The following is a 57,419-nucleotide window of genomic DNA, read 5'->3' on the forward strand; positions in this document are numbered from 1 at the left end:
GGACAATTTATTCGGTGTCCTCCTCGCGTCCAGCTCGGTACTCTCGCAGGAGATCTCGTGCCATTCGGCACGATCTCATCCAGGAGGGAGCCGCAGATGCGCACCGTACGCACTGCTGTCGCTACCCGCCCTCGCTTCGAGGTGATCCTGGTGTCCTCGCCGGCTCGGTGCCGGCTGCGCGGCCGGTACTGAGTTACTCGGGCGACCTCTCTGTTCTTCCTGTCGTTCGGGGAATCGCGCTGTTCTGTACGAAGATCAGCACGAAGGAACTGTCACCATGGGTGCCAACGTTTTTCGCCACTCCCTCGACCATGTCCGCAATCTCGGTATCCTCGCGCACGTCGATGCGGGTAAGACGACCGTCACCGAGCGGATGCTCTTCCTCACGGGAATGACCCACAAGACCGGTGAGGTGCACGACGGAACCACCGTCACCGATTTCGATCCGCAGGAGCGGGAGCGCGGGATCACCATCTTCGCCGCGGCCGTCGCGTGCGAGTGGAACGACCATCACTTCACCGTCATCGATACGCCCGGCCATGTCGACTTCTCCGATGAGGTCGAGCGGTCGCTGCGCGTACTCGACGGCGCCGTAGCGGTTTTCGATGCCGTCGCCGGAGTGGAGCCGCAGAGTGAATCGGTCTGGCGGCGGGCGGATCGGTACGGGGTACCCCGTATCGCGTTCGTGAACAAGATGGACCGGGTCGGCGCCGATTTCACGGCGGCCGTCGAGTCGATCCGGGATCGGCTGCATCCGGTGGCGTTGCCTGTCCAGCTCCCCATGGGAGTCGAGGACGGGTTCACCGGTGTGGTGGATCTGGTTCGCCTGCGCGCCCTCACCTGGGTGGCGGGCGCGCTGTGCGTCGGACCGATACCCGAGCAGCTGGCGGAGGTCGCGCGCAAGGCCCGGTTCGAGCTGGAAGAGGCTGTGGCCGAACGGCATTCGGGTGCGCTGGAGGAGTTCTACGCGCACTCGGGACTGTCGGACGCGACCCTGGCGTCTGCGCTGCGCGCGCTCACTCTGATGGGTGAGGCCGTGGTGGTGCTGTGCGGTGCGGCCTATCGCGATATCGGGGTCGAATCGCTCCTGGACGCTGTCGTGGATTACCTGCCGTCCCCGCTGGACCGGCCTCCGGTGCGCGGGAGCGGGTTCGAGTCGGCGGCGGATCCGGCGGAACCGCTCGCCGCACTGGTGTTCAAGGTGCAGGCGACCGGCACCGGGAGGCTGACCTTCGTGCGCGTGTACGCGGGCACGCTGGTCAAGGGCGCGCAATTGCGCGATACCGGTTCCGGCCGCATGGAGCGGATCGGCCGCATCCTTCGGGTGCAGGCCGATCGGCACGAGGAGCTGGAGCAGGCCGTGGCCGGTCAGATCGTCGCGGTGATCGGGCCGAAGCAGGCCCGCGCCGGTGCCACGCTGTGCGCACCGGAGTCGAGCGTGTTGCTGGAGCCGCCGGTGGTCACCGAACCGGTGATGTCGGTGGCGCTCGAAGCGCGCACCAGCGCCGAGACCGAACGTCTGACAACGGCTTTGGCGCGAATGGCGGACGAGGACCCCTCGCTCGTCGTGCGCACCGATCCCGAGTCGGGGCAGACGCTGCTGTCCGGTGTGGGCGAACTGCATCTCGAGGTCGCGGTGGAGAAGATCCGCCGCGAGCGCGGGATCGCGGTCACGGTCGGGCGTCCGCAGGTGGCCTATCGGGAGACCGTGCTGCGCGGTGTGTCCGGGTTCCGGTACCGGTACGCCAAGCAGAACGGTGGGCAGGGGCAGTTCGCGGATCTGGTGATCGATGTGGAGCCGATCGCGGTCGATACGGAAAGGACCGATGGTGCGGTGGATTTCGAGTTCCGATCCACGGTGGTCGGTGGCCGGGTACCCGCCGAGTACGTGCGGGCCGTGGAGGCCGGCTGCCGGGATGCCCTGGCGGACGGCCCACTCGGCGGCCACCAGGTGCTCGGAGTGCGGGTCACCCTGACCGACGGTTCGACGCATCCTGTGGATTCCTCGGAGCGCTCGTTCCGGCTCGGCGGTCGGGCCGCACTGCGAGAAGCCCTGCGCGGCAGTGAGATGGCGCTGCTCGAACCGCTGCTCGAGCTGACCGTCACCGCGCCGGAGGAATCGGTCGGCGCGATCCTGGGTGATATCGCCGCGCGTCGTGGCCGGGTCCTGGATTCGGTCATCCGGGGCTCCACGGTGGTGGTGACGGCGACCGCGCCACTGGCCGAGGTGTTCGGCTACGCAACGCGTTTGCGCAGCCGAACCCAGGGCCGCGGCACCTTCACCAGCCGCCCCCTGGGCTACGACCGGGCTCCGTCCCGTTAGAAGCCGCACGAGCGGAGCTCGTCTCGCGCGGTTGCCGCCTGCCGGCGTTCGCGCGATCGTCGCCCGCACTCGGTGGTGGCCGGTTCATTTCGGCGAACCGGCCACCACCGACCGGGTCATCGGGTCCGATGCGGGTGGGGAATCCTGGCCGCGGGGCAGCAGTAGTGGGCTGGCCATGATCGCCAGTCCCGCGACCACGAGCGCCGTGCGCGGGCTGGTGGCCGCGGCGAGGAGTCCGCCGAGCGCGGCGAGTACGGCGATGGCGGCGCTGCTGCCGATCGACCAGGCCGAAAGCATCCGGGCGACAAGGCCTTCGGGTGTGTTCCGGAGTCGGTAGGTGGCCTGTACCGGGTTGTACAGGCTCATGCTGATGATGATCGCCAGCTCGATCGCCATCACGGTCACGAGCCCGGGCACTCCGGGCTGTACGAACGCCAGGCCGATCAGCCAGACCGCGCGCAATGTTCCGACGGTCCGCAGCACCCGGCGCTGTCCGTACCGCGCCACCACCCGTCCGGCCAGGCGCGAGCCGACGAGCCCGCCGAGGCAGGGCGCGGCGAACGCGAGACCGTACTGCCAGGGCGGAAATTCGAGATCGCGGAGCATGAGCACGGCCAGGATCGGTTCGGTGGCCATGATCAGCCCGCTCACCACGAGCTGATTGAGGTAGAGCCCCCGCAGACCGGCATGCCCCAGCAGATGCCGCCAGCCGTCGAAGACCTCGCCCACGCGAAGCCCGTTCGCCGCCGACCCGCCCGGGCGCGCCGGTTGCCGCTCGCCCCCGCCGATCGCCATGATGCCCAGCGCGGACAGCAGATAGCTCACCGCATCGGCCATCACCGTGACGACCGGTCCGAACACCCCGATCGCCGCGCCGCCCAGCGGCGGCCCGACCGCGATGGAACTCCAGTTCGTCGACTCGAATCTCGCATTGGCCGCCAGCAGGTCCTCCGGCCGCACGAGCGCCTTCAGATACGCGCCGCTCGCCGCACCGAACGCGATCTTGGCCGCGGCGACCAGCGCCGAAACGGCAAGCAGCTGAACGAAACTCAGGCAGCCGAGGGCGTAGCCGACCGGAATCGACATCATGATGGCGAACCGCGCCAGATCCGTCCCGATCATCACCGATCGTTTGCGCCGGAACTCCACCCACGGCCCCAGCGGCAGCGCGATCAGCGCGCCCACCGCGGGCCCCACCGCCGCCAGCGTGGACACCTGCGCGGGCCCGGCGTCCAGCACCAGCACGGCGATCAGCGGCAGCGCCCCGAACCCGAGTCCGGAGCCGTAGGCGCTGACCGCGTAGGAGGCCCACAGCCATCGGAACCGCCGACCCAGGGATCCTCCGGAGACCACGCGACTACCTCCCGCTGCGAACATGTGCTGTCGATCGCGGTGATCAAAGCAAGCATGGGCGGTCCGAATCAAACAACCGATCGATCGGCGAGCCACAACCTCCGGTTGTGCGAGTAGTTTGGCCGCGTGAACATCGAGGCCGTGCGCACCTTCGTCGCCGTCGCGGCGGCGGGCCGATTCCAGGACGCCGCGGTGGAGTTGTCGATCACCCAGCAGGCGGTGTCCAAGCGCATCGCGACTCTGGAGAAACACCTGGATGTGCCCCTGTTCGCCCGCACGGCCCGGGGCGCTTCGCTCACCGTCGACGGGCAGGCGTTCCTACCGCACGCGCGGGAACTGCTGCGGGCCGCGGACCGCGCCGACGCCGCCGTCCGCCCGGGGCGTCGTGCGCTGCGCGTCGACGTCGTCGCCCGGCGCATCGCGTCGGCGGGGTATCTGCAGGACTTCCACCGCTCGCACCCGGACGTCGAATTGGATGTGGTCACGCTCATGGACGCGGACCTCGACGGTGCGGTCGCCGCCGTCGCCGCCGGAACGATCGACGCCACTTTTCACGCGGTCCCGCCCGGCCACGCTCTCCCCGAACGGATCGTCGCCGTCCGGGCGATCGATGAACCCCATCAGCTGCTCGTCGGTCCCCGGCACCCGTTCGCCGACGCCGAGGACATCACGCCGGAGCAGCTGGCCGGGCACCGGATCTGGATGCCCGGCCTTCCGGCCCACGGCGAGGTGGCCGACTACTACGCCGAATTCGCGGCCACGTTCGGATTCACCCTCGACACTCTCGGTCCGGTCTTCGCGAAAGAGGATGTGCTGGAGGAGATCTCCGAATCCGCGGAGCGCGCCACCCTGATCGGGGAGGGCTCGCGATACCTCTGGCCGGACCGCTACGACCTGCGGCGCGTACCGCTGCGCCGTCCGACGCCGATCTACCCGATCTCGATCATCCGGCGCGCGGACAACTCGCATCCCGCACTCACCGAACTCCGCGAGTACCTCGATTCCAGACGGGCGAACGCACCCGAAACCGATGCGTGGCTGCCGAATTGGCGCTAGCCGCGCTCGTGCCGCGGTTGCCGGACGGGCCCGAGGTCGATCGAATCCCTCCCAAAACCGTGCGACTGCGCAGCCGGGAACAGGCTCACCCGACCCAATTCGCACAATCCGACGGGGTTGCTGGTCGACATCGGGCTCCCGCCGCCGGCGAAGACTCGCACGCCGACATCAAGCAACTGGTCGACAACTACCGTGACGCACTGTCTTTCACCAGAACGGCGCGGGTGTAGAGCAGCGAGAAGCCGCGACGCTGCGCGTTCTGCTGAGATTTGGAGCCGGGCTGGGTGGTGATGACGGCGATGTCGCAGCCTGCCTCGGCGGCGAGGCGGAGCCGGGCGGACAGCAGCGCGCTCTGGATACCCCTGCGCCGATGTGCCGGGCGAGTGGCGGCTCCGGTGAGCTGGGCTATTCCGTGTGACATGCGCAGGCTCGCGGCTCCGGCGACGCGTCCCTCGTGCACCGCGACGTAGCGCCGCACCCCGGCGGCCGCGGTGAGATCGCGCATGGCGTTGTCGATGATCTCGCGCGGGAATTCCTCATGGGAGGGAACGCCTTCGGTGTCCGGCTGGGCGAATCCCTCGGCGACCGTGTCGAGCCACACCTCGAATTCGTCGTCCCCGCTGGGCCGCACCTGGACGCCGTCCGGCCGGACGAGTTCGGGTGGTTCGTCGAGTGCCAGGCCGAGCACATTCTCGAACGAGACGAGCAGATAGCCTCGCCGGGTGAGCGATTCGCCGATCGCGGGATCCGCCAGATTGGTCAGTTCGACCTGAACGGGGGCGCCGTACTCCGCGAAGCGCTTTTCCAGTGCTTCGAATTCATCGTCGCTCGGCACGCCCCCGAAACCCAGTCCCGCGACCTTGTTCAGCGGTGAGTTCGCCTCCGCGAACGACGCGATGCCGCCCCCGACGGGAAGGGTGAAGCCCGCGGTATCCCCGAGCCGGGTGCGCGCCGCCGCGCTGCCGGTGGTGACCAGTTCCGTCTCGACCGCTTCGATCCGGGCCCCGAGTTCGACACCGCAGAACAGCGGACCGCGCGCACCTGTCATAGGTCGAGCCTAGAACGCGGCCCGGGGCGGAGTCTTCCTGTTTTCGAGCCGCGTCGGACGGCATCGTGCGTTCACGTCTCCGCGACCACCGCGATCGCAGCGACCATCCGCGACCACTGTGGCCGACGCGGCGCGGCCGCCCCAGGACCTCACGACCCGCCGCATCCTGCACAGCATCGACGGTGCTCCCACGCCGCGTCCACGGTGCCTCCCGCTCGGCGGTGGCGGTCGGCCCGGGACGGCGGCCGCGTCGTAGGGTCGGTGGGTGGCAGATGATCATGCGGGGAGCGGTGCGAACGGGCTCGTCGTCGGGTTCGACCTGGATATGACGCTCATCGACTCCCGCCCGGGGATCGCCGCGGTGTGGGATGCGGTGGCCGCCGAGACCGGGGTGCGGATCGACTCGCAGCTGGCGGTATCGCGGCTGGGACCGCCGCTGGCCGTGGAGGCCGCCGAGTGGTTCCCGCAGGAGCGCGTGCCCGGAATCGTCGCCCGCTACCGAGAGCTGTACCCGGATCTCGCGGTGACGCCGAGCGGCCGGTTGCCCGGGGTGGTCGACGCGCTCGCCGCCGTGCACGCGGCCGGCGGCAAGGTGCTGGTCATCACGGCCAAGAACGGCCCGCAGGCGCAATTGCATCTGGATCATCTCGGACTCGACGTCGACGATCTGGTGGGCGGGGTCTGGGCGGAGGAGAAGGGTGCGGTGCTGCGCGAGCACGGCGGCTCCATCTACGTCGGCGACCACCTGGGCGACGTGCGCGCGGCGAAGGCGGCCGACGCCTTCTCGGTCGCGGTCACCACCGGCCCGTACTCCCCGGAGGAACTGTCCGCCCAGGGCGCGGATGTCGTGCTGACCGACCTCACCGAGTTCCCGGCCTGGCTCACCGCCCACCTGTCGGCGTAATCGCTTCTCCCGCAACGCCCGGCGATGGTCCGGTCGTTCGCGCTGCTCGAATTCCCGCCGCGCGCCTTGTCATTGGCGTCAAGGTGATTCGAACGCTGTCTGCGTCCCATGCCCGCCGCTACCTTTACGCCCACGGTCACGAGTATCAGCATGTTCGAGCCCCGGCTCGCTGATCGGCAACCCTCGCACGGCGGTGGGGTGCCCCGGGTGACGACCAGGTGGTGTCCGCCGGGCATCGCAAGCGCTTTCTACCGGCGTCCGTGCCGGTGAGTGGCAGAGGAATTCGGATGAGCGAGAAGTGGTCCCGGAAGCATCGGGTCCGAGTAGTGGTGGGGGTCGCCTCCGCGGCTCTGGTAGCCGGGCTGGTGTCCGCGTGCGGGGGCGGTTCGGACGGTGGATCCGACACCGTGTACTTCGGGGTGTCGGGTCCGAAGACCGGCCCGTCCGCCGAGTACGGCCGGCTCTGGCAGCAGGGCTTCGACCTGGCGCTGGACGAGGTCAACGCGGCCGGCGGCATCGACGGCAAGAAGGTCGAATTGAAGTGGGAGGACTCGCAATCCGACCCCAAGCAGACGGTGCCGATCGCCACCAAGTTCGTGGGCGATCAGTCGATCATCGCCGAGCTGGGCGACTTCTCCTCGCCCGCCTCGATCGCGGCCTCGCCGGTGTACAACCGCGGCAAGCTGGTCCAGTACGGGTTCACCAACTCCGCGACGGATTTCACCAAGGGCGGTGACTACTCGTGGAGCCCGTCGATCACCACCGACGTGCACCAGGAGCGCAATACCCAGTGGGTGCGGGCCAAGGCCAAGAAGGTCTCCGTGGTCTACCTCGAAACCGACTGGGGTAAGCAGTCTTTCAAGTACTTCGAGCAGTTCGCGAAGGAGAAGGGCATCGAGATTGCCTACTCCTCACCGATTCTGCCCGATTCGCAGGACTTCCGGCCGGTGCTGATCAAGGGCCGGGACGCGAACCCGGACGCTTTCGTGCACCTGGGCTACGGCCCGGACGGCGCGCTGATCGTGAAGCAGCTGCGCGATGTGGGCTACACCGGTCAGTTCTTCGGTGGCCAGAACACCCCGCAGTTCATCTCGCTGGCGGGTACGGCGGCCGAGGGCGACATCGTCAACGGCATCTTCAGCCCGTCGGACCCCAGCACCAAGGTGCAGAACTTCGTCACGAAGTTCCGCGCGAAGTTCGGCACCGATCCCGGCGACTTCAATGTGTACGCCTACGACGCGATCCAGGTGCTGGTGAAGGCGGCCAAGTCCGGCGGCGCGACGCGTGAGGGGGTGCTGAAGGGGCTGCGCGAGGTCAAGGATTTCAGCGGTATCGGCCTGGGTGATTCGTTCGCCTTCGATCAGGAGACCCGCCGCCCGAACGGCGTGAAGCCGATCGAACTGGTGCTGAAGGACGGCAAGTTCGTACCCACCGGAAACAAGTAGCGACGTGTTCGACACGCTCATCGCGGGTCTGGTCCACGGCAACGCGTACGCGCTGATCGCCGTGGGCATCACCCTGATCTTCGGGGTCAGCAACGTGATCAACTTCGCGCACGGCGCGATCTTCGCGTTCGGTTCGGTGCTGGGCTGGTGGTTGATCTCCGAGCACGGGCTGCCGCTGTGGGCGGCGCTCATCGCGGTGGTCGCGCTGACCGCGCTGGTGGGGGTCGGCATCGATGTGCTGGCGGTGCGCCCGCTGCGGCGCGCTCCGGCCATCGCGGCGCTGCTGGCGACGGTGGCGGTGGGGTTGATCATCGAGAACGTGGTCACCCTGATCTTCGGCCCGGACACCCGCCCGTTCCCCCAGGTGCTGGACACCAACAACTTCCGTGTCGGCGGGGTGCGTTTCGGCACCTCCGATGTGGTGATGTTCGCGATCACCGTCACGGTGATGGCGGGGCTGTGGGCGTTCCTGCGTTTCAGCCGGTACGGGCTGGCCATTCGCGCGACCGCGCAGGACCCGGACGCGGCCGCGCAGATGGGGATCGGCGTGAGCCGGATCCAGTCGCTGGCCTTCGCCATCGCTTCCGGATTGGGCGGTCTCGCAGGCATTTTCGTGGGACTGTACAACTCGAACATCTCCCCGACGAGCGGCGGTGTGGTCGGCATGACGGGATTCGTCGCGGCCACCATCGGCGGGCTCGGATCGATTCCGGGCGCGGTGGTCGGCGGGTTCGTGCTCGGCGTGGTGGAGGCGTTCGGCATCTACTGGTTCGGGGACGGTTACCGGGATCTGATCACGTTCGGTCTGCTGGTGGTGTTCCTGGTGCTGCGGCCGGGTGGTCTGCTGGCGCGGCCGCCCGCGATCGATTCGGAGCCGCTGACCGGCACCTTCCTCGGATCGGGCCGAGAACTGCGGGTGCGCTGGTGGCACGCGCTCATCGCCTTCGCCGTTGCGGGACTGTTGATTCCACTGCTCGCGGACGACTACAGCATCTCGGTGGGCACTCAGATCCTGGCCTACGCGATCATCGCGGTGTCGATGACGCTGGTGGCGGGATCGGCCGGACAGCTGGCCATCGGCCAGGCGGGGCCGATCGCCATCGGCGCGTACACCTCCGCGGTGCTGACCGTGTCGCACGGCTGGGCCTTCCTGCCGGCCATCGTCGTGGCGGGACTGCTCGCGGCGGTGGTGTCCTCGGTGCTGGCGGCTCCACTGTGGCGGCTCGGCGGCCACTATGTGGCCATCGCCACCCTCGGCATCGGCATCGTGACGGTGGCGTTGATCCGCAACTGGGAGCCGGTGACCCGCGGCAGCTACGGCATCTTCGGAATTCCGCCGCCGTCGCTGTTCGGCTATGAATTCACCACGCACACCGAGATTTTCCGGCTGGAACTGGTGGTGCTGGCGATCGTGCTGGCGGTCATCGTCGGAGTGCAGCGGTCGCGGCTCGGCACGGTGATCCGGTCGATCGGCGCGGACGAGGTCGCCGCGCGCTCGGCGGGTGTGCCGGTGCGCGACTACAAGGCGCTGGCCTTCGCCATCGCGGCGTTCTTCTCCGGAATCGGGGGAGCCCTGCTGGCGCACCAGTATTCGTATATCGACCCGACGGTGTTCAACCTGCCGATGTCGCTGCTGGTGGTGACGATTCTGGTGGTGGGCGGCACCTCCTCGCCGTACGGGGCGGTGCTGGGCGCGGTGGTGCTGATCGGTGTGCCCGAGGCGCTGCGACTCGCGCCGGAGTTGCGAATCGTGTTGTACGGCTTGGCATTGCTGCTGGTGGTGCGGTTCCGGCCGCAGGGAATCCTGGTGAGGAGGGAACGTGTCCCGGTCACAGTCTGAACCGGTGGCGTCCGGCTCGGAACCGGTACTGGTGGTGCGTGGGTTGAAACGCGCGTTCGGCGGGGTTCGCGCCGTGGACGGCGTCGATCTCACCATCGGGGCGGGGGAATTCGTCTCGATCATCGGGCCGAACGGATCCGGCAAGTCGACAACGGTGAACCTGATCTCGGGGGTGCTCACGCCCGACAGCGGCGAGATACTGTTGCACGGCAAGCGAATTCGTCCCGGTCGTCCCGAGGCGGCCGCGGTCGCCGGCATTGCCCGCACCTTCCAGAACGGGCGCGTGTTCGGCAATATGACCGTCCGCGAGAACGTGGACGTCGGCCTGCACACCACGTTGCGCGCCTCACGTCCGCTGCGCGCGCTCTCGGCTCTGCCGCTGCTGCGCTGGATCCCGCTGCTCGCGGAATTCGCCCTCGCCCTGGTGCCGACACCGGCGGTTCGCGCCGAACGCCGGGAAATCGCCGCCCGAATCGATACCCAGCTGGCCCGGTTCGGTGAGCGACTCACCCCGCGCGCGGAGAACTCCGCCCACACGCTGTCCTACGCCAATCGTCGCCGTACCGAGATCGCCCGGGCACTCGCCCTGGAACCGCACCTGCTGCTGCTGGACGAACCGGCGGCGGGGATGAACCAGACCGAGACCGCCGAAATCGGCAGGCAGCTCGCCGAATTGAAGGCGCAGGGCCAGACGGTCCTGCTCGTCGAACACAAGATGGACCTGATCCACGACCTCTCCGACCGAGTCCTGGTTCTGGACGAGGGGCATGTCATCGCCGAGGGCACTCCCGACGAGGTCCTCGCCGACCCCCGCGTGATCGAGGCCTACCTGGGCCGCAGCCGAGCCGTCCGGTCTCCCGCCGCAGGGTCGTCGGTGGATGCTCGCACCGCTCACGACGTCCAGCACAGCGCCGCCGATTCGGCGCCGGGCACATCCATCGACCCCGCCGCCGCTGCCGGCGCGAGTGGGCGCACCGATGCGCTGGACGCCACGGTGGCGCACTCCACCGGCGGGACCTCCGTGAGCGCGAGGCCGATCGCGGTAGCGCGGACCGAGGGAAAGGTGGCCGCGGATGCCGGACAGTGATGCAGGTTCCGCCGAGAGTCGTGCTGCGGTGGCGAGTGCCGGGGCGGGCACCGTCCCGATTCTCGAATTCGACAGGGTGACGGTGCATTACGGCGCGTCCCGAGCGTTGAACGAGGTGTCGTTGACGGTGCGCCCGGGCGAGATCGTGTCGCTGCTCGGGGGCAATGCCTCGGGCAAGTCGACCACCATGAAGACCGCGCTGGGGTTGCTCGCGCCCAGTTCGGGTGTGGTGCGGATCGACGGGGTGGATGTCGGCAAGTCCCCGCCGTCGGCGCGGATCGCGGCGGGGCTGGCGTCGGTTCCCGAAGCGCGGCGGGTGTTTCCGGCCATGACGGTGCAGGAGAACCTGTTCGTCGGCGGCTACATCCGCAAGGAGCGCCGGTCGGTGCTGGCCGCGCGGGCGGCGGAGATGTTCGAACACTTCCCGCGGTTGGCGCAGCGGCGCACGCAGCGGGCGGGCACCCTGTCCGGCGGTGAGCAGCAGATGCTCGCCTTCGCGCGGGCGCTGATGAGCAAGCCCCGGCTGATCTGCATGGACGAGCCCACCATGGGGCTCTCGCCGCTGTTCGTGGATCGGGTGCTGGACGAGATCGCCCGGCTCAACCAGGAATTGGGGCTGGCGATCCTCATCGTCGAGCAGCAGGCGGAGCTGGCGCTGAGCATCGCGCACACCGCGAACGTGCTGCGCACCGGCGAGATCGTGCTGCACGGCCCGGCCGGAGAACTCATCGACAACCCGGCCGTCCGCGACGCCTACCTGGGCAAGGCGGCGGCATGAGCGAGCGAAGGGACCACGTTGTGACGAGTACGACGGATACCGAGCAGGCGAATCCGGCTCCCGAGAAGGCGAGCCGCGATGTCATCGACGGCGTGCTGGGTGCGAACGCCGCCGCGGTCGCGGGGCTGCGCACCGCGCGGCCGCTGGTCGTCGAGCACACCCAGGGCGTGTACGACGCGCTGTTCGACGGGCCCGCAGCGCATTCCATCGGTCGTGAGCGCCTGATCGCGGTGGCGGTGGCCGTCGCGGAACTCGCGGGCGCTGCGGGGCTGGCCGCGCACTACGCCGGGCTCGGGACCGTTCCCGCCGAGGGTGATCCGGTGCTGGCCGCCATCCTGCGCCATGCGGCGCGGGTGAGCACCGCGCCCGCCTCGCTCACCCGGGCCGACATCGACACCCTGAGCGCCGCGGGACTTTCCGAGACCGACGTCGTCACGCTGGCGCAGGTCATCGGTTACGTGCACTTCCAGGTCCGCCTGCTGGCGGGCCTCACCCTGATCGGAGCCGCTCATGAGTGAGATCGCGACCACCCCCGGCGCCTCCGAGGTTCGCAGCGTCGAGATCGACCGCCGGCCAACCGGATTCACCCAGGAACACCTGGATTGGGTGCCCTGGGTGGAACCGATCCGAGTGGCCGACGCCGACGCCGAGCAGCTCCCGTTGCTGGCGGGTGACCGTGGTGTCGGCCCGTACTTCCGGGTGCTGGCGCGCAATGCGGGCGTGCTCGCTCATCGCAGCGGAAACGACAAGGAGATCTTCTACGGACGAGATGGGCTGGGGCGCGCGGAAAGAGAGCTCGCCGCGACCGTGACCTCCCGCCACAACGGCTGTGAGTATTGCGCGTCGGTACATTCGCGCTTCACCTCCGCGCTGTCCAAACGTGATGCCGATGTGCAACGGCTGCTGGATGAGGGCAACGGTGTGCGAGTCGACGAAAGGTGGGATGCCATCATCGATTTCGTGGACGCGCTGGCCGCGAATCCGCCGCGTGCGGAACAGTCGCATATCGCGAGATTGCGCGAGCTCGGTTTCACCGACGCCGAAATCCATGATCTGGTGCTGTCCACGGCGTCCTTCTCGTGGGCGAATCGGCTGATGCTCACCCTGGGCGAGCCGGAGGTTCCCCCGCGTTCCTGAACGCTTTTCGGCACCCGTGCGGGCCGGTCCACTCGATGCTTTCCGAGGGGCCGGCCTTCGTGGTTTCCGCCGGGCGGACAGGACGCGAACGTGTCCGGCAATTGTGTTCGCTGAGGGCTTGCGGTGGTGTCGTGGCAATCGGAGGATGGGCGGTATTCGGCGCGGGCTCGGACCCGCGCTCAGGCCCGCGCAGCGGCTCTCCGGCCGCGGTGAACTCGCAGGTAGACGACTGTCTAGTGGAGTATCGAAAATATTCTAGAATTTTCCGCAAAAAGCTTCCCAGGGCGGGTCGGGCCTGGGTATCGTCCCGATGGCAAACAGTCAGTGACAGTGCTGGCGACCCTGGTTCAGATCGGAGCACCACCATGACCGACCTCCTCTCGGACGTCCTCGTGCAGACCATCCTCAAGCTGCTGGCAACCGGTTCGGCAAGCGGCTCGGCGAAGTAGCCACGCGAGTGCCACCTTTCGGCTACTGCGCGGAAGCCGGGGAGGTGACGAAGGGCCCGATCTTCGACGAGGGGATCGGGTCCTTTTTCGTCGAGACGGTCGCGGCGCGTGCGGGCTCGCTATCACGCTGGTCGGAACGTGCATCTCCGCGACACGCGGAATAAATTCTAAAAATATCCTTAAAAAGTATTCCGTCCCGTACGACTGCTCTGTATCGTGTGGAACGGCAAACGATCAGTGATCTTCGGGTCAAAGCGACATCGGGCCGCGAATCTCCCCCCGGATCCGCGTTCCGAACCCGGGCGGTTCCCCTGCCTAATACCTGCCGTTCCCGGGTACGTCGGCGCGCTCCGAAACACTGAGCCAACTTTCGGCTATCGCGCGGTATGTCGAAGGTGCAAACGAAGGGCCCGATCCATGACGAGGGGATCGGGCCCTTCGGTATTGTCTGGCGCAATGTCTCAGGAAACGAACGCGGGAAGAATGTACGCCGGGCAGCCCGTAGAAGACCGGCAACGGCAGCGCCGTGCGCGTTTTCTGGAGTCCGGGCTATCGGTGTTCGCGCGCGACGGATACGCGAACAGCTCCGTCGGCGCCATCTGCAAGGACGCCGGACTCTCCTCTCGTCAGTTCTACGAGGAGTTCACCGGACGCGAATCGCTGCTGCTGGAGCTGTACGAGCAGATCGACCGGGAATCACGGGAAGCCGTGTCGGCCACCATCGCCGAGCTTCCGGACGCCAGCGCGATCGACATCATCGATGCCGCCGTGCGCGCCTACATCGAGTCGATCGGCCGAGATCCGCGCAAGGCCCGCGTCGCGCTGGTCGAGGTCGTCGGAGCCGGGCCCAAGGTCGAGAAGTTCCGGCTGGAACTACGCCGAGCCTGGGGCGCGCTGCTCGCGTCGGCCGCCGAGGATGCCGCCATGCACGGCGAAATCCCGCCCGGTGACTACGAAATGCGCGTGCTGGCCATCATCGGCGCGGTCAACTACGTCGTGGACGCCTGGAGCGGTTCCGAGCCCCGCCAACCCCTGGACGACGTCATCCGCGTCCTTCGCCGCATCATCATGGGTGCGGTCAGCGCCTGACCGACCTCATCCGCCAACGCCCGATCAGCCTCAACCGCCGTCGGCCGCACCGTTTTTCGCATCCGGTGCCGAGCCGGCGGCGGTTCGTCTCTGTGAGCAGGTAGCGTGCGGCTGATGGAGACTGTGCCGATCCAGATGCCGGACGGAACCACGGTTCCGGTGCGGTTGATTCCGGCGAAAGGCGAGCGGCGACATGCCGTCACCGCCGATGCGCCGCGGCCGGTGGTGGTGATCGTGCCCGGGCTGGGGGTGCCGGGGGAGTACTACTCGCTGTTCGGCGGGCCACTGGCCGCGCGCGGCTTCGATGTGGCGCTGCTGGAGCTGCGCGGCAACGGCAACAGCACGCCGAAGCCGAACGCGGCCAGCGCGTACGGGTATCAGGAACTGGTGTCGGTGGATTTCCCGGCCATGCTCGAGGTGGTGCGCGAGCGGTTCCCGGCGAGTACGCCATACCTGCTGGGGCACAGCATGGGTGGGCAGCTGGGCGTCATGTACGCCTCGCGGATCAGGGGTCGGCTCGGCGGCCTGATCCTGATCGCTTCGGGCACGCCCTACCACCGCGGCTATCGCGGATTGGCCGCCCCGGGTTTCCTGCTGGGGAGCGCGGCGATCTCGCTGACCGCGAATCTGGCCGGGTTCTGGCCCGGGCACAAGATCACCGCGGGCGGGTTCGGCCGCCAGTCGAAGGTGCTGATCAACGACTGGGCCAGGCTGGCCCGGAGTGGCCGGTTCGAACCCACCGGTGCCGACATCGATTACGAGGAGCGCATTTCCAGGCTGAAGCTGCCGGTGCTGTCGATCACCATGGCGGGCGACGAGCTCACCCCGCCCGGCTCGGCCCGGCATCTGCTGGACAAACTGCCGAACGCGGATATCAGCACCTGGCACAATCCGGCGCCGCTGGGACACAACGGCTGGATCAGTGATCCCGAGAGTACCGTCGACTACATCGAAAAGTGGCTCCGGGACCGCTGATTCGGCTCGGGGCGGTCAGCGGTCGCTCAGTGCGTCCGGTGTCCGATCAGTGCGCCCGGTGTGCGATCAAGGCGCCCGGTGCCCGATCACGGCGTGGTCCGGTCGATCAGGGTCTGGGTGAAGAACTCGTAGATCAGCGCGGCCTGGAACGCGGACTGCTTGTTGTCCGCCGCGCCGCCGTGCCCGCCCTCGATGTTCTCGTGGTACCAGATCGGATGGCCCTGCGCCTCGAGCAGCGCCGCCATCTTGCGGGCGTGCCCGGGATGCACGCGATCGTCCCGGGTGGAGGTGGTGAGCAGGATCGGCGGGTATTGCGCTGTGGCGCTGGTGTTCTGGTACGGCGAGTACTCGGACAGGTACGCCCACTCGTGCGGCTTGTCGGGGTCGCCGTACTCCGCGATCCAGGACGCGCCCGCCAGCAGCAGGTGATAGCGCTTCATGTCCAGCAGCGGAACCTGGCACACGATGGCGCCGAACAGCTCCGGGTACCGGGTGAGCATGACGCCCATCAGCAGACCGCCATTGCTGCCGCCGACCGCACCGAGCTGATCATGGGTGGTGATGCCGCGCGCCACCAGATCCTTGGCGATACCGGAGAAGTCCTCGTACACCTTGTGCCGGTTGGCCTTCTGCACCGAGGTGTGCCATTGCGGCCCGTATTCGCCGCCACCGCGAATATTGGTCATCACCCAGGTGCCACCACGCTCGAGCCAGCCCATGCCGGAGGCGCCGCTGTAGGCGGGCGTACGGGACACCTCGAATCCGCCGTAGCCGGACATGATGGTCGGGCCGGGCGCGTTCGCGGTATCGCGGTGACGAATGACGAAGTACGGCACCATGGTGCCGTCCTCGGAGCGGGCGAAGTACTGCTCGGTCTCGACGCCCTCGGCGTCGAAGAACTCCGGCTCTCGTTTGAGCACCTCGGTGGCTCCGCCGACCGAACTCGACAGCAGGGTGGTGGGAGTGGTGAAACCACTGGTGGAGAGCATGAATTCGTCACCGCCCTCCAGCGGGTCCAGATTCATGACGCTGGTGGTGGCCATCGGCGGCGCGTCGGCGAGATCCTCGCGCACCCAGCCGTCCGGGCCGTCGGTGAGCACGTGCAGTTTGGTCTGCACGTCCTGCAGCGTGATCAGCAGCAGATGGTTCTCGGTCCAGCCGTAGCCGTGCAGCGAGGTGTGCTCGTCCGGGGTGAAGACCACCTCGAAATCGCGTGCCCCGGAGAGGAATCGATCGAAGTCGATGGACAGCAGCGCGCCCGCCGGATAGCTGTTCCCGCCCACCTCCCACGGCGACTTGAGCCGCACCAGCAGGCAATTGCGGTACCAGGATTCCGAGGCGTCGGTGGGCACCTCGATCCGGCGCAGCGAACCGTCTGCCTCGACCAGGTACACCTCCTCGTTGAAGAAGTCGGTGGCGCGGCCGACGAAATGCCGTTCGTAGCCCGGGGTTCGGTCGTAACCGGCCGAGACCGCGACATCGCCGGGCTCGCCCTCGAAGACGGTCTCCGCCTCGGTCAGCGGGGTTCCGCGCTTCCAGCGCTTGGCGATTCGCGGATATCCGGAATCGGTGAGCGAGCCCGGTCCGAAATCCGTTCCCACATAGACGGTGTCGAGATCGATCCAGCGCAGTTCGGATTTGGCCTCCGGAAGATGGAAGCCACCGGCCTCGGGTTCCAGGAAAGTCTTGGTGTCGAGCACGAATTCGCGCACCACCTTGGCGTCCGCGCCACCGCGGGAGAGGCTGATCAACGCCCGCGACTGTGCCGGGCGCAGCACCGCCGCCCCGCCCCACACCCAGTTCTCGCCTTCCTCGGCGGCCAGCGCGTCGAGGTCGATGAGCACCTCCCAGGACGGTTCGTCCTTGGCGTACTCGGCGAACGTGGTGCGCCGCCACAGACCCTTCGGATGGTCCCCGTCGCGCCAGAAGTTGTAGAGCCATGCTCCGCGCCTGCCCGGATACGCGATGCGGGTGTCGGTGTCGAGCATGGCCAGAATGCGCGATTCGAGGTCGGTGAACCGGTCCGACGACGCGAACCGGTCCATCACCACCCCGTTGTGCGCGCGTGCCCAATCCAGGGCGTTCTCACTGGTGACCTCTTCGAGCCACAGGTAGGGGTCCGTCACGCTCTCTCCAACACCGGTCATGCCCACATTGTTGCCGACTCGGTGCCGGGGGTCAGCCCAGGCGGACGAGCATCTTGCCGGTATTGGCGCCCGAGAGCACGCCGAGGAACGCCGCCGGAGCCTGATCGAGACCCTCGTACACGGTCTCCCGGGTGCGCAGGGTGCCCTCGGCCAGCCAGCCCGCGGCCTTGCCGATGTACTCGCCGAACAGCGGGAAGTAGCTGTTCACGAGCATGCCGCGCAAGGTGATCTCCTTGGTGGCGGCCAGGAACAGATCCGGCGTGTGCGCGGGCTTGTTCCCGTTGTAGCCGCTGATCGCGCCGACCAGCGCGATGCGACCGCCGGGCCGCATGGCCTCCACCGCGACTTTCAGGTGCTCTCCGCCGACGCTGTCCAGGTAGACGTCGATGCCCTCGGGTGCGGCGGCGGCCACCTGCCCGGCGAGATCACCGGCGCGGTAGTCGATCGCGGCGTCGTAGCCGAACTCCTCGCGCAGCAGCGCGGTCTTGACCGGTCCGCCCGCCGAACCGACCACCCGGGCCGCGCCGAGCGCCTTGGCGATCTGCCCGGCGACGCTGCCGACCGCGCCCGCCGCCGCGGAGATGAAGACGGTGTCGCCGGGGCGGACCTGTGCGACATCGGTCAGGGCCGCGTAGGCGGTCAGGCCGGTGGTGCCGAGCGCGCCCAGGTAGTGCCGCGGTGCGGCCAGGGTGGTGTCGACCGCGGTGGCTGTCGCGGCATCGATGGCCGCCAGGTCCCGCCATCCGGCGAAATGGGTGACCGTGGCGCCGACCGGGATTGCCGCGGAACGTGATTCGATGACCTCACCGATCGCCGAGCCCTCCAGGGCCGCGCCGATCTCGAACGGCGGGATGTAGGACTCCCTGTCGTCCATCCGTCCCCGCATGTACGGATCCACCGACATCCAGGTATTGCGAATCAGGATCTGGCCGTCCTCCAGCTCGGCCACCGGACGCTCCACGAGGTCGAAGTTCGCGCCGGTCGGCACACCCTCGGGACGCGAGGCGAGCTGGATCTCACGAGCGGTACGAAGCTGAGTAGTCATGGCGCACTTACCTTTTCGTCTGAGCGAGTGGATCGTTAGATCCGATGTCCACAACGTTATGGCGGCCCTGCGCCGCCTCCCAGGTCCGCCGATGACACCGCCCGGTCCAAATGTGCCGAGGGCCGATCCGTACCGCTTCGCCCGGACCACAGGTCGGCCGGTGCGTGCGCGGTCTCCGGGCGCTCCCCGGCAGTCGGTGAGCAGTGCGCGGCGGCCGGAGCCCCGGTCCGGATCTCCGGAGTCGGCTACCCCCGGTGACGGGTGGGGGAGGTGCCGGACCAGCGGTGGAAAGCCTTGCGCAGGGCGCGGTCGTCGGTGAAACCGAGGCGGGCAGCCACCGTCACGGTGGAACGACCCTCCGCCAGCAGGGATTTCGCCTGTTCGTAGCGGGCGAGGTCGACTTCCCGACGCCAGGTGGTGCCCTGATCGGAGAGCTGACGCTGCAGGGTGCGCCGGCCCAGCAGCAGGGTGCGCGCGACGGTGTCGAGCGTGGGGTCGCCCGCGTCGAGCGCCTCGGCGAGGGCCGCGCGGAAGGCGTCCAGGGGACCGGCGATGACCCGCGCACTGCTCAGCACCAGGTCGGCATGGCTGCGCAGCAGGTTCGCGAGCATCGGATCCGCCCGTTGCAGAGGTGCGTTCGCGTCCGCGGCGTCGAAGGTGATCGAGTCCGCGGGCGCGTCGAATTCGATGTCGGCGGTGCCGAAGGCCGCGATCAACTCCGCGTGATCCGGCGGCGCCGCATGCCCGAAGGTGATGCGCCGCGGGCGAACCGGACGGCCGGTGGCCTCGCGTGCCCGGCGAAGATAGTAGCCGAGTACGTACTCGTTGACCACCGCGGCAACGGCGGGATCGCCTGCGGTGGTGCGGAATCCGATGGTCAGCTCGCCGTCGGCGCGCAGCTCGAAACCCTCCTCGGCGGCGGTGACCAGGCGGTGATAGGGCTGGGCGCGGTGCAGGGCGTCGGTGAGCGTGCTCCCGGTGGTCACCAGGTAGTCCCAGGTATCGAGCGTGCCCAGCGGGGCGGCCCGGACCACGGCCAGACCGCCTCCCGGCCCGGGGCGGGCGTGTGCGATCGACTCCCACAGTCGCACCAGCGAGGTCAGCGGTATGCGATTGAGTGCCGGGGTCAGGGTGGCGTCGTCGGCGCCGTGCACCGCGGCGATCGTCTCGGCGGAGACGCCGGCGCGCAGCGCGGAATCGCGGACCAGCCGGATCAGATGGGTCGAGACGCTGCCGTCGGCCGGGCCGACACAGTCGAGCGGGTTCACCCGCCCCACGTTAGCGACCGGGCCGTCCGGTACCGCTCGGTAGGATTGCCGCTTCGACGCCGCATCGCCCCGAGGAGGTCCCGAATTGCCGCATCAGCGCCCGGATCGATCCCGGCCCCGGCTGTGGGAGCAGCACTGCTGCCTGCCGCTGCTCCCGAGTGCGGCCGTCGGTGACCTGACGCGCTATCGGCTGGGTTCGTATCTGTCGGTGAACGTGGGCTTCTCGCTGCATTCGAGCCGTGACTCCTTGGAGCTGCTGGACCTGTTCCGCCGGGACGCGCTGTCGGACGGGCGTTTCCGGCTCGTCGGGTCGATCGATGACGCGTGGCCGGCGGAGACACTCGTACCGGAAGACGCTGTGGCGCCGGGTGACTCCACCGCTGTGGATCCGGACGAGCTGATCGCCCTGGCCTTCGATCTGGAGGACTCCGGCCCGCTCGACGGTGATCTCGACAATGTCGAACTGTTCTACTCGCTCGGCGTGCGCTCCCTGCTGCCGAGCTACAACCACGCGAACGCGGCAGGCTGCGGCTGTCTCGATACCGAGGACACCGGCCTCACCGCCTACGGCCGGGACCTGGTCCGGACGCTGAACGAGGTCGGCATGTTCGCCGACGGCTCGCACTGTTCGCGCCGCACCGGACTGGACATCTCCGCCACCACCACCGCCCCGATGATCTACAGCCACTCGAATTTCGCTGCCCTGTGGGAGCATCCGCGCAACATCACCGACGAGCAGGCCCGCGCCTGCGCCGAGACCGGCGGAGTGATCGGCATCAACGGCGTCGGAATCTTCCTGGGCCGCAACGCACCCGCCGCCCACGCCGACCGAGTCGAGGCCATGGCCGATCACATCGCCTACGGCGCGGAGCTGGTCGGCATCGAGCACATCGGCATCGGTTCGGACTATTCCTTCGACGATTTCAACGAGGAGATCGCCGAGAACCCGGAAGCCTTCTCCGACGCCTACACCCGCTGGGGCCCGATTCAGTGGACGCCCCCGGAGGATCTGCTCGGCGAATCGACGGTCCCCGGTCTCGACGAGGTGCTCGCGAAGCGCGGATTCAGCGAGGCCGACCGCGCCGCGATCTTCGGCGAGAATTTCGCCCGGGTCGCCCGCGAAGTCTGGCGCGACTGAGACAGCTAGACTCGTTTCGCTGCCCCGATCCACTCACGTTCCGCTCACGCCGACCGAGAGGATTGAACGGATGACTCAGCTCGACCGCACCGTCCAGAAGTTCGTCGACGCGCTCAACGCGAACGACGCGGACGCCTTCTTCGCCACCCTCGCCGAGGACGCCTCCATGTCCGACGACGGCAACGAGCGCGATCTCGCCCAGTGGACCGAATCGGAGATCTTCTCCACCCACGGCCGCATGAAGGTCGAATCGGTCTCCGCCCCCACCGAATTGGTCGCCGACTACAGCAACGATCGCTGGGGCGGCATGCGCACGGCCTGGCGTTTCACCGTCCGCGACGGCCTGATCAGCCGTTTCGAAACCGGCCAGGCCTGATTCCGGACGCGCGGCCCGCTGCGGCGCGGCGTGAGCGCCGCGCCGAGTGTCCGCGATCTCACCGAGGCGGGGGATGGCTGAGTGCGATCGGCGCGACAGGGTTAGGCTCGGTCTCGTGACTTCCCACTACGATGTCGTCGTTCTCGGCGCTGGTCCCGGCGGTTACGTCGCCGCGATCCGTGCCGCTCAACTCGGCCTGCGAACAGCGATTGTCGAGCAGAAATACTGGGGTGGCGTGTGCCTGAACGTAGGCTGCATCCCTTCCAAGGCACTGCTGCGTAACGCCGAACTGGCCCATATTTTCACGAAGGAAGCGAAGACCTTCGGCATCAGCGGGGAGGCCAGCTTCGATTTCGGCGCGGCCTTCGATCGCAGCCGCAAGGTCGCGGACGGCCGGGTCAAGGGCGTCCACTTCCTGATGAAGAAGAACAAGATCGACGAGTTCGACGGTCTCGGCTCGTTCACCGACGCGAACACGCTCTCGGTCGCGCTCACCAAGGGCGGCTCGGAGACCATCACGTTCGACAACGTGATCATCGCGACCGGCACCACCACCAAGCTGCTGCCGAACACGCAGCTCTCGGCGAACGTGGTGACCTACGAAGAGCAGATCATGACCCGGGACCTGCCCGGCTCGATCCTCATCGTCGGCGCGGGCGCGATCGGCATGGAGTTCGCCTACGTTCTGAAGAACTACGGCGTGGACGTGCGCATCGTCGAGTTCCTGGACCGCGCGCTGCCGAACGAGGACGCCGACGTCTCCAAGGAGATCACCAAGGCGTACAAGAAGCTCGGCGTCACCATCACCACCGGTGCGGCCGTGCAGTCCATCGACGACGACGGCTCCAAGGTCACCGTCGCGATCAAGGACAACAAGTCGGGCAATGTCGAGACCGTCACGGTCGACAAGGTGCTGCAGGCCGTGGGCTTCGCGCCGCGCGTGCAGGGCTACGGCCTGGAGAACACCGGCGTGCAGCTGACCGATCGCGGCGCGATCGGCATCGACAATGTCATGCGCACCAACGTCCCGCACATCTACGCCATCGGTGACGTCACCGCGAAGCTGCAGCTCGCGCACGTCGCGGAGGCGCAGGGCGTGGTGGCCGCGGAGACCATCGCCGGTGCGGAGACCCTCCCCATCGACGACTACCGCATGATGCCGCGCGCGACGTTCTGCCAGCCGCAGGTGGCCAGCTTCGGTCTCACCGAGCAGCAGGCCAAGGACGAGGGGTACGACGTCAAGGTCGCCACCTTCCCCTTCACCGCCAACGGCAAGGCGCACGGCCTCGGCGACCCGAACGGCTTCGTCAAGCTGATCTCGGACACCAAGTACGGCGAACTGATCGGCGGCCACCTCATCGGCCCCGACGTCTCCGAACTGCTGCCGGAGCTCACCCTGGCCCAGAAGTGGGACCTCACGGTCAACGAACTGGCGCGCAACGTGCACACCCACCCGACCCTGTCGGAGGCGCTGCAGGAGGCCATCCACGGCCTCGCGGGCCACATGATCAACTTCTGATCGAAAATCCGATCGGGCGATCGAACACTGCGGCCCGGTACCGGCGTAAACGCCTGGTGCCGGGCCGTTTTCGGCGGTACCCGACTATGCCGCCGGCTCGCCGCGACGCCGAACCCGCGCGCGGAACGTCCGGGCGCGGGGTCAGCCGGCGGTACCGCTCACCGGCGGCGCTCGTGGAGGCGGCGGTGCAGCGCCCGGATGCGATCGGTGAATTCCGGGAAGGGGCCCGTCACCGGGATGTTCGGGGCGATCGCGGTGATGGGCAGCGCCGCGACCGGGCCGGGCGGGACGCCGAACTCGGTGAGCCATCCGGTGAGCTGTTCGGTCGAGGCGGCGTAGACGATTCGGCCCAGTCCCACCCAGGCGTGGGCGGCCGAGCACATGGGGCAGTGCTCGCCCGAGGTGTAGACGGTGGCGGTGGAACGGGCTGCGGGAGTGAGGTTTTCGGCCGCCCACCGGGCGAGGGCGAATTCGGGGTGCTGGGTGTCGTCGCCGCCGGAGACGCGATTGCGATCCTCGGCCAGCACCGCGCCGTCGGCGGCGACCAGGACCGAGCCGAAGGGCTCGTCGCCCGCGTCGAGGGCTTCGGTCGCGAGGGCGACGCAACGCTCGAGGTGCTTCAGATCGTCGGTCATCGTGCTCCGTTCGACGGGGTGCCGATCAAGGGGTGCGCTCGCCGCGGCCTGGGCAGGGCGCCGGGCCCTGTCGGCCCGCAGCACCGATTATCGGTCGCGGGCGGTGGGCGCACGGGTCATCGGCGCGGCGGATCGTCGAGTCCGGGTCGGCAGGGTCCGGATCAGTCGCGGTGATAGGTGTTCTGGGCCGTGAGGATCGCATCGATATTGGATTCGAGGATCTCGATCAGGCCCATGAGTTGATCGGCGACCTTCGCGCCCAGATCGGTGAGGGTGTACTCGACCTGCGGCGGAATCGATTGCTGGACCTCGCGATGCACCATGCCGTCGCGTTCCAGGGTCTGCAGGGTCTGCGAGAGCATGCGCTCGCTGATGCCGTCCACGCGCCGGCGCAGGGCGCTGAATCGGTACGGGCCCTCGCGCAGGGCGGCCAGGGCCAGCACACCCCAGCGGCTCGCGACGGCCTGCAGTACCGGGCGTGAGGAGCAGTTCCGCGCGAAGACGTCGGCTTCGAGCGCGGGGTCGTTCGTGAAGGCCAGGCCGGGGTCCTGGTCCGGACCTGAATCGGGCTGGGTGCTCATGAATCGAGGTTACCTAACTCTTCGGTTGTGGTGCGGAATAGTATGTGCTTACTATTAGTTAGTACCAACGAATCAAGCAGTTAATTCCCGTCACCTGGAGGTAGTCATGACCGTCGCAGTCACCGGAGCCAGTGGTCAGCTCGGACGTCTCGTGATCGAGGCGCTGTTGCGCGAGGGCGAGCAGCCGATCGCGGTGGTGCGTGATGCCGCCAAGGTCGCCGATCTGGCCGAGCGCGGCGTCGAGATCCGCGAGGCGAGCTACGACGATCCGGCCGCGCTGGACCGGGCGCTCGCGGGTGTGGACCGCGTCCTGCTGGTCTCGGGCAACGAGTTCGGCAAGCGAGTAGCCCAGCACACCAACGTGATTCGCGCCGCCGAGCGCGCCGGGGTGGAACTGCTGGCCTATGCGAGCATTCCCGGCGTCGAGACGAATCCGCTGATCCTGGCCCAGGAGCACCGCGGCACCGAAGAGGTGCTGAACGAGGCAACCGTGCCGAACGTGCGCCTGCGCAACAGCTGGTACTGGGAGAACTACACCGGCGGCCTGGCGCACGCGGTCGAGTCCGGCGTGCAGTACGGCGCCGCCGGTGCGGGCCGAGTCGCGGGCGCGGCCCGTGCCGATTACGCCGACGCCGCCGCCAAGGTGCTGACCACCGACGGCCACGCCGGCAAGATCTATGAGCTCGGTGGCGAGGCGCTCACCTATGCCGAACTGGCGCAGGCGATTTCGGAGGCCGCGGGCACGCCGGTTCGCTACCAGGATCTCCCGCAGGCCGACTACGCCGCGGCCCTCGAGCAGGCGGGTCTGGACGCGAACTACGCCGCGGTCCTCGCCGACGCCGACGCGGGCATCGCCGAGGGTGTCCTCGATGTCCGGTCCAAGGACCTGGAGAATCTGCTCGGCCGTCCCGCCACCCCGGCCGTCGAGGTCTTCCGCGCGGCCCTGGCCTGACCCGAACGCTCAGGAGTCGAGGGCTTCGCAGTTCCGGGCACGGTGCCTGAGCAGGACCTGTTCGGTGGTGTTGGTGGTCAGATCCGCGGCGCGCAGGAACGCGTCGCGGGCCTCGGCGGTGCGACCCAGGCGTTCGAGCAGGTCGGCGCGAACCGCGTGCGAGAGGTGGTAGTCCTCGAGCGCTCCGGTCGCGGCGACCTTGTCGAGAAGGTCGAGTCCGGCGGCGGGGCCGTGCAGCATGGCCACCGCCACGGCGCGGTTCAGTTCCACGACCGGTGACGGAAAGCGTTCCGCGAGAACGGCGTACAGGCCCGCGATGCGCCGCCAGTCGGTGTCCGTCGCGGAGGGGGCCATGGCGTGGACGGCCGCGATGGCCGCTTGCAGGGCGTAGGAGCCCGGTGGCAGTCCCCGGGCGCGGTTCACCGATTGGGCGCGGGCCAGGGCCGCGAATCCACGCCGGATGTACAGGCGGTTCCAATGGGATCGGTCCTGATCGGCCAGCAGCACCGGATTGTCGGCCGAGTCGGTGCGCGCGCCGAGCCGGGAGGCCTGCAGTTCCAGCAGCGCCGCGAGGGCGTGCGTCTCGGGTTCCTCGGGCAGTAGCGCGGCGAGTATGCGCGCCAGTCGCAGTGCGTCCTCGCACAATTCGGTGCGCACCCAGGCGTCGCCGGAGGTGGCGGTGTATCCCTCGTTGAAGATCAGGTAGACGACCTCGAGCACCGAGCCCAGGCGCGCGGTCAGTTCCGGACCGTGGGGCACTTCGTAGGGCACCCGCTTGGCGGCGATGGTGCGCTTCGCGCGCACGATGCGCTGCGCCACCGTCGGTTCCGTCACCATGTACGCGCGGGCGATCTCGGTGGTGCTCAGTCCGCCGACCATGCGCAGGGTCAGGGCCGCGCGGGCGGGCGGCGTCAGCACCGGATGGCAGGCCGTGAAAATCATCCGTAGTAGGTCGTCCTGGATTCCGCTGTCCGGCAATGGAATCCAGGACGACGCCGCGTCGATCTCCACCTGCCTGCCGAGCAGTTCGAGCTTGCGCGCGAAGGTGGCATCGCGCCGGAACCGGTCCACCGCACGGTGTTTCGCGGTGAGCATGAGCCAGCCGCCCGGATTGGGCGGCACGCCGTCGCGCGGCCACTGCTCCAGCGCCGCGACGTAGGCATCCTGGGCCAGTTCCTCCGCGACGCCGATGTCGCCGGTCATGCGGGTCAGCCCGGCCACCAGCCGCGGCCATTCGATGCGCCAGGCCGCCTCCACGGCCCGGCGCATCCGCTCGGGGGTGTCCGGTGCACTCATCGGCGCCGGTGCTCCCGCACGCGCCGGATCGATTGCCGCGCACGCCTGTTCACCCGCGCCCGCCCGCCTGCTCGGATCGGCGTCACTCCTGATCGGCGAGTTGCCGGACCTCGACCTCGATATCCCACTCGTTCCCGTGCACCCGCAGGAACCGCGACGCCCATTCCACCGCCTCCTCGGTCGAGCGAGTCTGCAGCAGACAGTAGCCCCCGATGAACTCCTTGGATTCGATGAACGGGCCGTCGGTGACGGTCTGGACGCCGCCGGTCTGCCGGATCCGAGTGCCCTCCTCGATCGGATGCAGGCCGTTGGTGTCGAGCAGCACGCCCGCCTTGGTCATCTCCTCGATCAGCACGTTCATCTCGGCCATCAACTTCTCGTCGGGGCCGGCATCGGGAACGGTCGCGGGGTCGAGGCGGATCAGCACCATGTGTCGCATATCGGAATCTCCTTCGAGGGCGGGACCGCTTGTCGATCCTCTATACAGTCCTCGAACGCAGGCACGCGGAATCGACATGCTCGCCGAAGAAAGTTCCGGCGAGCATGTTCGCGCAGGTCAGTACCAGTGGTGTTGCTGCCAGAACGCCCACGCGGCGGCGGGGCTGCCGTAGCGCTCGTTCATGTAGCGGTAGGCCCAGCGCAGTTGGGTCACCGGGTTGAACATCCAATCGGGTCCGGCGGTGAACATCTTCTCCGCGGGGAGCGCCTGGGCCAGGCCGTACGCGCCCGAGGACGGGTTCACGGCGAACACCCGCCAGCTGCTCTCGTGCGAGATCACCTCGTCGAACGCCCAGAACTGGTCGAGCGGAACGATGGTGAGCGCCACCGTCTTCAGGGCCGGGGCCGGGTAGATGAACGACGGTTCCAGCAGACCTGCCAGCCCGACGACGACCTGGCGGGTGACGGCCGAGGAGGAAACGGCGGTCAGTGACTCGGCGACTCCGGACGAGAGCCCGTTCAGCCCCGCCGCGACCTGCGGCAGGGTGGTCTCGGACAGCGCCGCCAGGTTCTCGAACTCGTCCATGGGCGCTGCCTGCGCGGTGGGACTGCCGCAACCGATCGCTATCGGCGCCAGTGCGGCCATCAGCAAAACGAGTGCTTTCACGACTAGTGGTCGAATGCCTGGTTTTCCAATGAAGAACGGCGATCCGAACCTCGACCGAATCGGACATTACGACAATTCGGACAGTCGATCCCGTCTGCGGCGCGGCGAGTCGCCGAGTTTCCCGCGACCCGCCGCGCGGACGTCGATGCGATTCAGACCCACTGCACCAGCTGAATGATGATGCCGTTGGGGTCGACGGTCTGGAAATACCGTTCACCCCACGGCTCGGTCTCGATCGGCGTCACGATCGGCACGCCCTCCTGGCGAACCCGCTCGTATTCGGTGTCGATGTCGTCCACCACGAACACCACGAGCAGCCCCTGACCGGCCGCACCCGCGATCCGTTCCGGCTTGAACGTGGAGAGCCCGGTCCGCAGATAGATGATGGTGAGCCCGGCGTCCGGCCGATCCAGCGAGATGAACCCGTCCGCCGACATCTGCTCGACGAACCCGAAGTGCTCGATCAGGAACGCCGCGGACGCGCTCGGATCGGCCACGTTCAACGAGACTGCGGAAGCGGTGATGTGCAAGGGCCCTCCTGAGGTAATAAACTCCGTACGTTGTACGTAATTAGTTGTACGAAAATTCCCACCTCTTCGCACTGTGATGTGGATCACTCGATTGTGGGAGGTCACAAGCACTTCGGATTCGGGCGACCTCGAGCGGGGGTGGCGGTTTCGCCGTGTGGTGGGGTGGGGCGGGGCAGAATCGGGGGCATGCCGCGCTCGGCCCCGTCCATCGTCGCCGCCGAAATCTTCACCAAGGCCGCGCAACCGGTGATTCCGGTGGGCGAGGGGTTGGTGTTGCGGGCCTGGCTGCGACGGGACGCGCTGGAGGTGTTCGGGGCGTTCCAGGACCCGGCGATTCGGCGATGGCATGTGCGGTCGGCCGATTCGGTGGAAGAGGTCGAGGACTGGGTCGACGCGTGGGCGCGGAGCTGGCGCGGGGCCGTCGACGCGAATTGGGCTGTGGCAGACAGTCGTACGGGGCGGATCGCCGGGCGGGTGTCACTGCGGGAGATGGTGTTGCCGCAGGGATATGCCGAGGTCGCGTATTGGGTTGCGCCACATGCCAGGGGACGGGGTGTCGCGCCGCGCGCGGTGGCGGCGATGACGGCGTGGGCGTTCGAGGTGGCCGGTTTTCACCGGTTGGAGTTGCGGCATTCGGTGCACAATGCGCAGTCGTGCCGGGTGGCGGCGAAATCGGGGTTCGCGCTGGAGGGCGTGAATCGCAGTGCGGCCCTGCACGAGGACGGGTGGCACGACATGCATCTGCACGCCCGCGTGCGCGGGGACCGGCTCGGCGAGGCGACCGTGTCGCCATGGCTTCAGGACGCCACTGTCTCGCGCGCGGCCACCGAAGAGATGTTCACCGTCGCCGTGCCCGAACCGCGCTCGGGTCAGGTCGCGGACGTGCGCCCGGGTCGTGTGACCGACGCGCACGCCGAACGGGAACCGGATGCGCGGGCGAACCCCCAGCCGGTGGTTCCCGGGGCGGAGACGCAACCTGTCGTGCGTCGTCCGCCGCGTCATCGCGCCGGCCGACGACTCAGTGGTCGGTTTGGATTCGCAGGGCCGTGATGGTGCTGGCCAGTCCCTCGTATTGGTTTGTGAGCAGCACGATTTCGATGAGTTTGCGCTCGTCGAAGTGCGCGGCGAGGCCCTGCCAGGCGGCATCGTCCAGATCGCGAGTCGCCACGAGCTGGTCGACGGCGACGAGCAGCGCGCGCTCCTGATCGGTCCACCCGGCCGCATCCGGACCCTGGCGCAGCCGCTCCAGGATCTCCTGGGTGACGCCCGCCTTCTTCCCGAGCCGAATGTGATGATCCATCTCGTACTCGCAGGCCCGCAGATGCGCGACTCGGATGATCACCAGCTCGGATTCGTACCGCCGCAGACTTCCGCCGGGCATCAGCTTCCCGGAAAAGTGCAACCACCCCCGAAACAGCCCACCGGTCCGTCCCAGCGTAGAGAAAAGATGCGCGTCATCCGTGCCCGCGGCACGCGAGAGCACCTGCCAGACAACCCAATTGACCGGACCGAGCTCCCGGAACCGTCCGGGAGCAATACGTGGCTGCGTCGACACCATGCCTCACGCTAACAGCCGTACCGACCGGTAACCAGCGCCTGACCCGCCTCGGGTCGGCGCCGAAGCGGCCCTGCGCTCTCCCGATGGCGGTGCGGGACTTCCGGAGTGCGCATCGGCCAGGCGGGTATCGAGTCCGACCGGGCCGGCCGGACTTCGAGGCTCCCGTCACGACGAGGACCCCGGCGCCGCGCGGGGGCGGCACCGGGGTCCGGGGTGGATACGACCGTCTACCTAGGGGGGATTCGGTAGGACCGGCCCGCCGGGAAGATCGAGGCGGGCGATCGGACGGTCGCGTACTTACTTTTCTCGGGGGTTATCCAGTACTTCTTCGTGCTCGACGGCCTACGGACCCTGCTTCGGTCCTCAGCGTTCGACCGTCGTCCCTCTACTCACGGGTAGTTCTTATCTCCCGTGCTCTTGGGATTTTTCCTTCACTTGCAACGAACGTAAATCTATCAGTCGGATCTGCGTATGTCTATATCCAAAACTGGAGATTTTTTGTAGCGGCGATGCGGAGACGAGAGCCATCCGTGCGCCCGGCGGCACCGAACCACAGACGGTTTCGCAAACCATTTCCGGCGCTGTCCGGATACGTCCAGGTCCGGCGGGGACCCGAATCCTCCCCCCGCCGGACCGGGGCCGTCGTTGCGGTCCCGGTCCGTGGTCCCGTGAACCATCGAGGCCCGTCCCCTGAATCATCAAGGCCCCGAGCATGTTCGGATTTCCCGATCGGGGTTCCCCTGTCGGACCTGCTTCGTACTATGGGTGGGTGGCCAACAACACGAGCGTGTCCGGCCGCGCACACATCGTGTTGCCCCTGGACACCCAGAAGATCGCCGCCGACGTCCTCGTCCGGGTCGGCGGAGAACTGGACCTGCCCACCGTCGCCGCACTCGACGCGGGCCTTCGCGCGGCGCAGAATCTGACCGTCCCCGGTGGGCGACTACTGGTCGATCTGAGTGACGCCACCTTCCTCGGCGTGACCTCCATGAACGCCCTCGAAGCCGCCTACCGCCGCTGTGCCGCGATCGGGGTCGCCCTGTCGCTGCGGGGCGTGTGCGCGAGCATCGCCCGTCATCTCGCCGCGGCGGGCCTGGGCCACCTGGCCCCCGATCCGCTTCGGGCAGGCTGAATCACTCAGACGTCCCACCGAATCACCACCGGGCAATCCCGAAAACCGAAGGGGCGGAACAGTAGAGCCGGTGAGGCGTGGTCGCTACTCGCGCACGGCGCGGGCGAGTTTGGTGAGTTCGAGGGCGCGGCGGGCTCGGGCCAGGACATGGGCTCGGGAGCTGGTGAGGTGGGACAGGAGGGTGCGCAGGGCGGAGTCGAGGTCGTCGGTGAGGAGGTCTTCGGCGATGGTTATGTGGTCGGCGGCCATGATGGCGATGCGCTCGGGGGTGGGCATGTCCAGAGCGCGGACGGGGCGCACTCGGGCGTAGACGGTGGCGAGGGCGTCGGCCAGGGCGGTGTTGCCGGAGGCGGCGAGAATGGTGAGGTGGAAGCGCTCGTCGGCGGCGATGAGCGCGGTGCCCGGTTCGGGTGGGTGGGCGCGCAGGCGCTTCCAGGCGTCGAGTTCCTCTTCGATCGCGACGGCGTCGTGCCGGCGGGTGTGCGGTGCGTGATTGCGCTGGATTCCCCTGGACTCCAGCACGATTCGCAGTTCGTACAGATCGCCCAGCTCGTCCACGCGGGGTCGGTAGGGGTAGAGGCCGTCGGGATGCCGTTCGAGCAGTCCGTCGGCGAAGAGCCGGGCCAGGGCTTCGCGGACGGGAGTGCGTGAGACGCCGTACGTTTCGGCGAGGCGTTCCTCGCCGAGCCGTTCGGTCGGTATCAGCGCCCCGGCCGCGAGATCCCGCTGCATCGCTCGATAGACCCGCTCGGACAACGGAATACGCCCCCTGCGCGCGTTCACGCCCGACCGATCAGATCGCCATTGCCAGGCGGACGGAGGATTCCGCGCCCGCGCCACCGATGCCCGAAGAGGTGATGCGCCCCGACTGCAGCACGTAGTACTGCTGCGCGGCCTGCAGGGCGAACCCGATGTGCTGCTCGACCAGCAGCACGCTGAGTCCACCGCGCTCGGTGAGGTCGATGATCGTGCGTTCGATCTCGGCCACCACCGAGGGCTGGATGCCCTCGGTGGGCTCGTCGAGGATGAGCAGCTTCGGCTCGGTGATCAGCGCCCGTGCGATGGCCAGCTGCTGCCGCTGCCCGCCGGACAGCAGCCCGGCCTTGCGCGTGAGCAGTTCCTTCAACGCGGGGAACAGATCCAGCGATTCGGCGACCAGCTCCCGGCCGCGCTTGCGCCCGTCCGCCACCACCTGGAGGTTCTCCATGGTCGAGAGCTGCGGGAACGACTGCTGTCCCTGCGGCACGTACGCGATGCCGCGCTTGACCCGTCGCGACGGTGACATCTTGGAGATGTCGTCCCCGTCGAACCGAATCTTCCCGGACTTGACCGGCAGCAGCCCGACGGCCGCGCGCAGCAGCGAGGTCTTGCCCGCGCCGTTGTGGCCCATGATGGCGACCACCTGATCGTCCGGAACCGTCAGCGACACACCGTGAATCACCTCGGTGCGGCCGTAGGCCGTGTGCAGGTCGGCGATTTCTAGCATGGGCGGCCCTCCTGGATCGGGGTGGTGCGTTCTCGCCTGGGCGGCAGGTCAGCGGGCATCGGCTGACTCCTCGGGGGACTCGTCGGAATCGGGACTCTCGCCCCCCGGCTCCTCGGCGGGCGGTAGCTCGCCCGCGGCCGCGGTGCCCAGGTAGACCTCCTGCACCTTGGGATCGGCCTGCACCTGTTCGACCGTGCCCTCACTGAGCACCCGTCCGCCGGCCAGCACGGTGACCGAGCTGGCGAAGGCGCGCATGAAGTCCATATCGTGCTCGACCACGACCACCACGCGCTCACCACCGATGCGGCGCAACAGGTTTCCGGTCTCCTCGCGTTCCTCGGCGCTCATACCGGCGACGGGTTCGTCCAGCAGCAGCACCGAGGCGTTCTGCACCAGCAGCATGCCGATCTCCAGCCACTGCTTCTGGCCGTGCGCGAGCACTCCGGCCGGTTTGTCGCGCAGCGCGGTGAGGCCGATGGTCTCGAGCGCCTCCTCGATGGCGGGCAGCACCGACTTGCGCCGGCGCAGCAGGGTGAGCGCGGAGCGTCCGGCGCCCGCCGCGATATCGAGGTTCTGCAGCACCGTGAGCTGCTCGAAGACGCTGGCGGTCTGGAAGGTTCGGCCCACGCCGAGCCGTGCGATCTGATGCACCTTCTTGCCGATCAGCTCGGCGCCGGACTTCTGCGCGGAGCCGGTCGCCGGGGCGAGGCCGGTGATGGCGTCGATCAGCGTGGTCTTGCCCGCGCCGTTCGGTCCGATCAGGAATCGCAGATCTCCCTGCAGCACAGTGAGATCCACATCGGAGACCGCTTTGAAGCCGTCGAAACTGACCGACAGGCCCCGGATTTCGAGGTACTCGCTGTCCATTCCGGCATTGCCGCCCATCTTGGGCTGCGGCGTCGTGGGTTCCTGTACGGGAGCGGTCATCGCGCGTCCACCTTCTCTTCGTCCGCGGTCCTCGCGCCGGCGACCGGTCCGGACTCCTCGACCGGGGCGCCGGTGGACAGGGCCGAGGCGGTGATGGATTCGCCCGCCGTCGCCCCGCCGGCGCCGCGCGCGGTCCGGAACCTTTCGATGAATCCCTTTGCCATCGGCCCGAATCCGGCCAGCCCGGCGGGAATGAAGCCGACCACCACGATGAACAGCGCGCCCTGCAGGTACGTCCAGGCGGACGGGAAGTTCTCCGAGAACGAGGTCTGCGCCCACGCCACGCCGATCGCGCCGAGTACCGGGCCCAGCAGCGTCGTGCGCCCGCCGATCGCGACACCGATCAGGAACGCGATGGACGGCACCACGCCGATGTCGGCGGGGGAGATGATCCCGACGATCGGGGTGAACAGCGCGCCCGCGATGCCCGCGAACACCGCCGCCACCACATACGCGACGATCTTGATATTGGCCGGGTCGTAACCGAGGAAGCGCACGCGCTCCTCCTGATCGCGCACCGCCACGAGCAGTTCCCCGTACCGGCTGTGCATCAACTGCCGTGCGATGGCGACCACGACCAGCAGCGCGCCCGCGGCGATGAAGAACAGCATCCGCCGGTTCACCGGATCGTCGAGCCGGAACCCGAAGAAGGTGCGGAAATCGCTGAGCCCGGTGAAGCCGCCGATGCTCTGCTGCCCGGTGAGCAGGATCGCCATGGCCGCGGCCAGCGCCTGACTCAGGATCGAGAAGTACGCGCCCTTGACCCGGCGCTTGAACACCCCGAAGCCGAGCACCGCCGCGATCAGCCCCGGCACCACCAGGATGCCGATGATCGCGACCGGCGCGGAGGCGAAAGGCTGCCAGTACGAGGGCAATTCGGAGATGCCGGAGATCGTCATGAACTCCGGGACGTCCTCGTGCGCCTTGGCGGCGTCGGCCATCTGCATGTGCATGGCCATGATGTACGCGCCGATGCCGAAGAACACGCCCTGCCCGAGGGTGAGCATGCCGCCGCGTCCCCAGGCCAGGCCGATGCCGACCGCGACGATGGCGAAGCAGAGGAATTTGGCGAGCAGGCTCAGCCGGAAATCGCTGAGCAGGGCGGGCGCGATGCCGAACAGCACGATGGCCGCCAGCCCGAAACCGCCGAGCGCCTTGAAAGTCGGATGTGCGCCGAAGCGCTGGATGGTGCTCATGCCAGGCTCCTCGTGCGGACGGTGAACAGACCCTGTGGCCGCACCTGCAGGAAGATCACGATCACCACGAAGACGATCACCTTGGCGACCGACGCGGTGGTGGAGTATTCGACGAACGAGTTCACGATGCCCATGCCGAACGCCGCGATGACGGTGCCCTTGATCTGCCCCAGGCCGCCGATCACGACCACCAGGAAGGCATCGACGAGATAGGACTGCCCGATGGTGGGGCTGGTGGAGCCGATCATGGTGAGGGCGACTCCGGCGACCGCGGCCAGGCCGGATCCGATGAAGAAGGTGCTGATATCGGTCACTCGTGACGAGACGCCGGAGGTTTCGGCCAGGCTGCGGTTCTGCACGACGGCGCGGATGCGACGGCCCAGCGGGGTGGTCTTCATGGCGGTGGCCAGGGCGATCACCGCGGCGACGGCCAGCACCATGATGAAGATTCGGGTCTTGGGGACGACGGTCCCGGCAATGGAGATGCCGCCGGTCAGCCATTCGGGGATCAGCACGTTCTTGGCGGGTGCGCCGAAGATGTTGCGTGCGGCCTGCTGTAGCACCAGCCCGACGCCGAAGGTGACCAGCAGGGTGTCCATCGGCCGGTCGTACATCCAGCGGATGAGACCCATCTCCAGGGCCGCGCCGAGCAGGCCGCCGACCAGGAAGCCGACGAACAGGGAGACGATCAGCGCGACGCCGGTCGACGAAATAGTTTGCTGCACAACGTAGGTCGTGTAGCAACCGGCCATGATGAACTCACCGTGCGCCATATTGATCACGCCCATCTGACCGAAGGTCAGGGACAGACCCAGCGCGGCGAGCAGCAGGATCGAGCCGAGGCTCAGACCCGTGAACAGCTGTCCGACAGCGACTTCCATTGTGAATACCTCTGTGATTCGTTCGCGTCGCAGTTGGCGGTGCGACGCGGAGCGGTCGGTGGCCTGCCGCACGGCCGGTGCGGAAATCCGTTCGGGGAAACGGGAATCCGCACCGGCCGCCCCTCATCGGCGGCTACCGATTTACTTCAGGCCCTCGGCCCACGGGTAGGACTTCAGGTACGGGTCCGGCTTGACCGGCTGGCCCGAATCCCACACGGTGTAGATCAGGCCGTCGGGGCGGATCTCGCCGATCCGAGCGGTCTTGGTGATGTGGTGGTTGGAGCCGTCGATGGTGACGGTGCCCTCCGGGGCGGCATAGCTCACGCCGTCGGCAGCGGCCTGAATGTCGGCCACGCCGAAGGACTTCGCCTTCTCGACGGTCGCCTTCCACAGGAAGACCGAGGTGTACGCGGCTTCCATCGGATCGGAGGTGGGCTTGGTGGCGCCGTAGGCGGCCTTGTACGCGTCGACGAACGCCTTGTTGGCCGGGGAATCGACGGTCTGGTAGTAGTTCCAGGCGGTCAGCTGCCCGGCGAGGTTCTGGATGCCGACACCGGCGACCTCCTCCTCGGCGATGGACACCGAGACCACCGGCATGTCCTTGGCGTTCAACCCGGCATTGGCGTACTCGCGGAAGAACGCGACGTTGGAGTCGCCGTTCAGGGTGTTGAAGACCGCGCCCGCCTTGGCATTACGGACCTTGTTGACGATTGTGGAGAAATCGGTGGAGCCGAGCGGGGCGTAGTCCTCGCCCTTGATCTCGATGCCGTTGGCCTTGGCGTAGGCCTTGATCTCACGGTTGGCGGTCTGCGGGAAGACATAGTCCGAGCCGACCAGGTAGAGGGACGTGATGCCCTTCTGCTTGAGGTAGTCCAGCGCGGGGATGATCTGCTGGTTCGTGGTCGCGCCGGTGTAGAAGATGTTCTTGGAGTCTTCCAGGCCCTCGTACTGCACGGGGTAGTACAGCAGCGAGTTCAGGTTCTCGAACTTGGGCTTCATGGCCTTGCGGCTGGAGGAGGTCCAGCCACCGAACACCGCGGCGACGCAATCGGAACTGACCAGCTTCTCGGCCTTCTCCGCGAAGGTCTTCGGGTCCGAGGCGCCGTCCTCCAGGACGACCTCGATCTTCTTGCCCAGCACGCCGCCGGCCGCGTTGATCTGATCCACCGCCAGCTTGGTGGCGTTGGCGACCGTGACCTCACTGATGGCCATGGTGCCGGTCAGCGAGTGCAGCGAGCCGATCTTGATGGTGTCCTTCGAGGTGTCGACGCAGGACTTGGCGTTCGAACCCGACGCGGTGTCGCTGTCACGCGACCCACAGCCGGCGACCAGCACGGCGGACAGCGCCAGCGCGGTCGGAATGGTGATCGCCTTCATCAGACGCCGGTTCTTGTCCCGGCGGAGGGAATCTTGCATGTGGGCGGACCCTTCTCACATCACGATGTTCGGCGGCAACCTCTGCGCAGGGTGCACAGTGCCGCCGTAAGCGAATACCGCCGCGTATACAACGTCTGTATTCGTGGGCAGAACGGTAAACGGGAAGTGTTGCGCCGGAATGACTCTCGGTGAAGCCCTGATTGCCTATGTTTCGGCAGCATGAATTTCCGCTCACAGCAGGCTGATTCGCTCCAGAGGTGTCGGCTATAACCGCTGATCGGAATGCGATTCACGGCCGAACGGGCCGTGATGTGAGCCGATCTCACCGGTTTCGCGCCGGTGAGATCGGCCAACCCTCACTGAATGACGTAGGGGGAGATGGAGCTTCGGTGCTCGCTGATGTCCAGGGATTTGCCGAGGGGCGGGAAGGCGCGCTGGGGGCAGTTGGAGCGTTCGCAGACTCGGCAGCCGGCGCCGATGGGCGTGGGCTTGGGGTCGTTCAGGTCCAGGCCGTCGGCGTAGACGACGCGACCGGCGTGGCGCAGTTCGCAGCCGAGGCCGATCGCGAAGATCTTGGAGGGTTCGCCGTAGCGGGTGGCGCGGCGCTCGACGGTGCGCGCCACCCAGAGGTACTTGCGGCCGTCGGGCATCTGGGCGATCTGGGTCATGATCTTCGCGGGGTAGGCGAAGGTCTCGTAGACGTTCCACAGCGGGCAGGTGCCGCCGCTGGAGGAGAAGTGGAAACCCGTGGCGGACTGGCGTTTCGACATATTGCCCGCGCGGTCCACGCGAACGAAGGAGAAGGGGACGCCGCGCAGGTTCGGGCGCTGCAGCGTCGAGAGCCGATGGCAGATCGTCTCGTAGCTCTGGGTGAAGAAGGCCGAGAGTCGCTCGATGTCGTAGCGGAAGTCCTCGGCCATCTCGTGAAAGTGCGTGTAGGGCAACACGGTTGCCGCCGCGAAGTAGTTGGCCAGACCGAGTTTGGCCAGGGTGCGGGACTCCAGGCTGGAGAAGCTGCCCTCGCCGACCAGCTTCTCGATCAGATCGCCGCACTCCAGGTAGGCCAGTTCGGCGGCGAGCTTGAACACCCGCTGTCCGCCGGACAGGTGCGGCGCGATCTCGAGGCGCCGGGTCTCCGCGTCGTACCGGTGCAGCAGGCCGTCGCCGAGGTCGATGCGCTCGACGATCTGCACGCCGTGGGCGGAGGTCAGACGCCGCGCGATCTCACGTTTCAGGTCGCCGCCGTGGAATCGCATGCGATTAGCGAGTTCCTCTGCGGCGGTATCCAATTCGTGAATATAGTTCTGCCGCTGATAGAAGTAGTCGCGAACTTCCTCGTGCGGTTTGGAAATGGCCCCGGATCCGCTGCCGTCGGAGAATCGGTCTTCGGTGGCCGCGGCCAACTGCGCGGTGGTATTGCGATAGCGACGATGCATGTTCACCATGGCGCGCGCCAAACCCGGGTGCGCGGAAACCATTTCGGCGATTTCCTGGGCATCGGCCTCGATGGCGAGTTCCTGGTCCATCACGACCTCTTGCAGTTCGGCGATGAGCCGGGTGTCGTCCTGGGAGGAGAAGAACCCGGCATCGACGCCGAACACCTCGCTGATCCGCAACAACACCGGTACGGTGAGCGGGCGCACGTCGTGTTCGATCTGATTGAGATAGCTGGCCGAAATCTCCAGCTTCTTGGCGAGGGAGACCTGACTCAGCCCGCGCTCGGTTCGCAACTGACGTAGCCGCGCCCCGACAAAGGTCTTGGCCATGTGACCGAGTTTATGGGGGTATTCACACCGTTGCCAATGGCTGATTAACAACGGTGTTGAGCGTTCGGTCACAACGCCCCGCGCGTCGGGCGGGCTCGAGTGTCGGATACCGGGGTTACGGTCGATCCCGTGCACTTGTCGGATGTGGTCGAAGCGTCTGGGGCCGTGCGTGCGACGACCTCGCGCAAAAAGAAGATATCGGCGATCGCCGATCTGCTGGGCCGTGCCGAGCCGGAGGAATTGGCCCAGGTCGTGGCCTGGGTGTCGGGTGAACTGCCGCAGGGCCGGATCGGGACCGGGTGGCGGACCCTCACGGCTGTGCAGGTCCCCCCGGCGTCCGAACCCACGCTGTCGGTCGGGGCCGTGGACGGCGCGTTCACCGAACTGGCCGGGGTCGCGGGCAGCGGATCGACGGCGCGGCGCAAGGAACTGCTCGGCTCGCTGTTCGCCGCCGCCACCGCGGCCGAACACGAGTTCCTGATCCGGCTCCTGGGCGGGGAGATGCGCCAGGGCGCGCTCACCGCGATCGTCGCGGAGGCCGTGGCGGTCGCCTTCGACGTGCCGATCGACCTCGTGCGCCGCGCCCACATGCTGTCCGGGCGGCTCCCGGTGAGCGCGCTGGCGGCCCGCGAGGGCGGTGCGGAGGCGCTGGCGAGATTCCGGCTCGAGGTCGGACGGCCGATCCAGCCCATGCTCGCCTCGCCCGGCACGGCGCTGGACGAGGCCATGGCCGAGTTCGGCGGACAGGTGAGCGTCGAGCACAAGATGGACGGCGCGCGCATCCAGGTGCACCGCGACGGCGACGAGGTCCACATCTTCACCCGCACCCTGCGCGAGATCACCTCGAGCGTGCCGGAATTGGTGGATCTGGTGCGCGCGATGGACTGCACGAGCGTGGTGCTGGACGGAGAGACGCTGGCGCTCGACGACTCCGGGCGACCCCGGCCGTTCCAGGAGACCATGAGCCGATTCGGCGCGGCCTCCGCGCAGGAACTGCTGCTGCACCCGTACTTCTTCGACTGCCTGCACCTGAACGGCGACGACCTGCTCGACGTCCCGCTGCGCGAACGTCGCGAGGCGCTCACGAAAGTCGCGGGCGGACTTGCCATTCCGGCGTTGCTCGCCCCCGATGCCGAGGCGGCCGCCGAATACTTCGACGGTGCGCTGGCTTCCGGGCACGAGGGCATCATGATCAAGGCCCTGGACGCGCCCTACGCCGCGGGCCGGCGTGGCCGCGCTTGGCAGAAGATCAAACCGACCCACACCCTGGACCTGGTCGTGCTCGGCGCGGAGTGGGGTTACGGGCGGCGCACCGGGTACCTGTCCAATCTGCACCTGGGCGCGCGGGACCCGGACGGCGGCGATCCGATCATGGTGGGCAAGACCTTCAAGGGCCTGACCGACGCGCTGCTGCAGTGGCAGACCGCGGAATTCCCGCGCCACGAGCGACAACGCGACGAGCACACCGTCTACCTCCGGCCCCAGCTGGTGGTGGAGATCGCCATCGACGGCGTGCAGGTCAGCCCGCGTTATCCCGGCGGGGTGGCATTGCGCTTCGCCCGGGTGGTCCGCTACCGCCCCGACAAGGAACCCGCCCAGGCCGACACCATCGACGCCATTCGCGACCTGTTGCCCGCCGGTGCGGCCGCCGACGCGGCTGTCGTGTCCGACGATGCGAGTCGGGGCGGTGTGCTCGGTGACGGCGGTGTGCTCGGTGACGGAGGGGGACCGGCGGAGCGATAGCGGGCTGGATCGCCCGAGCGCCGCGTCGATCGGGTCCGCCGAAACCTGGGCGGCACGCTCGGCTCGGGCGGTCTGTTACGGAAAACCGGCCGCTCACAGCCAACTCACAGCGGAGTCGAGGTGGGCTCCGAGGTTCGGGGGCGAAGATTCAGGAGTCGCAAGTTCGGGCCGGGCGGTTGTCAGGTGACGAACGCGGGGTACTGCCACCGCACTCCCACGCGGATTCCCCTCGTTCGTGCCGTCCGACCCCTTTCGACGGTGGATTGCGCATGGTCCACCTGCTGCTGTCGGCGGCGTCCCGCCCCCTCGCCGGGCGCCGCCGACATCAACTCGGTAATCGATGCGGATCGCTGATCCGGGGACTCACCGCCGCGTGGAACTCAATGCTCGCGGCTGCCGGTCAGATTGGGTAGCCGCCGACGCCCGGCTGCCAGATCCCCGGCCAGATGCTCGTAGGCGACAGCCAATTCGGTGAGCCGCTGCGCGGCCTCCTGCATCGCCGCATCGGGCGACATGGACAGGGTGAGATAGGCCAGCGCCGAGAACTGAGCCAGTCGATCCACCACCGTGCCTACGGTTTCGGTGTGCAGGTGGGCGTCGGTCGCGGCCTTCGGAAGCTCGGCCGCCACCCAGCGATCGATGTCGAGCACCAGTCGCACCCGGTCGAAATCGATGGGCCCGGTCTCGCTCGCCGACGCGTTCAATCTCTGTTCGTGCAGGTCCGCCAGTAAGCCCGCGCAGCGCAGCAGCGGATGGTCGACGGAAGGAAGGCCGCGGCAGGCCTGCAGCAGCAGGTCTTTCGTAGGGAGCGGGTGCACGGCGGCCATCCTGCCTCGCGAATATCTCCGAATGGCAACGAAATTCGCATTTCGCACGCTGTTGCGGCTAACTGTCCGAGTCGAGCCGAGCCGCGATCCAGTCGATCACCGCGGCATCGGCCGGTAACCCCTTGTGCGTCACGCTCCCGGGGCGCAGGTCCTGAACGAACAGATTCGTGACACCGGGCTCCTCGATGAACGAGGCCGAGCCCGCCGGTGTGCTGGTGGTGTCGTCGTGCGTGGCGAGCACCGAATACCGCACTCCGGGCTGTGCGATCGGTCCGGCGGTCAACTCCTGCACGAAACGCGAATCCGTCTCCAGATCGGCGCAGGCGGCGCAGACGAGCGGCAATACCGCGGAGTCGACGGCGGTGCGCAGCGGGGGCACCTGCGAGGATAGATCGACCAGGCCCATGAGATCGGTCCCGTGGGTGACCGGCGCGAGCAGAATCTCCTTGTGCACGAGCGATGCCCGGCCCAGATTCTTGGCGACGTACTCGGCGATGGTCCCGCCCTGCGAATGCCCGACGATGTCCACCCGGTCGGCTCCGGTGACCGCGAGCACCCGGTCCATGTACTCGGATACCTCGACGGCCGAACGCGCGACCGGTGCGAGTCCACCGGCCGGAACGATCGCGCCGAACCCGTAGGTCGGCGCGTATACGCAGTATCCGGACTCGGTCAGTCGCGGCGCGAGCACCTGCCAGGCCGTCGCGTCGTCCATGGTGCCGTGCAGCAGCACCACGGGGCGGGGGTGCGTGCGGGAGGGATGGCAGGACGGCGGATCGGTGATGGCGGTCGCGGGGCTCCGCGTTCCGACCGGGGCGACTCCCGGTGCGGCGGTGCACGGTCCGGCGGCCGTGCCGAGGCCGATCGCCAGCGCCGCCAGCGCCGGAACGATCCGCGCTGCGGCGGCCTTCGGTGCGGACGTGGTGTTCCGGCGCATTCGCTGCTCCGTTCGAATCATGAACAGTGTTGCCACACTATAGGTTTCGGAATCAATCGGCAGCGCGGCCGGATCCGGTCGAAGGGCGTTTCCGGTCATCGCGGCGCGAACCGGCGCAGAGGTCCCCCGGAGGTCCGTCATCGATGGGAGGCGGTGTCATGGCGAGGGAACGCCTACGGTGCGTACCCGGTCGGCGAACTCCGCGTAGGCGACACCGCCTGTGCCGGACCACAATTGCTGCGCCATGATCGGTAGTCGTTCCCGCACCGGCCCGACCATCTGCTGTTCGGTCATCGCGGTCGGATCATCGCACCACACATGCAGTTTCGAGCCCAGCAGCCGATCCCGCTGATCCGCGCGCAGCCGGGTGCCGTTCACGAACAGGCCCGGATCCCAGGCGTACAGCAGCTCCGGTGGGGCGTTCAACGACCGCGCGTATCCGCCGGTGGCCCAGTAGGTGGGCGTGAACGCGGCGTTGCTCAGGGTGAAGCCCGCGTCGGCGAGCGCCTCGGGGCCATTGCCGTTGCCGAGCCACGGAAGCAGCCCGTCGCCGGCGGTCCAGTGCTCCACGACGATCGAGCGATCGAGGGGAATGCGTCCGCCGCGCGGGATCCCGTCGTTCCACACGCGGGGAGTGCGGCCGTACGAGCGGACGATGCCGGCCGCCCAGTCGAACAGATCCGCTACCACGTCCCGGCCGGTGAACTCCGGTCCGAGGGTGGTGCGCGCGTACTCGCCGAGCTGTGGGTAGCGGCTGTAGTCGCTCACGTATTCGTCGCCGCCGAGGTGGAAGTACCGGCCCGGGAACATCGGCACGTATTCGCGCAGCAGATCCTCGATCAGCGGGCGGGCCCGCGGATCGCTCAGGTCGATCCTGCCCTCGGCGTTGCCCGCGAGCAGGCTGTCGGTGACCACATCCACCGGTCCGGTGACGCTCGGACGCAAGATCAGGTCCGGGTGCGCGGCGAGGATCGCGTTCATATGCCCCGGTATGCCGATCTCCGGTACCACCTCGATGCCGTAAGCGGCGGCGTAGGAGAGGATCTCGGCGATGTCGGCGCGACTGTAGTGCTCCGGTGAGGTGATCTCCGGATGGCTCGTGCTCTCCAGCCGGAAGCCGTAGTGATCCGACAGGTGCAGGTGCAGCAGGTTCATCCGGTAGTAGGCCATCTCGCGAATGCGCTGCTTCACCCATGCGACGGTGAGAAATTCGCGACCGACGTCGAGCATGAGCCCGCGCTCCGGGTAGTCCGGCCAGTCGATCGCCGTGCCTCGCGGTAGTGACACCGTGTCTCGCGGTAGTGACTCCGTGCCCCGCGCAAGTGACACCGCGTGCGAGAACCATTGCAGCAGAGTCTGGGTCGCGTGGATCACGCCGATTTCCGTGCGGGCGGACGCGGTGACGACATCGCCGATGTCGATGCGGTACGACTCCGGTTGCTCGGGGGCCGACCCGTCCACTCGCAGCACCACATCACCTGGTTCCGCCGTGCCGGAGGTCACCGTGGCGGAACGTCCGGTGCGGGTCAGATCCCGCGCCAGGCGGGTCGCGGCGGCGGCCGTGTCGTCCGAGGCCACGATGCGAACGGTGTCGGCGAGCGCGAAACGTCCGGCGCCGGAATCCCATCGGCGAATGCCGGGGACCGTCACCGGCAGTGCCGAGGTGGCGTCGCCGGGCGCCCCGACGCCCGGGGTCGCCCGCGCCGCCGGTGCGGGCAGCACCAGCAGCACGAGCACGGGGAGCGCGAACGCGCGCAGCAGCGCCCTCACGACGCGGTGATCGGTAGTTCCGCGGTCGACGGCGCCGAGAAGGTCACGACGCTGCCCATGGGGGTCGAGCTGACGAAGGGGATCGGGTCCTGTGAGGTGACGGTGAGCGTCAGCCGATGGCCCGGGGCCAGCTCCCAGTAGGTGGCGGCGAGATCCCAGTTCATCTCGGTGGGCGCGCCCGGTTGCAGGCCGTGCCGGGTGAGCGGCCGATAGGTGATTTCCTTTCCGGTGCCGTCCGGGCCCTCGTCGTACAGGATGCCGATCAGGGTCAGATCCGAACTCGCCGGTGTGGCAGTGAGACTCAGGCGCGGAGCGCCGCTCACGAGCGTGCCCGCGGCGAAGGGCGCCGTCCGCCAGACGCCCGCGAGATTCCGGTCGACCGTACCCAGCGGAACGGCGGGCGCTACCGCGAGCTGCGCCATGGTGCCGCTCACGTACGGCACCGCCGCGACCGCGGTGGTGGGACCGGAAAGCAGTGGCTGACTCCAGTTTTCGGTGGGATCGGCGCCCATCACCCCGGCGGCCGGAACCGACAGGGGGAACGGGCGGTAGTCCGCCACCGCCTCCGCGACCGAGTCGAAGTGCCGGTAGGGGCCGGTTCCGGCGGGCGCGAGGTTCACCACCGGTTCCGAGTCGATGCCGTTGTCCGCCCCGTTCACGTAGTGATCGAGCCAGCGGATGCCCGCGTCCCAGATCGGATTGGGTAGTCCCGCAACCTGTCCCGCTCCGCCGCCGGTGGAGTGGTCGCCCGGCTGCATGTACAGCATCTTGGGTCCGGTCAGTTCGTCGAAGCTGGTGAACACCGGGCCCGAGGGCAGCAGGCTGTCCTGCCAGTCGTGGGCCAGGAACACCGCGGTGCCGTTGGCGTTGAGCTTCGGGATCGCGTCGGCGAGCAGGTGTTGTGAGACCACGCCCGCGAACGCGCCGCCAGTGTTGTTCAGCGCCAGGTCCAGTCCGCGCTGGACCAGGTCGGGGGTGAAGCGGTTGGTCGCGGCCCCGGCTATCGCGAGCGCCCAGGGGCCGCCGGTTTTGGGCGTCCCGTTGGGGGCGAGTGCGTCGGCGAGATCCCCGGGCGGCGAGTCCGCGACGATGGCCTTGATGCGCGGATCGCGGGCCGCGGCGACCAGCGCCATCCCCGCGCCGTACGAACCGCCCGCGATGGCGATCCGATCGGGGTCGACATTGAGATTGGCTATGGCCCAGTCGATCACGGCCGATGCATCGGCGGCGTCGTTCGCGCCGAACAGGTCGACCTCGCCCTCGGACAGGTACATGCCGCGCGCGGTGTACTCGATCGAGACGAAGTTCTCGCCCGAGGAGAGCTTGTACGCCGAGCCGATGCTGCCGACGGCGGGCATGCCCCAGCCGGAGGGTTGCAGCACCAGCGGGTTCTTGTGAACGGCGATATCGGCCGGCGCGGTGATGACGGCATTGAGCCGCACGCCCGCGCCCGGGACGAACAGGGTGGTGATCTGTCCGCCGGGGATCGGCACGGCCGCGGCCGGGGACTCCCACAGTGCGGTGGCGGCGGTGACGAGCGTGGCGGTGACGGTGACGAGCGTGGCGGTGGCGGTGACGAGCGTGGCGGTGGCCAGGGCGGCCGACCGGAGTTTCACGAACCCGCGTGATCGAGAGGTCATCTGCTCACCCGCCCGGTCAGAGCACGACGCCGAGCAGGACGCCCAGGTTGTGCAGGAGTGACCGAGGGGACATCAGGAGGTAGCCCAGCAGGGTGCCGGTCACGTCGGGAGCGGGGAGTTCACGCATGGGAATTCCTCTGGAGCAGAGAGGCGAGGGAGCGAAGTGCATTCCGGCACCGAGGCCGGAATGCGTTCCCCCATAGAATAATTGCTTGTTTATGCTCTGTCTACGACAAAAACGGTCACTAACAATCACGATGGAGAGGTGTGGCGAAGACTTCCCCGGCATCGGAAATCAACTGTCCGACCGGGTGCTCGGGTCGGAAGAGGTAGGGCGTGGTCCTCAGACCAGCTCGACGCGGACGCCCGCACCGCGAATGGCCGCCACCGCGTCCGGATCGGCGTCGGCATCGGTGACCAGCACGTGCACCTTCTCGATCGGGCAGATGCGGGCCAGCGCGCTGCGCTGCAATTTGTCCGAGGTCGCCACCACCACGACCAGATTCGCGCGGCGCACCATCTCGGCGTTCACTCCCGCCTCGTCCAGGTGCGTGCACTGCGCCCCGCCGTCCACCGAGATCGCGTTGACCCCGAGAATGACCGTGGCCACCCGCAATTCGGCCAGTGAGCGTTCGGCCAGCGGTCCGTGCAGCTCGTAGGACTCGCGCCGGGCCGTGCCGCCGAGGCAGATCGTGCGCAGGTGCGGGCGCAGCACCATCTCCGCGGCGATGTTGAGCGCGTTGGTCACGATGGTCAGCCGGGCGTCGCCGGGCACGGACAGATCGGCCCGGCCCGCCAGCGCCCGCGCCACCTCGGTGGTCGTGGTGCCGCCGTTGAGTCCGACCACCGCGTCCGGATCGATCAGTGCGGCAGCGTATTCCGCTATCCGCTGTTTGGCCTGATCGCCGTGCCGGTACCGCGCCGGCAGCTCGTACGCGACCGAGGTCGCCACGATGCCGCCGTGGGTGCGGGTGGCCAGTTGCTGATCCGCCAGCGCCGTGAAATCCCGGCGCACGGTGGCGGCGGAGACGCCGAGCTGCTCGGACGCCTCCTCCACCGAGAGTCGACCGGTCTCGGTGAGCAATTCCAGCAGCCGGTTCCAGCGTTGCGGGCGATCCGCCGGTGCGGTCATTTCACGCTTCCGGCGGTGAGTCCTGCGACCAGGCGCTTCTCGATCAGCGCGAAGAGGATGACAACGGGCACGATACCGACCGTAGAGATCGCGAAGACATATTGCCAAGCCGTGTCGTACTGGCCGATGAACTTGGTCAGCGCGACCGAGAGCGGCTGATTCTCCGGCGTGGTCAGCACCACCAGGCTGGCCGCGAACTCGTTCCAGCACGCGACCACGGTGAAGATGGTCGCGGTGACGATGCCCGGCCACACCAGCGGCAGGCTCACCCGGGTCAGAATCTGCCAGCGGCTCAGGCCGTCCAGCTGGGCGGCCTCCTCGATCTCCACCGGAACCCCGGCGAAGAAGCTGTGCAGGATCCACACCGCGAACGAGAGGTTGAACGCGGAATTGACCAGGATCATCGCCAGCCAGGTGTCATTGATGCCGAGGGCGAAGAACTCCCGGATCAGGCCGGTGACCAGGACCGTCGGCTGCAGCATCTGGGTGATCAGCACCAGGCCGAGGAATACGGTGCGGCCCGGGAACCGGCGGCGCGCGGTGTAGTACGCGGCCGGGATCGCCGCGACCAACACCAGCAGCGTCGCGCAGGTCGCGATCACGATCGTGCTCACCAGGTTGAACGGCAGCGGCGTTTCCGGGGTGTCCCACATGGTGGCGTAGTTGTCCGGATGCCACCGCTGCGGCAGATACGTGGGCGGGATGTGCTGGATCTCGGCGCGGGACTTGAGCGAGCCCAGCAGCATCGCGATGTAGGGGGTCAGGAAGATCGCGGCGAGCAGCGCGCCCACCGCGGTCAGGCCCCAGCGCCGGTTCTTTCGCTGTGGCGCGGCGGTTTTCGTCGCCGGGGCGTCGAGACTCGTCATGACTCCACCTGATCGGCCGGGCGGACCACCTTCACGTAGATCGCGATGATCGCCACGATCAGCACGAAATTCAGCACGCTCATCGCCGCGGCGGTGTCGATCTGCTGGTTCTGCCGAATCAATTTGAAGGTCAGCGTGGTCGTGGTGTCCGCGTCGAATCCCGCGATGCTGCCGGTGAGCACCTGCAGGATCGGCAGTTGGTTGAACACGTTGATGATCATGATGATGGTCGAGACCGCGATCGCCGGACGCAACTGCGGGAGGGTCAGATGCCGATAGCGCTGCCACGAGTTCGCGCCGTCCACCCGGCCCGCCTCGGTGATCTCGGCCGGAATCGACTGCAGTCCCGCCAGCAGCGTGTAGGTGACGAACGGGATCGACACGAACACCGCCACCCCGATCGCCACCAGGAACGCCTGGGTGGGCTGTTTGGTGAAACCGTAACCGCGATCGAGGATTCCGATGTCGACGAGGAAGCGGTTGACCAGGCCGACATCCGGGTCGAGCAGGTAGTAGAAGACGGTCGTGGTCATCACCACCGACGCCGCCCACGGCACCAGCACGGCCAGGCGCACCGCCGTGCGGCCCGGGAAGTCTTTGTTCAGGAACTGCGCGAGCCCCGCCGAGAGCACCAGGGTGATCAGCACGACCGCCGCCACCCAGATCACGGTGTGCAGCAGTACCGAGCCCAGCTCCGGGATCCGGAACAGGGTGCGGTAGTTGCCGAATCCCGCCGAGCCCCGGTCCTGGCCGTACGCCGAGAGGTTCCGGGTACTGGTCCACAGCATGTAGCCGACCGGGAACAGCACGATGGCCGCGATCAACACCAGTACCGGGGCGATCCACGGCAGGGCGGCCAGCCCCGCCGTGAATCGGGTTCTGCCCCTGCTCAACTCGCCGCCTGCTTGACCTTCTGGAGCACGTCGGCGGGATCCGCGCCCTGGGTGATGGTGCCCATCTGCTGCTTGATCACGCCTTGCGCCGCCGCCCATTTCGGATTGTTGCTCGGGTAGAAGCGGGCGTTGGGCAGGGTTGAGGCGAAGGTCTTGGTCACCGGATCATCGGCGAGCGTGGTGATCGCGCTGGTGGTGATCGGAATGAAATGCTCGTTCTTGACGAAGTCGGCGTACACGGGCGCGGAGTAGAAGTAGTCCAGAAACTTCTTCACCGACTGCTGCTTGCCGCCGTCCTTCTTGAACGCCATCAGATGATCGGCCACGCCGAGGGTGACCGGGGCGCCGGTCTTGGTGGGCGTGGGCGCGGTGGCGTACTTCAGGCCCGGATTCTTCTCGGCGATCTGACCGATGGTCGGGGGCAGGCCCTCGATCATGCCGATCTTGCCCTGGATGAAGGCGTTGATCACGTCCAGGCGATTGGTCGCACCCGGATTCGCCTGCGTGACACCCGCATCGGCGAGCGACTTCATCGCACGCACGCCCTCCAGGTTGTCGGGGGTGTCGATGGTGAGATTGCCGCCGTCGGACCAGCTGCCACCCGCGCCGAAGGTCCAGATGGACGATTCGCCCTGCGCCTCTTCGCTACCCAGCGGCAGGCCGTAGCCCGCGACGCCGCCGCCGAGGGCCTGGATCTTCTTGGCGGCGTCGGTCAGGTCGGTCCAGGTCTTCGGGGGTGTGGCGACACCGGCTCGCTCGAAGAGTTCGGTGTTGTAGAAGAGCGTGCGGGTGGAGGCGAAAAGCGGTAGCGCCCACTGGGTGCCGTCGATGGTGGCGTTCTGGGCGAAGCCCGGGGTGATGTCGGCCAGCACCGACTCCGAGACCACGTCCTTGGCCGGGTACAGCTGCTTGTCGGCGGCGAAGGTGGAGTAGGCGTCGATGTTCAGGATGTCCGGGGTGGTGGACTCCGATTGCAGCTTGGTGCGCACCACATCGTTGATGGCGGTCCAGGATTCGACCTGCAGCTTCACCGTGACGTCGGGGTTCTTGTCGTGGAAGCCGGCGATGATGCCGTCCCACAGGGCTTTCGTGCCGTGCGCGCCGTCGCTGTAGGACGGCACGAGCAGGTTGACGGTGTGGGGATCGTTGTCGGACTTGTCATTCGAGCCGAACCCGCACGAGGCGGTGGCCAAGGCGGCCGCGGTGAACATCGCGGCGCCGGCGAGGGCGCGATGGAGATGTCTTTTCACGAGTAGAGCCTTTCGAGACGCACACCCGGGCGAAAACGCGGATGATGATGTCGTTCGGGTGATCTGTGTCGAATCTAGCCGAGGTAATGATCGAATCTGACTACTTTGGCTGTAAATTTGACATGAACGATCACTGGGTTCACGCTGGATCGGTGCTGACCTCCGCCTCTCACAGTCCGGCGACGCATCTGGCCGCCGAGATCTCCTCCCAGCCCGACCATTGGGTCCGGGCCGCGGCGATCGCCGCCGAGCACCGCGCGATCCTGCCCGCGGCGGGGGAGCGGGTCTGCGTAATCGGCTGCGGCACCTCGCTGTTCATGGCGCGGGCGTACGCCGCGCTGCGTGAACGGTCCGGACAGGGGCTCACCGACGCCTGGCCGGCGGGGCAGCCGCCCACCACTCGCGAGTACGACCGCGCGCTGGTGATCTGCCGCTCCGGCACCACCACCGAGGTGATCGAGGCCATGCGCGCATTGCCCGGTGGGCTGGCGCGCACCGTGGTCTGTTCCAGCCCGGGTACGCCCGTGCTGGAACTCGGCGACGCCATCCTGATCGACTTCGCCGACGAGAAGTCCGTGGTGCAAACGCGATTCGCCACCACCACGCTCGCGATCCTGCGCAGCCACCTGGGGGAGGACCTGGCCCCGGTGATCGCCCAGGCCCGCGAGGTGCTCGCCGAAGACCCCGCACCGTCGCTCGCCGCCGTGCGCGACACCGAGCAGATCAGCTTCGCCGGAATGGGATTCGCCGCCGCCCTGGCCGAGGAGGCGGCGCTCAAACTCCGCGAATCCTGCCAGCTGTGGACCGAGTCCTACCTCGCCACCGAATACCGGCACGGCCCCATCAGCATTGCCGCGCCCGGCCGGGTCGTCTGGGGATTCGGCTCGCTCCCAGCCGGTTTCGCCGAGGCGGTCGCCGCCACCGGTGCGCACCTGGAGCACCGCCGGATCGATCCCATGGCCGAGCTGATCCGAGTCCACCGGCTCTGCGTCCTGCGCGCCGCGGATCGTGGTCTGGACCCCGACCACCCCCGCGGCCTCACCCGCTCGGTAGTCCTGGACTCCTGAGTGAATCGCGGTGCACCCCAACGCGACGGACGATCCCGCGCCCCGGCGAGCCTCGATGCGTCCACACGCGGTCGGCCGTCCCGATGCTCGGCGGCGTCCCCGGTCCGCCGATCCGCTCGTCGAGTCGGCGGGCGAGTGGTCGCCGGTGCGCTCCCGGCCGGACGGCGCTGTCTCCCATCGTCTTCCGGCGCCGGTAGAGATGCCGTCAGACCCTGATGACCTGCGACTTCCCCGAAATCCCCCTGCGCCGGGGAAGCGCACGGCGGAGACTCTCGGGATGAGTTCGAAACCACCCGCCGCGGTCTCGGAGCGGGCACTCGTGCTGGGCATGGACGTCGGCGGTACCACGATCAAGGCCGAGATCAGCGATGACGCGGGCACGGTGCTGGCCGCCGGGGCGGTGCCGACGCCGCCCGGGGAGGCCGCGTTCGACGCGATGCTCGACCTCGGTGACAGCCTGCTCGACGAACTGAGCGCGGCGGACAGGTCGCGTATCGAACGCGCCGCGGTGCTGCTACCGGGTCTGGTCGATTCGGTGAGGTCGATAGCCGTGTTCAGCAGCAACGTCGGCTGGCGAAACGTGACGATAGGCAGTCGATTCACCGACCGCTGGCAGGTGCCGGTCCTGATCGATCACGATGTGGCCGCCGCGGGCTGGGCAGAATGGCGGTTCGGGGCGGGGCGTGATCGCGACACCGTGTGCGTGATCGTCATCGGGACCGGAATCAGCGGAACCCTCTCGGTGGCAGGCAAATTCGTTCGCGGTGCACTCGGTCAGGCGGGCGAATACGGCCACATCCCCGTTCGCCACGACGGGATGCTCTGCCCCTGCGGCAATATCGGCTGCGTGGAGACCGTGGCGTCGGCCGCCAACATCGCACGCACCTACGCGCTGCGCACGGGCACCGAATGCCGCAGCGCCGCAACAGTCTTCGCGCGCTCGGACACCGATCCTCAGGCCCGGGCCGTGATCGCCGACGCCATGGACGCGCTCGCCGACGGGCTGACCGGCGTGATCCACGCGGTATGCCCCGAGCTGATCGTGCTCGGCGGCGGGCTGGCCGGTGCGGGCGCCGCCCTGACCGACGCCCTGCACCAGGCCCTCACCGCCCGCCTGCGGGTGGTGCCGGTACCGGAAGTCGCAATCGGCGCCTTCGGCCCCCGCGCTGGTCTGGCCGGGGCCGCCCTGCTCGCGCGCCACGGAGCCCTGTCATGACCGCGGTTCCGCGACTGGTCGCGGGCGGCCCGCCACATGGGGGCGGCGAGCCGCCGGAGGTGCGAATCGAGGCAATGATCGATGAGAGGCGCCTGGTCGTCCCCCGTGGAGTGGACAGACCACGGGGCCTGGGCGTTGGTGGGCCGGGCGGGTATCGGAACCGCCGAATGGTCGACGATTCGGCGGTGCGCCCGGGGTTCGGAGCGACGGCGTGATCGGGTCCGCGGGGGATCGGGGACGTGGCGCCGAGGTGCATGTGCGGGGACGGATCGTGTCGCCCGCACATGTGGTCGAGGACGGCGTGGTGTCGATCTCGGGGGAGCGGGTGACGGCTGTGTCCGGGCTCGCGGAATGGGCTGCGAGGCACGAGAAGTCGGATCTTCCCGCCCCCGTGGGGACGGTTCTACCCGGGCTGGTGGATATCCACAATCACGGTGGGGCGGGGTGTCGGTTCGACACGGTGGATCACGAACAGGCGGCGGGGGCGGCCGCGTATCACCGGTCGAGGGGGACGACGACGGTGCTGGCGGGGATCGTGACCGCGGCGGCGCAGGACATGGTTTCGCAGGTGGGGGCGTTGCGAGAGTTGGCGCAGGACGGGGTGATCGGGGGGATTCACGCCGAGGGGCCGTTTCTGTCGGGGGCACGCTGTGGAGCGCAGGATCCTCGATATCTGGTGGATCCCGATCCGCGGCTGGCACGGCGGCTGGTCGAGGCCGGGGGAGGGCACCTTCGCGTGATGACCATGGCTCCGGAGCGGACCGGGTTCGCGGCGGTGGCCGGCATGCTGGCCGATCACGGCGTGACGGTGTCGCTCGGGCACAGCGACGCCGAGTTCGCGGTGTTCCGGGAGGCATTGTCGCCCACGGGGATCGCTCGCTCGGTGACGCATCTCGGGAACGGTATGCCGCCGCTGCATCATCGGGCGGCGGGGCCGGTGGGGGCCGCATTGGCCGCTGCCGCACGGGGGTTCGCGACAGTCGAGTTGATCGGAGACGGGGTGCATACGGATGCGGGATTCGGTGCGATGGTGTTCGCGGCCGCACGGGAGCGGGTGGCGCTGGTGACCGATGCCATGCAGGCGGCGGGAATGCCGGACGGGCGCTATCGGCTGGGACCGCAGGAGGTGACGGTCAGCGCCGGGGTGGCCCGGGTGGCGAGCGGTTCGATCGCCGGCGGAACCTCGGACCTGCTGCGATGCCTGGCCTGGGCGGTGCGGGAATGCGGTGTGCCGCTGGCGGACGCGGTGCGCGCGGCGACGCTGACGCCCGCACTCACCGCCGGACTCACCGACGTCGGAGACCTGAGGTCCGGGGGATACGCGGACCTCGTCGTGGTCGACGACGAGCTGAGACTGCGTCAGGTCATGCGTCGAGGGCGGTGGCTGCGGTGATCCTGACCGTGACCATGAACCCCGCGTACGACGTCACCTATCGCTTGAACAGCTTCGAACACGGTGTGGTGCAGCGCGTCTCGGTGGTCGAGCAGCGCGCGGGCGGCAAGGGGATCAACGTCTGCCGGGTTCTCAACAGTCTGGGCATCCACTCGGTGGCAACGGGATTCGCCGATCTCGACTTCGCCGACGAAGCCGAACGCGAGATGCCCGTCGATTTCGTGCACGCGCTGCCCTGGATCCGCCGCACCCTCGTGATCAGCGAGGCGGACGGGACGACGACCGGGCTCTGGGAACCGGGGGCGGCGCTGCGGGGTTCGGCGCCGGTGGAGCGGCTCAAGACGCGGATCGCGGCGCTGCTGCCCCGGGCCAGTGGTGTGGTGATCTCGGGGTCGCGGCCGCCGGGCGCGGGCCCGGACCTGCCCGCCGAACTCGCGCGTGCGGCGGTGGCGGCCGGGTTGCCGGTCATCTGCGATGTGGACGGCGACGCGCTGCCGGTGGCGGCGCGGGTGCCGGGCGTGATCATCATGCCCAACGCCGATGAGCTGCGGGCGCTCACCGGCGCATCGCCGCGCACGCCCGCCGATGTGGTGGCTGCCGTGCGGCCGCTGCTCGCCGGTGGCGCGGGTGCGGTGATCGCCACCCGGGGCGCGGACGGCATGGTGGCGGTCACCGCGGCCGGAGCATGGTCGGCATGCCTGCCGGAACCGGTGGTCGGTAATCCCACCGGAGCGGGAGATGCCGCAGCCGCGGCGGTCATCTCCGGACTCGCGGGAGTATCGAAAACCCCTGCCGCCATTTCGAATTGGCCCGCCGTACTGGCGGATGCCGTAGCCACCTCCGCCGCGGCCGTCGCCATGCCCCTGGCGGGGGAGATCGACCACGCACTGCGCACCCGTCTGGCTCGGCTCGTCCGGGTGGAACCCGTGCGTGCGTCGCAGACCCGGGAGAGCCCATGACCCTGACCGCTGTCCCGAAACTGATCGAGCTGGCCAGACCGGGTGGGCTCGGCGCCTTCAATGTGGTGGCATTGGAACACGCGGAGGCCATCGCGGCCGCTGCGGAGGCGGTGAGAAGTCCTGCGATTCTTCAAATTTCGCAGAACACGGTGAAGTATCACGGCGGTCTCCGGCCCCTGGCGCGCGCCTGCCTGCAGATCGCGCAGGACAGCACGGCCGAACTGGCGGTGCATCTGGATCACGCCAAGGACACCGAATTGATCAGGGAGGCAGTCGAACTCGGCATCACCTCGGTGATGTACGACGGGTCGGCGCTGGATTATCGGCAGAACGTCGTCACCACGGCCCTGATCACCCGCTGGTGTCACGAGCGGAACGTCTTCGTGGAGGCCGAGCTCGGCGAGGTCGGCGGCAAGGATGGTGCGCACGCACCGGGCGTGCGCACCGATCCCGCGGAGGGGGCCGAGTTCACGGCCGCCACCGGAGTGGACGCGCTGGCGGTGGCGGTCGGCTCCACCCATGCGATGGCGGTGCGTTCGGCCGAACTGGACGACGATCTCATCGCCCGGCTGGCAGCGCGGATACCGGTGCCGCTGGTACTGCACGGTTCCTCCGGAGTCCCCGACGAGGGGTTGCGCTCGGCGATTCGGCACGGCATGGTCAAGGTCAATATCGGCACCAGACTCAATATCGCCCTGACCGATGCGGTGCGTGCGGCCCTGAGCCACTCGCCCGCGATGACCGATCCACGAAAGTATCTGGGGCCCGGCAGGGCGGGAATCCAGCGCGACGTAGAGCATCATCTGCGGGTACTCGCCGACTGCGAAAAACAGCGGTAATAACGCGAAATCCCTGCCTTTTAAACCCTTTTCGATGCCGTTCGTGCATTCGAGGGTTGCATCCGATCGCTCGGCGTGCAGAGTGGTACTGGTGATCCTCACCGTGACCATGAACCCCGCCTACGACATGACCTACCGGGTCGAGCATTTCGAGCGGGGACGGGAGCATCGGGTCCGGTCGGTGGATCAGCGCCTCGGCGGCCGCGGCATCAATGTCACCAGGGTGCTCAATCAACTGGGCAAGTATGCCCGGGCGACCGGATTCTCCGATCACTCCTTCGCGGCCGCGGCCGAGCTGGAGATGCCGGTCGACTTCGTGCACGCGCTGCCGTGGGTGCGGCGCACGGTGGTGATCAGCGAATCGGACGACGGCACCGCCACCGCGCTGTGGGAGCCCGGCCCGCGCATCTCCGAACCGCACGCCATCGATCAGCTGCGGGTGCGAGTCGGCGGAATGCTCTCGGATATGAACGGACTGGTGATAGCGGGCTCGCTGCCCGTCGGTGTCGGGCCGAGCCTGCCCGCGGAACTGGCCCGCACCGCCCTGGACGCCGGCGTGCCGACCGTGTGCGACGTGGACGGTCCCGCGCTGGAGCTGGCTGCGCGGGTGCCGGGCATCGTTCTCACCCCGAACATCGAGGAGCTCGAACGCCTCACCGGCCGACCCGCCACCACCGTCCCGGAGATTCTGGCCGCGGTGGAACCGATCATCGCCGGTGGCGTGGGCGCGGTCATCGTCACCCGCGGCGGCCTCGGCATGGTCGCGGTCACCGCGACGCGGGCCTTCTCCGCGGCCCTGCCCGAACCCCTCGCGGGCAATCCCACCGGCGCCGGGGACGCCGCGGTGGCCGCCATCGCCGCCGCCTTCGCCGCGGACTCCGATCCGGACTGGACCGCGCTGCTGGTGGATGCCGTCGCCACGTCGGCCGCCGCCGTGGTCATTCCGGTCGCGGGTGAGATCGACCATGTGCTGCGCGAACGGCTGCTTCCGACGGTCCTGGTGAGCGAACTCGAATCGGCCGCCGTGCGACCCTGATCCGGGACGCTCCCGAACCCCGGCACGCATCCGGATCAGGACGCCGTCGCCGGTGCGCCGGAGCACTTCATCGGCGTGTCGCCCGTACCTCAGCCTCGGCGTGGTGACGTCGTTGCCGCTGGTGGGGGCGGTAGGGTCGGGGCGATGTCGGACGTTGGGATTCCGCCCGATCAGGGGTCGGGCGTGGACGACAGTTACCGAATGCCGCGTGCGGTGCGAGCGGCACAGATCGTCGCTGTGCTGATGGCCGTGATCGGGGCGCTGTGCGTGGCGTCCTCGGGATGGTTGCTCGGCGGACGGTCGGCGCTCATGACGGCGGTGCCCTTCCTGCCCGGATTCCTGCTCGGACTGGTGGCCCTGACCTTTCGCTCGGTCGGGCAGTCGGTGCGCATCGGCGCGATTCTCGTCGCGGCGCTGAACATGCTCTGGACCGTGCCGTCGATCACCGACGGGCATCCGCCCGGTCCGCTGGGACCGCTCAGTTCACTCGTGGTGATCGTGCTGCTGTTCCGCCGGGAAGCCAGGGACTGGTTCGAACCCGCCGGCTGGTGAGTGAAGGCAACTTTCGAGCACCGTCTCACCGGGGGTTGTGTGCGTACTCACCGGGGGCAGTGCGCGTAACAGGATTCGCCGTCACCCGTAACCGCCGTGAAATCTTCTCCGCCGATTCGCAATCTCGGTGCAATTCCCGGCTCCTACTGTGAGCCTATGAGTTCGGACGTCGCCCCCGGGGGAACAGGCATTCACATCAGTGGGCTGAGCAAGACCTTCCGTTCGGGCCGGCGCACCGTGCAAGCCCTGGACGCGGTGGATCTGCACACCAGGGAGGGCGCGTTCCTGTCCCTGCTCGGTCCGTCCGGCTGCGGGAAATCGACGATTCTGCGGATCCTCGCCGGACTCGACACCCCGAGCACCGGCACCGCGCGGATCAACGGCGAGACGCCGGCGGAACTGCGCCGGCGGCACGAATTCGGGATCGCGTTCCAGGACTCGGCGCTATTGCCCTGGCGCACTGTGGAATCCAATATCAAACTGCCGCTGCAGGTCGCCGGGCTGCCCGCCGATCCCGGTCTCGTCGCCGACCTGATCGCGCTGGTCGGGCTCGAGGGATTCGAGAAGGCCAAACCGGCGCAACTGTCCGGCGGTATGCGACAACGGGTGTCGATCGCGCGCGCCCTCGCGGTGAAGCCGAAGATCCTGCTGCTGGACGAACCCTTCGGCGCCCTCGACGACATGACGCGCCAGCGGCTCAATCTCGAACTGCTGCGGATCTGGACCGAGAAGCCGGCCACCACCCTCATGGTCACGCACGGCATCGCCGAGGCGGTGTTCCTGTCCGACGTGGTGGCGGTCATGAGCCCGCGACCGGGGCGCGTGGTGGAGGTCGTCGACATCGACCTGCCGCGCCCGCGCACCCCGGAAATGATGCGCACCACCGAGTTCCACAAGCTG

Annotated in this window: 53 protein-coding genes and 1 riboswitch (1 of these 54 running past the window's edge); of the genes, 26 read left to right on the forward strand and 27 right to left on the reverse strand. The window is 68.2% G+C overall.

What is annotated here, in order from left to right:
- Positions 1-277: 277 nt before the first annotated feature.
- Entirely contained in the window at positions 278-2,323 is a 2,046-nt protein-coding gene (fusA, locus tag NJ1_RS29560) for an elongation factor G (RefSeq protein WP_067700591.1), read from the forward strand.
- An 84-nt stretch (positions 2,324-2,407) separates the two neighbouring features.
- Here fusA and NJ1_RS29565 read toward each other — a convergent pair whose 3' ends face one another.
- Complete coding sequence (locus NJ1_RS29565; protein WP_245717638.1) at positions 2,408-3,676, reverse strand: MFS transporter; 1,269 nt, start codon at positions 3,674-3,676, stop codon at positions 2,408-2,410.
- Between the two features lie 126 nt (positions 3,677-3,802).
- On the opposite strand from NJ1_RS29565, the gene NJ1_RS29570 reads away from it, so the two are divergent.
- Positions 3,803-4,732: a LysR family transcriptional regulator gene (locus NJ1_RS29570; protein ID WP_067700594.1), complete on the forward strand. Its 930-nt coding sequence runs from the start codon at positions 3,803-3,805 to the stop codon at positions 4,730-4,732.
- A 187-nt stretch (positions 4,733-4,919) separates the two neighbouring features.
- Here NJ1_RS29570 and NJ1_RS29575 read toward each other — a convergent pair whose 3' ends face one another.
- Complete coding sequence (locus NJ1_RS29575; RefSeq protein ID WP_174557138.1) at positions 4,920-5,759, reverse strand: GNAT family N-acetyltransferase; 840 nt, start codon at positions 5,757-5,759, stop codon at positions 4,920-4,922.
- Between the two features lie 286 nt (positions 5,760-6,045).
- On the opposite strand from NJ1_RS29575, the gene NJ1_RS29580 reads away from it, so the two are divergent.
- The 9 genes from NJ1_RS29580 (at position 6,046) to NJ1_RS29620 (ending at position 15,484) form a co-directional block, all read left to right on the forward strand.
- The gene (locus NJ1_RS29580; protein WP_245717639.1) at positions 6,046-6,684 is read left to right on the forward strand and encodes an HAD family hydrolase; all 639 of its coding nucleotides are present in this window, start codon (positions 6,046-6,048) and stop codon (positions 6,682-6,684) included.
- A gap of 134 nt (positions 6,685-6,818) precedes the next feature.
- Positions 6,819-6,934, forward strand: a riboswitch (SAM riboswitch).
- 37 nt (positions 6,935-6,971) lie between these two features.
- Positions 6,972-8,129 carry an ABC transporter substrate-binding protein gene (locus NJ1_RS29585; RefSeq protein WP_067700600.1) on the forward strand — a complete coding sequence of 386 codons (1,158 nt, stop codon included), beginning with the start codon at positions 6,972-6,974 and terminating at the stop codon, positions 8,127-8,129.
- Positions 8,130-8,133: 4 nt separating this feature from the next.
- Positions 8,134-9,969, forward strand: a complete 1,836-nt coding sequence (locus NJ1_RS29590) for an ABC transporter permease (protein WP_067700603.1) — start codon at positions 8,134-8,136, stop codon at positions 9,967-9,969.
- 4 nt (positions 9,970-9,973) lie between these two features.
- Positions 9,974-11,056, forward strand: a complete 1,083-nt coding sequence (locus tag NJ1_RS29595) for an ABC transporter ATP-binding protein (RefSeq protein WP_084478990.1) — start codon at positions 9,974-9,976, stop codon at positions 11,054-11,056.
- Positions 11,043-11,834 carry an ABC transporter ATP-binding protein gene (locus NJ1_RS29600; protein ID WP_084478991.1) on the forward strand — a complete coding sequence of 264 codons (792 nt, stop codon included), beginning with the start codon at positions 11,043-11,045 and terminating at the stop codon, positions 11,832-11,834. Before NJ1_RS29595 ends, NJ1_RS29600 begins: the two co-directional genes overlap by 14 nt.
- Positions 11,835-11,854: 20 nt before the next feature.
- Entirely contained in the window at positions 11,855-12,352 is a 498-nt protein-coding gene (locus tag NJ1_RS29605; RefSeq protein WP_084478992.1) for a hypothetical protein, read from the forward strand.
- Positions 12,345-12,971 carry a peroxidase-related enzyme gene (locus tag NJ1_RS29610; RefSeq protein ID WP_084478993.1) on the forward strand — a complete coding sequence of 209 codons (627 nt, stop codon included), beginning with the start codon at positions 12,345-12,347 and terminating at the stop codon, positions 12,969-12,971. The genes NJ1_RS29605 and NJ1_RS29610 overlap by 8 nt, the downstream gene beginning before the upstream one ends.
- Before the next feature lie 905 nt (positions 12,972-13,876).
- On the forward strand, positions 13,877-14,509 hold the full coding sequence (locus NJ1_RS29615; RefSeq protein WP_245717640.1) for a TetR/AcrR family transcriptional regulator: 633 nt from the start codon (positions 13,877-13,879) through the stop codon (positions 14,507-14,509).
- 114 nt (positions 14,510-14,623) lie between these two features.
- Complete coding sequence (locus NJ1_RS29620) at positions 14,624-15,484, forward strand: alpha/beta hydrolase family protein (RefSeq protein WP_084478994.1); 861 nt, start codon at positions 14,624-14,626, stop codon at positions 15,482-15,484.
- 86 nt (positions 15,485-15,570) lie between these two features.
- On the opposite strand, the gene NJ1_RS29625 is transcribed toward NJ1_RS29620, so the two are convergent.
- The 3 genes from NJ1_RS29625 to NJ1_RS29635 form a co-directional block, all read right to left on the reverse strand.
- Positions 15,571-17,631, reverse strand: coding sequence for a prolyl oligopeptidase family serine peptidase (locus NJ1_RS29625; protein ID WP_067700612.1), 2,061 nt, complete (start codon positions 17,629-17,631; stop codon positions 15,571-15,573).
- A 31-nt stretch (positions 17,632-17,662) separates the two neighbouring features.
- Positions 17,663-18,676 carry an NADP-dependent oxidoreductase gene (locus NJ1_RS29630; RefSeq protein ID WP_067700617.1) on the reverse strand — a complete coding sequence of 338 codons (1,014 nt, stop codon included), beginning with the start codon at positions 18,674-18,676 and terminating at the stop codon, positions 17,663-17,665.
- A gap of 245 nt (positions 18,677-18,921) precedes the next feature.
- Positions 18,922-19,944, reverse strand: a complete 1,023-nt coding sequence (locus tag NJ1_RS29635) for an AraC family transcriptional regulator (RefSeq protein ID WP_067700620.1) — start codon at positions 19,942-19,944, stop codon at positions 18,922-18,924.
- A gap of 85 nt (positions 19,945-20,029) precedes the next feature.
- Here NJ1_RS29635 and NJ1_RS29640 point away from each other — a divergent pair, with 85 nt between their 5' ends.
- The 3 genes from NJ1_RS29640 (at position 20,030) to lpdA (ending at position 22,977) form a co-directional block, all read left to right on the forward strand.
- Complete coding sequence (locus NJ1_RS29640) at positions 20,030-21,082, forward strand: dipeptidase (protein ID WP_067700623.1); 1,053 nt, start codon at positions 20,030-20,032, stop codon at positions 21,080-21,082.
- 70 nt (positions 21,083-21,152) lie between these two features.
- Complete coding sequence (locus tag NJ1_RS29645; protein ID WP_067700626.1) at positions 21,153-21,458, forward strand: nuclear transport factor 2 family protein; 306 nt, start codon at positions 21,153-21,155, stop codon at positions 21,456-21,458.
- Positions 21,459-21,573: 115 nt separating this feature from the next.
- On the forward strand, positions 21,574-22,977 hold the full coding sequence (gene lpdA / locus NJ1_RS29650) for a dihydrolipoyl dehydrogenase (RefSeq protein ID WP_067700629.1): 1,404 nt from the start codon (positions 21,574-21,576) through the stop codon (positions 22,975-22,977).
- Between the two features lie 158 nt (positions 22,978-23,135).
- On the opposite strand, the gene NJ1_RS29655 is transcribed toward lpdA, so the two are convergent.
- Both NJ1_RS29655 and NJ1_RS29660 read right to left on the reverse strand, forming a co-directional pair.
- Positions 23,136-23,612: a nucleoside deaminase gene (locus NJ1_RS29655; protein ID WP_067700632.1), complete on the reverse strand. Its 477-nt coding sequence runs from the start codon at positions 23,610-23,612 to the stop codon at positions 23,136-23,138.
- Between the two features lie 161 nt (positions 23,613-23,773).
- Entirely contained in the window at positions 23,774-24,193 is a 420-nt protein-coding gene (locus NJ1_RS29660) for a winged helix-turn-helix transcriptional regulator (RefSeq protein ID WP_067700635.1), read from the reverse strand.
- Positions 24,194-24,299: 106 nt separating this feature from the next.
- Between NJ1_RS29660 and NJ1_RS29665 the strand changes: the two genes are divergently transcribed.
- Positions 24,300-25,145 (forward strand): NmrA family NAD(P)-binding protein, encoded by an 846-nt coding sequence (locus NJ1_RS29665; RefSeq protein WP_067700638.1) that lies wholly within the window; start codon positions 24,300-24,302, stop codon positions 25,143-25,145.
- A gap of 9 nt (positions 25,146-25,154) precedes the next feature.
- Here NJ1_RS29665 and NJ1_RS29670 read toward each other — a convergent pair whose 3' ends face one another.
- The 4 genes from NJ1_RS29670 to NJ1_RS29685 all read right to left on the reverse strand — a co-directional run bounded on the left by NJ1_RS29670 (position 25,155) and on the right by NJ1_RS29685 (position 28,076).
- The gene (locus tag NJ1_RS29670; protein ID WP_067700642.1) at positions 25,155-26,441 is read right to left on the reverse strand and encodes an RNA polymerase sigma factor; all 1,287 of its coding nucleotides are present in this window, start codon (positions 26,439-26,441) and stop codon (positions 25,155-25,157) included.
- 82 nt (positions 26,442-26,523) lie between these two features.
- Positions 26,524-26,880: a YciI family protein gene (locus NJ1_RS29675; RefSeq protein ID WP_067700645.1), complete on the reverse strand. Its 357-nt coding sequence runs from the start codon at positions 26,878-26,880 to the stop codon at positions 26,524-26,526.
- A 117-nt stretch (positions 26,881-26,997) separates the two neighbouring features.
- Entirely contained in the window at positions 26,998-27,546 is a 549-nt protein-coding gene (locus NJ1_RS29680) for an aggregation-promoting factor C-terminal-like domain-containing protein (protein ID WP_245717641.1), read from the reverse strand.
- Between the two features lie 152 nt (positions 27,547-27,698).
- Positions 27,699-28,076, reverse strand: a complete 378-nt coding sequence (locus tag NJ1_RS29685; protein ID WP_067700648.1) for a VOC family protein — start codon at positions 28,074-28,076, stop codon at positions 27,699-27,701.
- A 186-nt stretch (positions 28,077-28,262) separates the two neighbouring features.
- Here NJ1_RS29685 and NJ1_RS29690 point away from each other — a divergent pair, with 186 nt between their 5' ends.
- Positions 28,263-29,126 (forward strand): GNAT family N-acetyltransferase, encoded by an 864-nt coding sequence (locus tag NJ1_RS29690; protein ID WP_067700651.1) that lies wholly within the window; start codon positions 28,263-28,265, stop codon positions 29,124-29,126.
- Here the strand turns inward: NJ1_RS29690 and NJ1_RS29695 are convergent.
- Positions 29,095-29,634, reverse strand: a complete 540-nt coding sequence (locus NJ1_RS29695; protein ID WP_067700654.1) for a carboxymuconolactone decarboxylase family protein — start codon at positions 29,632-29,634, stop codon at positions 29,095-29,097. The two genes, NJ1_RS29690 and NJ1_RS29695, sit on opposite strands and share 32 nt — an antisense overlap.
- A gap of 769 nt (positions 29,635-30,403) precedes the next feature.
- On the opposite strand from NJ1_RS29695, the gene NJ1_RS29700 reads away from it, so the two are divergent.
- A complete protein-coding gene (locus NJ1_RS29700; protein ID WP_067700657.1) occupies positions 30,404-30,766 on the forward strand; it encodes an STAS domain-containing protein in 363 nt (120 codons plus the stop codon).
- 84 nt (positions 30,767-30,850) lie between these two features.
- On the opposite strand, the gene NJ1_RS29705 is transcribed toward NJ1_RS29700, so the two are convergent.
- The 7 genes from NJ1_RS29705 to ramB form a co-directional block, all read right to left on the reverse strand.
- Complete coding sequence (locus tag NJ1_RS29705) at positions 30,851-31,498, reverse strand: GntR family transcriptional regulator (protein WP_067700660.1); 648 nt, start codon at positions 31,496-31,498, stop codon at positions 30,851-30,853.
- A 61-nt stretch (positions 31,499-31,559) separates the two neighbouring features.
- Entirely contained in the window at positions 31,560-32,252 is a 693-nt protein-coding gene (gene urtE / locus NJ1_RS29710; protein ID WP_067700663.1) for an urea ABC transporter ATP-binding subunit UrtE, read from the reverse strand.
- 48 nt (positions 32,253-32,300) lie between these two features.
- Positions 32,301-33,179 carry an urea ABC transporter ATP-binding protein UrtD gene (gene urtD, locus NJ1_RS29715; RefSeq protein ID WP_067700666.1) on the reverse strand — a complete coding sequence of 293 codons (879 nt, stop codon included), beginning with the start codon at positions 33,177-33,179 and terminating at the stop codon, positions 32,301-32,303.
- On the reverse strand, positions 33,176-34,375 hold the full coding sequence (urtC, locus tag NJ1_RS29720; protein ID WP_084478997.1) for an urea ABC transporter permease subunit UrtC: 1,200 nt from the start codon (positions 34,373-34,375) through the stop codon (positions 33,176-33,178). Before urtC ends, urtD begins: the two co-directional genes overlap by 4 nt.
- Positions 34,372-35,256, reverse strand: coding sequence for an urea ABC transporter permease subunit UrtB (urtB, locus tag NJ1_RS29725; RefSeq protein WP_067700894.1), 885 nt, complete (start codon positions 35,254-35,256; stop codon positions 34,372-34,374). The genes urtC and urtB overlap by 4 nt, the downstream gene beginning before the upstream one ends.
- A 141-nt stretch (positions 35,257-35,397) precedes the next feature.
- The gene (urtA, locus tag NJ1_RS29730) at positions 35,398-36,633 is read right to left on the reverse strand and encodes an urea ABC transporter substrate-binding protein (RefSeq protein ID WP_422615797.1); all 1,236 of its coding nucleotides are present in this window, start codon (positions 36,631-36,633) and stop codon (positions 35,398-35,400) included.
- Between the two features lie 356 nt (positions 36,634-36,989).
- Complete coding sequence (gene ramB / locus NJ1_RS29735) at positions 36,990-38,399, reverse strand: acetate metabolism transcriptional regulator RamB (RefSeq protein ID WP_067700674.1); 1,410 nt, start codon at positions 38,397-38,399, stop codon at positions 36,990-36,992.
- 129 nt (positions 38,400-38,528) lie between these two features.
- Here ramB and NJ1_RS29740 point away from each other — a divergent pair, with 129 nt between their 5' ends.
- Complete coding sequence (locus NJ1_RS29740; protein WP_084479009.1) at positions 38,529-40,142, forward strand: ATP-dependent DNA ligase; 1,614 nt, start codon at positions 38,529-38,531, stop codon at positions 40,140-40,142.
- A gap of 380 nt (positions 40,143-40,522) precedes the next feature.
- On the opposite strand, the gene NJ1_RS29745 is transcribed toward NJ1_RS29740, so the two are convergent.
- From NJ1_RS29745 to NJ1_RS29780, 8 genes are all read right to left on the reverse strand, one after another.
- A complete protein-coding gene (locus NJ1_RS29745; protein WP_067700678.1) occupies positions 40,523-40,969 on the reverse strand; it encodes a DUF4254 domain-containing protein in 447 nt (148 codons plus the stop codon).
- A 58-nt stretch (positions 40,970-41,027) separates the two neighbouring features.
- On the reverse strand, positions 41,028-41,906 hold the full coding sequence (locus NJ1_RS29750) for an esterase/lipase family protein (protein WP_067700897.1): 879 nt from the start codon (positions 41,904-41,906) through the stop codon (positions 41,028-41,030).
- A gap of 156 nt (positions 41,907-42,062) precedes the next feature.
- Positions 42,063-43,676 carry a beta-N-acetylhexosaminidase gene (locus tag NJ1_RS29755; RefSeq protein WP_067700681.1) on the reverse strand — a complete coding sequence of 538 codons (1,614 nt, stop codon included), beginning with the start codon at positions 43,674-43,676 and terminating at the stop codon, positions 42,063-42,065.
- A complete protein-coding gene (locus tag NJ1_RS29760; RefSeq protein ID WP_157574333.1) occupies positions 43,673-45,316 on the reverse strand; it encodes a CocE/NonD family hydrolase in 1,644 nt (547 codons plus the stop codon). Before NJ1_RS29760 ends, NJ1_RS29755 begins: the two co-directional genes overlap by 4 nt.
- A 343-nt stretch (positions 45,317-45,659) precedes the next feature.
- A complete protein-coding gene (locus NJ1_RS29765; RefSeq protein WP_067700686.1) occupies positions 45,660-46,448 on the reverse strand; it encodes a DeoR/GlpR family DNA-binding transcription regulator in 789 nt (262 codons plus the stop codon).
- Positions 46,445-47,314: a carbohydrate ABC transporter permease gene (locus NJ1_RS29770; RefSeq protein ID WP_067700690.1), complete on the reverse strand. Its 870-nt coding sequence runs from the start codon at positions 47,312-47,314 to the stop codon at positions 46,445-46,447. Before NJ1_RS29770 ends, NJ1_RS29765 begins: the two co-directional genes overlap by 4 nt.
- Positions 47,311-48,207 (reverse strand): carbohydrate ABC transporter permease, encoded by an 897-nt coding sequence (locus NJ1_RS29775; protein WP_067700693.1) that lies wholly within the window; start codon positions 48,205-48,207, stop codon positions 47,311-47,313. Before NJ1_RS29775 ends, NJ1_RS29770 begins: the two co-directional genes overlap by 4 nt.
- Positions 48,204-49,457 carry an extracellular solute-binding protein gene (locus NJ1_RS29780; protein WP_245717642.1) on the reverse strand — a complete coding sequence of 418 codons (1,254 nt, stop codon included), beginning with the start codon at positions 49,455-49,457 and terminating at the stop codon, positions 48,204-48,206. Before NJ1_RS29780 ends, NJ1_RS29775 begins: the two co-directional genes overlap by 4 nt.
- Before the next feature lie 122 nt (positions 49,458-49,579).
- Here NJ1_RS29780 and NJ1_RS29785 point away from each other — a divergent pair, with 122 nt between their 5' ends.
- The 8 genes from NJ1_RS29785 to NJ1_RS29820 all read left to right on the forward strand — a co-directional run.
- Complete coding sequence (locus tag NJ1_RS29785) at positions 49,580-50,524, forward strand: SIS domain-containing protein (protein WP_067700696.1); 945 nt, start codon at positions 49,580-49,582, stop codon at positions 50,522-50,524.
- A gap of 277 nt (positions 50,525-50,801) precedes the next feature.
- Positions 50,802-51,740 carry an ROK family protein gene (locus NJ1_RS29790; RefSeq protein ID WP_067700699.1) on the forward strand — a complete coding sequence of 313 codons (939 nt, stop codon included), beginning with the start codon at positions 50,802-50,804 and terminating at the stop codon, positions 51,738-51,740.
- Between the two features lie 271 nt (positions 51,741-52,011).
- Positions 52,012-53,133 (forward strand): N-acetylglucosamine-6-phosphate deacetylase, encoded by a 1,122-nt coding sequence (locus NJ1_RS29795; RefSeq protein ID WP_245717643.1) that lies wholly within the window; start codon positions 52,012-52,014, stop codon positions 53,131-53,133.
- Positions 53,130-54,092, forward strand: coding sequence for a hexose kinase (locus NJ1_RS29800; protein WP_245717644.1), 963 nt, complete (start codon positions 53,130-53,132; stop codon positions 54,090-54,092). Before NJ1_RS29795 ends, NJ1_RS29800 begins: the two co-directional genes overlap by 4 nt.
- On the forward strand, positions 54,089-54,931 hold the full coding sequence (locus NJ1_RS29805) for a class II fructose-bisphosphate aldolase (protein WP_067700702.1): 843 nt from the start codon (positions 54,089-54,091) through the stop codon (positions 54,929-54,931). Before NJ1_RS29800 ends, NJ1_RS29805 begins: the two co-directional genes overlap by 4 nt.
- A gap of 91 nt (positions 54,932-55,022) precedes the next feature.
- Positions 55,023-55,967 (forward strand): hexose kinase, encoded by a 945-nt coding sequence (locus NJ1_RS29810; RefSeq protein WP_245717645.1) that lies wholly within the window; start codon positions 55,023-55,025, stop codon positions 55,965-55,967.
- Positions 55,968-56,111: 144 nt separating this feature from the next.
- Positions 56,112-56,519: a hypothetical protein gene (locus NJ1_RS29815; RefSeq protein ID WP_157574335.1), complete on the forward strand. Its 408-nt coding sequence runs from the start codon at positions 56,112-56,114 to the stop codon at positions 56,517-56,519.
- Between the two features lie 156 nt (positions 56,520-56,675).
- A protein-coding gene (locus NJ1_RS29820) for an ABC transporter ATP-binding protein (RefSeq protein WP_067700708.1) crosses the window boundary here: on the forward strand, positions 56,676-57,419 show its 5' portion. The gene runs 63 nt beyond the window's last position; the window shows 744 of its 807 coding nt (coding positions 1-744); its start codon is at positions 56,676-56,678; the stop codon falls past the right edge of the window.

It is taken from the genome of Nocardia jejuensis NBRC 103114, assembly GCF_001613145.1.
In the GTDB taxonomy this organism is placed as follows: Bacteria; Actinomycetota; Actinomycetes; order Mycobacteriales; family Mycobacteriaceae; genus Nocardia; species Nocardia jejuensis.

Coding starts and splice junctions, on each gene's coding strand:
- NJ1_RS29760 (WP_157574333.1), bottom strand. CDS start 45,316: ATGACCTCTCGATCACGCGGGTTCGTGAAACTCCGGTCGGCCGCCCTG.
- NJ1_RS29790 (WP_067700699.1), top strand. CDS start 50,802: ATGAGTTCGAAACCACCCGCCGCGGTCTCGGAGCGGGCACTCGTGCTG.
- NJ1_RS29630 (WP_067700617.1), bottom strand. CDS start 18,676: ATGACTACTCAGCTTCGTACCGCTCGTGAGATCCAGCTCGCCTCGCGT.
- NJ1_RS29770 (WP_067700690.1), bottom strand. CDS start 47,314: ATGACGAGTCTCGACGCCCCGGCGACGAAAACCGCCGCGCCACAGCGA.
- NJ1_RS29585 (WP_067700600.1), top strand. CDS start 6,972: ATGAGCGAGAAGTGGTCCCGGAAGCATCGGGTCCGAGTAGTGGTGGGG.
- NJ1_RS29665 (WP_067700638.1), top strand. CDS start 24,300: ATGACCGTCGCAGTCACCGGAGCCAGTGGTCAGCTCGGACGTCTCGTG.
- NJ1_RS29785 (WP_067700696.1), top strand. CDS start 49,580: ATGAACGATCACTGGGTTCACGCTGGATCGGTGCTGACCTCCGCCTCT.
- NJ1_RS29660 (WP_067700635.1), bottom strand. CDS start 24,193: ATGAGCACCCAGCCCGATTCAGGTCCGGACCAGGACCCCGGCCTGGCC.
- NJ1_RS29655 (WP_067700632.1), bottom strand. CDS start 23,612: ATGACCGACGATCTGAAGCACCTCGAGCGTTGCGTCGCCCTCGCGACC.
- NJ1_RS29690 (WP_067700651.1), top strand. CDS start 28,263: ATGCCGCGCTCGGCCCCGTCCATCGTCGCCGCCGAAATCTTCACCAAG.
- fusA (WP_067700591.1), top strand. CDS start 278: ATGGGTGCCAACGTTTTTCGCCACTCCCTCGACCATGTCCGCAATCTC.
- NJ1_RS29600 (WP_084478991.1), top strand. CDS start 11,043: ATGCCGGACAGTGATGCAGGTTCCGCCGAGAGTCGTGCTGCGGTGGCG.
- NJ1_RS29805 (WP_067700702.1), top strand. CDS start 54,089: ATGACCCTGACCGCTGTCCCGAAACTGATCGAGCTGGCCAGACCGGGT.
- urtA (WP_422615797.1), bottom strand. CDS start 36,633: ATGAAGGCGATCACCATTCCGACCGCGCTGGCGCTGTCCGCCGTGCTG.
- NJ1_RS29750 (WP_067700897.1), bottom strand. CDS start 41,906: ATGCGCCGGAACACCACGTCCGCACCGAAGGCCGCCGCAGCGCGGATC.
- ramB (WP_067700674.1), bottom strand. CDS start 38,399: ATGGCCAAGACCTTTGTCGGGGCGCGGCTACGTCAGTTGCGAACCGAG.
- NJ1_RS29765 (WP_067700686.1), bottom strand. CDS start 46,448: ATGACCGCACCGGCGGATCGCCCGCAACGCTGGAACCGGCTGCTGGAA.
- urtC (WP_084478997.1), bottom strand. CDS start 34,375: ATGAGCACCATCCAGCGCTTCGGCGCACATCCGACTTTCAAGGCGCTC.
- NJ1_RS29645 (WP_067700626.1), top strand. CDS start 21,153: ATGACTCAGCTCGACCGCACCGTCCAGAAGTTCGTCGACGCGCTCAAC.
- NJ1_RS29695 (WP_067700654.1), bottom strand. CDS start 29,634: ATGGTGTCGACGCAGCCACGTATTGCTCCCGGACGGTTCCGGGAGCTC.
- urtD (WP_067700666.1), bottom strand. CDS start 33,179: ATGACCGCTCCCGTACAGGAACCCACGACGCCGCAGCCCAAGATGGGC.
- NJ1_RS29615 (WP_245717640.1), top strand. CDS start 13,877: ATGTCTCAGGAAACGAACGCGGGAAGAATGTACGCCGGGCAGCCCGTA.
- NJ1_RS29705 (WP_067700660.1), bottom strand. CDS start 31,498: ATGCAGCGGGATCTCGCGGCCGGGGCGCTGATACCGACCGAACGGCTC.
- urtB (WP_067700894.1), bottom strand. CDS start 35,256: ATGGAAGTCGCTGTCGGACAGCTGTTCACGGGTCTGAGCCTCGGCTCG.
- NJ1_RS29675 (WP_067700645.1), bottom strand. CDS start 26,880: ATGCGACACATGGTGCTGATCCGCCTCGACCCCGCGACCGTTCCCGAT.
- NJ1_RS29815 (WP_157574335.1), top strand. CDS start 56,112: ATGTCGGACGTTGGGATTCCGCCCGATCAGGGGTCGGGCGTGGACGAC.
- NJ1_RS29610 (WP_084478993.1), top strand. CDS start 12,345: ATGAGTGAGATCGCGACCACCCCCGGCGCCTCCGAGGTTCGCAGCGTC.
- NJ1_RS29625 (WP_067700612.1), bottom strand. CDS start 17,631: ATGACCGGTGTTGGAGAGAGCGTGACGGACCCCTACCTGTGGCTCGAA.
- NJ1_RS29745 (WP_067700678.1), bottom strand. CDS start 40,969: ATGGCCGCCGTGCACCCGCTCCCTACGAAAGACCTGCTGCTGCAGGCC.
- NJ1_RS29620 (WP_084478994.1), top strand. CDS start 14,624: ATGGAGACTGTGCCGATCCAGATGCCGGACGGAACCACGGTTCCGGTG.
- NJ1_RS29670 (WP_067700642.1), bottom strand. CDS start 26,441: ATGAGTGCACCGGACACCCCCGAGCGGATGCGCCGGGCCGTGGAGGCG.
- urtE (WP_067700663.1), bottom strand. CDS start 32,252: ATGCTAGAAATCGCCGACCTGCACACGGCCTACGGCCGCACCGAGGTG.